The organism is Streptomyces sp. M-16 (assembly GCF_052114405.1).
GTDB lineage: Bacteria > Actinomycetota > Actinomycetes > Streptomycetales > Streptomycetaceae > Streptomyces.
The window spans coordinates 1-52,973 of the sequence record NZ_JBFRER010000045.1 but is presented as its reverse complement, the minus strand read 5'-3'; the positions used below and the strand labels follow the sequence as shown (position 1 = coordinate 52,973).

Below are 52,973 nucleotides of genomic sequence, written 5' to 3'. Positions count from 1 at the left end.
CCACCACCGAAGCCGAAGCCGACCCCGCCACCGCCCGCGCCACCCCGGCCGGCCCCCGCACCCGTTCCCGCACCGCCCCCACCGCCGCCCCAGGTGTACCGGGCCCCCGCACCGCCCCCGCCGGCCCCCCGGCCGACGCCCACCCCCACCGCGACGCCGTCGCCCGCGCCGAAGAAGCACGTGGCCCGCCCCGCGTACCAGTCCACCGTCCGCAAGCCGGCCGAGCACCACATCTCGCCGGTGACCTTCACCCTCATGACCGCGGCCCCCGCCGTGCTCGCGATCGTCGCGCTGCGCCCGCGCTAGGCCGTCCTCCTCCGGACCGCGCACGAAACCGACCGCACAGCGCGATCCGCCGATTCACCGAACGGGAGTCATCTTGTCGGAATGGCTCGTCCTGTCCCTCGCGATGGCAGCGGCCTGCGCCGTGGTCCTGGCCATCGTCTTCTTCCAGCACCGCAGGATCGGCGAGGACGACGATCCCAACGAGACCCCGGACGTCATCGAGTACATGACGATGATGATCGGGGTGATCTACGCGATCGTGCTGGGCCTGGCGATCGCGGGCGTCTGGGAGGGCCGCGGGGCCGCCCAGGAGTACGTGCGCCAGGAGGCCCAGGCCCTGCACGAGATCAGCGTCCGCGCCCAGGTCTACCCCGAACCCGTGCGCAAGAAGATCCGCGCCGACGTCGACGCGTACGTGACGTACGTGGTCGACACCGAATGGCAGCGGATGGCCGACGACGGCACCCTCACCGACCGGAGCGGCGAACTGCTCGAACGCGTGCGCCGGGACGTGACGGACTACGAACCGCAGACCGACCACGAGGGACAGGCGTACCAGCCCCTGGTGGACCAGGTGGGAGCGGTCGACGACGCCCGCAACGCACGCGGCCAGAGTGCCGGGGCCACCATGCCGGGGGTGGTCTGGTTCGGACTGATCGCCGGGGCCCTGGTGACGGTCGGACTGATCTTCACCCTCCAGATCCGCCGTTCCTTCAGGGAGTTGCTGCTGGCGGGCCTGTTCAGCGCGCTGATCGCCTTCCTGCTCTTCCTGATCTGGGACTTCGACGCCCCCTTCGGCCGGGGGATCGCCGCCACCGCCGAACCCTTCTTCGCACAGTTCCCGCACCTGGGGCTGAAGGACTAGGCGCGCCCACCGGGCCGGCCTGGCGCGGGCCCACCGCGGCCACCCGCCGGGCCGAACCGGGGACGGGGCTCCCGTCCCCGGTTCGGCCTACGGCCGTGCCCCATTCGCCCGCTCCTGATCGCGGGTCACCCGGCCCGCACCTAGCGTGGCGGACATCGAGGTGCACGACTCCCCACGTGCGGAAACGCTGCGCGACTGCTCCTCGGGGAACCGGAGGACCGCCATGGGCGCGATACGCAGCTCCGCCATCGCCCTGCTGAGCGCCGGCGCCACAGGGGCCGCACTCGCGCTCTGCGCGTCCGGCGCGCCCGCCGCCCTCGCGGCCGAGGCGGCGCCCGTCACCTCCTTCGGCTTCGCCATCACCCCGTCGACGGTCGCACCCGGCGGGCAGGCGGTGCTCTCCGTCAGCGGCTGCGGTGCCGCGTACGCCACCGCCTCCTCCGGGGTTTTCGACACCGTGAGCATCGCGCGGGGGCAGACCGCCCGGATCACGGTGGACCGTGACGCCAGGCGCGGAGCCCTGTACTCCGTCTCCTTCACCTGCAACGGGGAGACCGGCTCCGCGGACCTCGTCATCGCCGGGGGCACGTCGAAGCCCACCACCAGCTCCACCAGCGGCCCGCGGCCCAGCCCGAGTACGGGCACCACCACCGCCCCGGCGCCCACGCCCTCGCGCCCCGCGGCCGCCGTCGCCCCGCGCGTCACCGCCGTTCCCCCGGCCCCTCGCACCACGAAGGCCACCRCCCCGCGCGGTGCCACCACCGCCGCCGCCTCGCTCGGAGTGCGCGGCGGGCTCGGCGGGAGCGTGGCCGGGAAGGATCCCCTGGAACTCGGCGCGGGAGCCGTGCTGTTCCTCGCCGCCGCGGGCGGGGTGGCGTACGCCCTGCGCCGACGCGGCACCGCGCGCCACCACTGACCCTTCCGAAGAGCCCGGCGGGCCCGGCGACCGCCGGTCGCCTCGGGCCCTGAGCGGGACCCGGGGCGACCGGCGGCCGACCGGCCAGGCGGACGTACCGGTCCGGCGCACGCACCGGTCCGGCGCACGCACCGGTCCGGCGGACGTCAGGCCCGCGAGCCGGCCGGGCGGCGGCGCCGGATCACGTGCACGCCCGCGCCGAGCGCCGCGACCCCGACGAGGCCCGCGCCGATGGCCGTCTCGGCGGTGGACGGGCCGAAGGAGCCGCCGATGCCGCCCTGGGCTCCGTTGCCCTCCAGGATCGTGAAGCGGTGCGTGGCGACCAGGCTGTTGTCGTTGCACTTGACCGAGAGGGTGTGGTGTCCGGGCGAGGCGTGGTTGAAGATCCGGACGGTGGCGAAGCCGATGGAGCCGGCCGACAGGTTGGTCTGCGGAAAGTTGCCGTGCGACCAGACCGTACCGCCGTGGCCACAGCCGGCCGCGCTGACCTGCATCGAGGCGCCCTGGTGTACGGAGTACGGGTTGACCGTCACGTTGCTGGGCCCGTTCCCGCTACCCTGCGGGGGGTTCGCGGCGGCGAACGTGGCACTGAGCCCGATCGCGGCACAGGCGGCCGCGGTCACGGTGAGAGCGCGGAAAGCACGCATGGTGGAACCTCCAACGGGAAGCGCCCCGGGAGCGGTGGCCCGGGCAGATCGACGAGAACGCCTCCCATCACGAACCCTCGGGGCGGCACGCAACCAGCGCATTTCCGTCTTTGGGCCGCCCGGTTGAGCGACACGCCGAAGCGCGGTCCGATCATCTGACGGATCCGCAGGTCACGAGCCGTCAGGCATTTATGTGACGATTACCTGGATGGGCGCACCCCTTACGGCCGCACCACCCGTTCGCCCCTCCCCGATCGCCGTCTCGCCGACCTGGCCTTAGCGTGCGGGAAGAAGGGCGTACCGGGGAGGGACTGGAACGCGGGTCGGGACCCCCGCGTCGGGAAGGGAGAGCCATGTCCGAGGACGAGAGCGAGCAGAGACCGAGAAGGCGCTCCCCCTGGGGCGTACTCGCGCTGGTCATGCTCAGCGGCCTCGCCATGATGCGGAACGGCGCGAACGTCGGGGACGGACCGCCGCAGCCGACGGCGGCGGCGGCCGTCGCCGTGCACGCCGACCAGCTGCCGGCGCGTCCGCCGGCGCCGCCGTCGGACATGGAGGTGCTGGAGCACTCGTCGGTGCAGCGCATCCGGATTCCGACGATCAACGTGGACGCGCCGGTGATGACGGTCGGCCTGGACGCGCAGGGCTGGATCGACGCGCCGCCGCCGCAGGACCGCAACCTGGCGGGCTGGTACCTCAACGGCATCTCGCCGGGCCAGCAGGGCTCCGCCGTGATCGTGGGCCACGTGGACAACGCGCAGGGCCCGGCGGTCTTCTACGGCCTGGGCTCGCTCAAGCCGGGCCACCGCATCGAGGTGGAGCGCTACGACGGCCGCACGGCCGTGTTCGAGGTGTACGGGGTCGAGGTGTTCGCCAAGGACGCCTTCCCCGGAGCCCGCGTGTACGGGGACACCGGGCACCCGGAGCTCCGGGTGATCACCTGTGGTGGCGGCTACTCGAAGGCCAAGGGCTACGACGGCAACGTGGTCGTCTTCGCCCGCATGGTCGAGGCCCGCTGACGAATCGTTCCTCCGCCCCCTCCCCCGGTCCGCCGCCCGGTCCGCCGCCCAGTTGACCGGGGCGGTTGACCGGGGCGGTTGACCGGGGCGGCGGGGGGACGTGGCGCCGGCGTGGCCGTTCAGCGGGGCGGCAACGTCGGCAGCGTCATGCGGTAACCCCGGGCGAGGAGTTGGGGCAGGTACGTCGCGAGGGCCTGGACGCTCTGCGAGCGGTTGCCGCCGGCGTCGTGGTTGAGCACGATCGCCCCGGGCGCGGCTCCGTCCAGCGCGCGGGAGACGATGGCACCGGTACCGGGTTCCTTCCAGTCGAGGGTGTCCACGGTCCAGGCCATGGGCTCCATCCCCAGGTCGGCGCCGATCTCGAAGGCGGCCCGGTTCCAGGCCCCGTACGGCGCCCGGAACCACACCGGAGCCTCCCCCAAGCAGCTCTGGACCACCTCGCTCGTGCGCCCGATCTCCGACTCCAGGGCGCCGCGGCCCAGCGAGGGGATCAGCGGGTGCGTCCAGGTGTGGTTGCCGATGACGTGCCCCTCGGAGGCCATCCGGCGCAGCAGGTCGCGGTTGTCGGTGGCCATCTCCCCGCACACGAAGAACATCGCGCGGACCCCGTGGTGGGAGAGGGTGTCGAGGATGGCCGGGGTGTAGCGGGGGTCCGGGCCGTCGTYGAAGGTGAGGACCATCGCCCTGCCGGCCCGCTCCTCCACGGGCAGTTCCAGGATGGGCCGGGTCCGGACGGCCGGCTTCGCCGCCGGCGGCCGGACGGGGGATTCGGCGGTCATCGGCCGCAGGCGGTAGGACTTCTCGGGGAGGCCCGCGCCCAGTCCGCGCGGGCCGGCCGCGCCCGCCGCGCCCGGTCCGGCGGCCGGGGCGGGACCGGCGGGTGACCGCGGCACCGGGGTGTCGGTCTCGCCGCCCGTGAGCATCGCCGAGGCGGCGGCGACTCCGAGGAAGACGGCGGTGCGCAGGAGCATGCGTCGCCCTACTGTCGGCTCGTCATTTTTCATTATTACTACGTATCAACGACATCGCCGAAGAAGTCGAGGGGCGCGGACGCGCCCCGCCCCCCTCACCCGCTCGGACCAGCCACCCCGCCGGTCAGCTCCGGCGCACCAGGGGGAACGGCAGCGTCTCGCGGATCGTCAGACCCGTGAGGAACATGACCAGCCGGTCGACCCCGATGCCCAGGCCGCCGGTGGGCGGCATCGCGTACTCCAGTGCGTCGAGGAAGTCGTTGTCGAGCTCCATCGCCTCCGGGTCGCCGCCCGCCGCGAGCAGGGACTGGGCGGTCAGGCGGCGGCGCTGCTCGACGGGGTCGGTCAGTTCCGAGTAGGCGGTGCCCAGTTCGGTGCCGAAGGCCACCAGGTCCCAGCGTTCCGCCAGCCGCGGGTCCTTGCGGTGCTGGCGGGTGAGGGGGGAGACCTCGGTCGGGAAGTCCTTGTAGAACGTGGGGAGTTTCGTGCGCTCCTCCACGAGCCGCTCGTACATCTCCAGGACCACGTCGCCCCGGGTGTCCTCCGGTCCGTGCGGCACGCCGGCGCGGTCGCACAGCCTGCGCAGGACCGGCTCCCCGGTGTCGGCGTCGACCTCATCGCCGAGGGCTTCGCTGATCGCCCCGTACATCGTCTTGACCGGCCAGGTGCCGGAGATGTCGTGGACGACGAGCTTGCCGTCCGCGTCGGCCTTGTGGGCGATGGGCGAGCCGAAGGCGGCGGTGGCGGCGCCCTGGATGAGCTCGCGGGTGAGGTCGAGCATCACGTCGTAGTCGGCGAAGGCCTGGTAGGCCTCCAGCATCGTGAACTCGGGGTTGTGCTTGTAGGAGACCCCTTCGTTGCGGAAGGTGCGGCCCATCTCGAAGACCTTCTCCATGCCGCCGACGCACAGCCGCTTGAGGTACAGCTCGGGCGCGATGCGCAGGTACAGGTCCAGGTCGTAGGCGTTGATGTGGGTGCGGAAGGGCCGGGCGTTGGCCCCGCCGTGGATCTGCTGGAGCATCGGGGTCTCGACCTCCAGGTAGCCCCGGTCCAGCAGCCCCTGGCGCAGGGCCTGTACGGCGCTTGAGCGGGCGCGCACCACGTCCCGCGCGCCGGGGCTGGCGACCAGGTCGAGGTAGCGCCGCCGGACCCGGGCCTCCGGGTCCGCCAGGCCCTTGCGCTTGTCGGGGAGCGGGCGCAGGCACTTGCCGGTGAGCTGCCAGGAGCCGACCACCACGGACAGTTCGCCGCCGCGGCTGGAGCCGACCTCACCGCTGGCGACCACGTGGTCGCCGAAGTCGGCCTGGGAGGTGAAGGACTCCAGGGCGTCGGGCCCGCTCTCGTCCCGGGTGAACATCAGCTGGGTGTCGCCGGTCCAGTCGCGCAGTACGGCGAAGACCACCCCGCCGAGGTCGCGCACCACCATCACCCGTCCGGCGAGGGTCACCTGTTCGCCGGTGCGGCTGCCGGGCGGGTAGCCGGGGTGGGCGGCCTTCAGGGCGGCGACGGTGTGCGTCCGCTGCCGGATGCCGACCGGGTACGGGTCGGTGCCCGCGGCCCGGATCCGTTCGAGCTTGGCGTGCCGGACGCGCACCTGGTCGGGCAGCCGGTCCTCGCGCGCCCCTTCCCCCTCCTGCCCTACGAGGTCCAGGCCCAGGGAGTCGATGGAGGGCAGCCCGGAGGTGTTGGCCGGAGCGGTGAGGCCCCTCGTGGGGTGGCCGTTGCCCCACAGGGTGCGCAGGCGCGGTACGGAGACGAAGCCTTCGGCGATGCCGGAGGCGAGGCTGACCCGGGCGAGCGAGCCGGCGTCCTGGTAGCAGAGGAACCGGGGGAACCACTCGGGCCCGTACTTCACGTTGGAGCGGTACAGGGCCTCCAGCTGCCACCAGCGGGAGAAGAAGAGCAGCAGCTTGCGCCACATCTTCAGGACGGGGCCGGCGCCGATCCGGCCGCCCTCCTCGAAGGCGGAGCGGAAGACGGCGAAGTTGAGCGAGATCCGGCGCACGCCCAGGCCCGGGGCGGCGGCGCACAGCTCGGCGACCATGAACTCCATGACCCCGTTGGGGGCGGCGCGGTCGCGGCGCATCAGGTCGAGGGAGATGCCGTCCTTGCCCCAGGGGACGAAGGACAGCAGGGCGATCAGCTCCCCCTCGGAGCCGAAGGCCTCCACGAGCAGGCAGTCGCCGTCGGCCGGGTCGCCGAGCCGGTCCAGGGCCATGGAGAAGCCGCGTTCGGTCTCGGTGTCGCGCCAGGTGTCGGCCCGGTCGACGATGATCTGCATCTCGTCCTCGGAGAGGGCCGAGTGGCGGCGGATGAGGGTGGTGGCGCCGGTGCGCCGGACCCGGTTGACGGCCTGCCGGGTGACCCGCATCTCCCGGCCGTCGAGGTCGAAGTGGGCGACGTGCAGGATCGCCTCGTCACCGAGCTGGAGGGCGCTGAGCCCGGAGCGGGCGTACGCGGTCGCGCCGTCCTCGGAGGCGCCCATGACGGCGGGCTGCCAGCCGTAGCGGCGGGCCACGGCCAGCCAGGCGTCGATGGCGGGGGTCCAGGCGGCGGGATCGCCGACCGGGTCACCGCTGGCGAGGCAGACACCGGCCTCGACGCGGTAGGTGACGGCGGCCTTCCCGTTCGGGGCGAAGACGACGGCCTTGTCGCGCCGGGTGGCGAAGTAGCCGAGGGAGTCGGCCCGCCCGTACGCGCCGAGCAGGGCGCGGATGCGCGGCTCCTCGTCCCCGTGCAGGGCCGCCGTCAGCCGCTGGGAGCGGAAGAGGGTGGCGGCGGCGTTCAGCAGGGCGAGGGCGCCGAAGAGGCCGAGCAGGAAGTACAGCGGGCGGGGCGGATGCCCGTCGAACTGCCGGGCGGAGAAGAGGCCGCCGAAGACCTGCTTGGCGGCCCAGTCCAGCCACTGCCCCTTGGGCAGGGTGCCGGGGAAGAGGGCGACCAGGCCCCAGCCGAGGAGGACGGCGGCGAGCATCCCGAGGCCCAGCACCAGCATGGCCCGCCAGACGGCGCCGGGGCGGGAGGCGGCGTAGAACTCCTTGCGGGAGGCGATCAAAATCACGAAGGCCGCGACGGCGAGGGCCATCGAGGGGCCGCCGACCCACAGTTCCCCGTCCGCGATGATCAGTACGTCGACGAGGACCAGCAGGGCCAGATAGGTGACGACGATCCACCAGGCGATCTTCTTGCGCATGCCGAGGGCGGCGGCCAGGAGGAAGAGGAAGACGGCGTACGCGAGGTTCGCGCTGACCGGCACCACGAAGTCGTCGAGGAAGTCGACCACGGCCCGCAGCAGCTTGCGCAGCGTCGGGGAGAGCGCCAGCAGCGCGCAGAGCAGCCCGAGCGTTCCGAAGAACGCCCCGAAGGCGTCCGGGACCCGGTTCAGGAAGCGGTTTCGGGTCCCCCGCGTCTCCTCCAACGTGGCACTCATGCTTGGCACTGTAGGGAGGGGAGCGCCGGTCCGCTCGCCGAACCCCATAGTCTCGGGAGGGTGACGGAGCATGTGAACACGGGTTTCGAGCGCGGTACGGACGGTCCGAAGGTGATCCTCGCCGGGATCGACGGATCGGAGTCCTCGCTCCGGGCCGCGGCCTACGCGGCGGGGCTGGCCCGGCGGCAGAACGCGCTGCTGGCGCTGGTCTACGTCCAGCCGGTGATGGCCGCCGGCGCCTCAGTCGGGGCGCCGGTGGGAGAGGCGACCGGGGAGATCGCGGAGGGCATCATCGCCGAGGTCCGCGCCTCCGCGGAGCGCCTCAAGGGGATCTTCGAGGTCCGCTGGCAGTTCCACACCTTCCGCGGCGACCCGTACCAGGGGCTCGTGGGCGCCGCCGAGGAACTGGAGGCGGACGCGGTGGTGGTCGGCGCGTCGGAACGGGCCGGCCACCGCATCGTCGGCTCGGTGGCGGTGCGGCTGGTCAAGGCGGGACGGTGGCCGGTGACGGTGGTGCCGTAAGGCGTCGGCTCGCCGGTGGTGCGAGGGGCGCGGGCGGTACGTCCAGTGCGGGCGGTGCCGGCGGGGCGGGCGGTACGTCCGGCGCGGACGGCCGCCGCGGGCCGGCGCGTCAGCGGGCGCGCGTGAGGCCGTCCTTGGCCGCGCCCCGGCTCAGGACGGCCTCGGTGACGGCCTCCTGCGCGGTCTCGTACTCGCTCTGTCCGGGTTCCTCGGCGAGGGCGGCCGGGAGGTTGACGATCCGCCCGCTGGAGAGGTCCATCATCTGGGGGATGAACTCGGCCTTGGTGACCTGCCAGCGCCCGCCGGGCGCGGTGGGCGGAGCGAAGGTGAAACGGCCGATGGAGCCGTAGTTGCCGCGCATGTCACGCGCGCCGGAGTAGTTGAACATCTCCCCGGCGACCTGGTCGCCCATCCCGTAGACGATCCAGGTGCCGCCGACCTTCTCGTAGGCCTGCGGGATGTGGGCGTGCGTGCCCAGGATCATGTCCACGTCGGGGCGGCCGCCGGTCTGCGAGGCGGTCAGGGTCTTGCCGAGCGAGAGCTGCGTCCCGTCCGGTTCGGTCTGCCATTCCGTGCCCCAGTGCAGGCTGACCAGCACCACGTCCGCGCCCGCCTTCCGGGCGAGCCGGGCGTCGGCGATGATCTTGTCGGGCTCCATCAGGTTGACCGCCCACGGCTGCCCGTCGGGCATCGGGTAGCCGTTGGTGTCGTAGGTGTACGCGAGGTGCGCGACCTTGGCCGAGCCCGCGGTGTAGAAGGTGGTCCGGGCCGCCTCCGCCGCCGTGCGCGCGGAGCCCGCGTGGCCGAGGCCGACCTTGTCGAAGCGGTCCAGGGTGCGCTTCAGCCCGTCGGCGCCGTCGTCGAGGGTGTGGTTCGAGGCGGTGGAGCAGCCGTCGTAGCCCGCGTCCTTGAGTGCGTCGGCCACCGCGGGCGGGGAGACGAAGGCGGGGTAGCCGCTGAAGGGTCCGCCGTCCTCGCCGTAGATGGTCTCCATGTGGCACAGGGCCAGGTCGGCCGCCGAGACCACCGGTTTGACGCCGGAGAACATGGGCCGGAAGTCGTACCCGTCGCCGCCCGCGTCGGCCGCCGCACGGTGGATGATCGAGGTGTGCGGCAGCACGTCGCCGCTCGCGACCAGGGTGAAGCCCTTGGCTCCGCCGGGCGCGGTGGGCCCGGTGCTGCCCTTCAGGGCTCCGGCGGGCCGGGAGCCGAGGCGCGCGGGGGCGGGTTCCTTGCCGGTGGAGCAGCCGGCCGCAGCAGCGGAGAGGAGGAGGGCCGACAGCAGGGCCGCGGCCTGCCGGGTGCATTTGGTCATCTATCCCAGCCTTCATTCATAGGACTGTCGGATAATCCGAAATCCATAAGAGAAGGCTGCTCAAGTCAAGGACCGGCACCGTCCGGCGACGCTTTCCCACCCCTACGGCCCAGGGCCGTTCGCCGTGCCGTTCGACCGTTCGTCGCCCGCCACGGCCGCCCACCGGACGACCCGGGTGCTTGGGCGCAACGGCGTCACCGGACGGTTCCCGGTGGGCTCCGCGCAGGTCAGGGTGAGGACAACCCAGCGGACCGGAAGGAGCCACTCGTGCCGCCCACCCCCACTCTCCACCGCACGGAACCCGAGGCGCTCGCCGAACTCCAGCGCGAACACGGGCGGGCCCTGTTCGGTTTCCTGCTCGGCCTGACGGCAGGAGACGCTCAGCGCGCCGAGGACCTCGTCCAGGAGACCCTCGTACGGGTCTGGCAGCACCCGGAAGTGCTCCACACCGGGCACGAGTCCATGCGGCCCTGGCTGTTCACCGTCGCGCGCCGGCTGGCGATCGACGCGCGCCGGGCCCGGCTGTCCCGGCCGCAGGAGGTGGACCCCGACGGGCTGGAGCAGGCGCCCGCGCCCGAGGACGCGGTGTCGGGCTCGGTCACCGCGATCGATGTCCGGCGGGCGGTCGGCAGCCTGGGGCAGGAGCACCGGGACGTGCTGCTGCAGGTCTACTTCCGGGACCGCTCCGTGGCGGAGGCGGCTGCGGAGCTCGGCATTCCGGCCGGAACGGTCAAATCCCGTACGCACTACGCCCTGCGCGCCCTGCGCAAGGGGCTCCAGGGGTACGGACTGGGCGCCTGAGCCGGGGGCTCGGGACACCGGAACGCTCGGGGGCCGCTGGAGAAACACTCAGGGAACGCCCTCCAGGCACACGAACCGGACACGGACCGCATCGATATCGGCACCAGTCCGTTCAAGTTGAGTAAACATCCCCCGCTCCGCGAGTCCGCCGGTGAAGGCTCGGGGTGACGACGGGACGCTCAACGCGCGGGAGAAGGTGGAACGGTGCAGCCCGAGGGTTTGAACGGCACCAGTGACGGCGGACTGGCAGTGCCCATGGCGTGGCTCTACGCGGAGTACATCGCCGACGAGCTGCTGCGCACGGGACGCCTGATCCCGGTGAGCACACTGGAGTTCCGTGCCGGACGGGACACGCTCGCGCTGACGATCTACCTCTCGGACGCGGCCGGTGAGCTCTCCGGGATCCGGGTGGTCTCGCAGCTGGAGGAGTGGCTCTCGCTGACGGCGTACGGGCACCCGTGGCGCGACTGGGTCCACACCAGGTTCCTCGCGCTGGGCGAGGAGGCCCGGGAGCGCGGCCGCGGCGACGACCCCGACCTGGAACTGGCGCGGGCGGCGTGGCGCTGGCTGGACCGCACCGAGCTGTTCGCCACGAACCTCGACCCGGGCCGCCTCGGACACCCCGACACCTCGGCGGGCCTGGACGAGAACGCCCGCGTCTGGACCCCGGCCTGGCAGCTGGGCCTGCCCCTGGGCCACCTCGCGATGCACCTGTTCTGAGCCCGCTCCCGAGGCCCCGGGGCCGGCCCGCGTCGGCGGACACCGGCACCGCCGGTGGCGGCGGCGGGTGGAACGAGTGGAACCGCTCAGTGCGCGGTCCGCCGGCCGGCCGTGGGCGGGGGTTCCGCCGGGTCGGTGACCAGGCCGGTGAAGGCGGCCTCGTTGCGCTCCGCCCGGGCCACGTACCAGCGGGCGATCAGCCACATCACCGGGTAGGCCACCAGGCCGAGCGCGACCCAGACCACCGGGCCCGCGACCGTCCGGGGCAGCAGGAAGCCGAGCGGCAGCAGGCCGAGGAGCAGGGCCAGCAGGGTCAGGGCCACCAGCCCGGCGCGGAGCTGGCTGCGCATCAGGGCCCGCACGTAGGTGGCGCCCAGGGTGGTCTGCTCGGAGATCTCCGAGCGCGCCGGGGTGTGCGCGGGAGGCCTGCGGCGCGTGCCCCGGGGAACCCCCGTGACGATTTCGCGCCGGGGCTGCGGCCGCTGCTGGTCCTGAGCCATGGTGCCGGAGTCTACGCAGCGGGCGGGCTATTTGAGGAGACGCGAGAGCCTGCGGTCGGCGAGCGGCTTGCCTCCGGTCTGGCAGGTGGGGCAGTACTGGAGCGAGGAGTCGGCGAAGGACACCGAGCGGATGGTGTCCCCGCACACCGGGCACGGTTCCCCCGCCCGGCCGTGGACCCGCAGACCGCTCTTCTTCTCGGCCTTGAGCTGCCCGGCGGCCACGCCGTGCGCCCGCTCGACGGCCGCGCGGAGCGTGTCCCCGACCGCCCCGTAGAGGTGGGTGACCTGGTCCTCGTCGAAGGAGGAGGCCAGTTTGAAGGGGGAGACGCGGGCCGCGTGCAGGATCTCGTCGCTGTAGGCGTTGCCGATGCCCGCGATGACGCCCTGGTCACGCAGCACGCCCTTGATCTGCCGGCGCTCCCCCGCCAGGAGCGCGGCGAAGGAGTCCCGGTCGAAGCCCTCGGCGAGCGGGTCGGGGCCGAGCCGGGCGATGCCCGGGACCTCGCGGGGGTCGCGCACGACGTACGCGGCGAGGCGCTTTTGGGTGCCCGCCTCGGTGAGGTCGAAGCCACCGCCGTCCTCCAGTTCGACGCGGAGCGCGAGCGGCCCCTTGCCGGGACCGGGCGGCCGGGCCGGCAGGGTGTCGTGCCAGCGCAGCCAGCCGGCCCTGGCCAGGTGGGTGACCAGGTGGAGGTCGCCGATACCGAGGGCGAGGAACTTGCCGTACCGGGCGACGGGTCCGGCCCGCCGGCCTTCGAGGGCGCTGAGCGGGGGATCGTAGGTCTTGAGCACGCTGACGGCGAGCGGGAGGACGCGTCGCACCACCCGCCCGGCGAGGCGTTCGTCGAGGAAGCCCCGCAGGGCCTCGACCTCCGGAAGCTCGGGCATCCTCCCAGCCTGCCTCCGCCCGCGGCGGAGCGCGAACCGATGGGCCGGGCCGGGCCGGCCCGGGTCAGTCCACCACGAACTCGCACCAGACGCACTTGCCGCTGCCGCGCGGCTCCACTCCCCAGACGTCCGCCAGCCGGTCGATCAGCATCAGGCCCCGCCCCGAGACTCCCGAGTCCCCGGCCTCGCGGCGGCGCGGGAGGGCGCTGGAGCGGTCCTCCACCTCCACCCGCAGCCGCCGCTGGGTGCCGGCCAGGACGCGCAGGGTCACGATCGCGGGGCCGTCCGTGTGCATCAGGGCGTTCACGATCAGTTCGTCGGCGACCAGTTCGATCTCGTCGGCCCGGCCCCGCGCGCCCCACGCCCGCACGGCCGCGCCGATCATGTGCCGGGCGGCGACGAGCGCCTCGGGGTCCCCGGGGGCCACGTGCTGCTGGAGCCGGCCGCCGCCCTGCGGGACGTCCTCGCCCCGGCGTCGGAGCAGGATCAGGGCCATGTCGTCGTCGCCCCGGTCGTCGACGACCTCGCACAGCCTGTCGGCGAGCAGCTGGAGGTCGCCCGGCCCGCCGCGCACCAGGTCGGTGAGGAAGCGGATGCCGTCGTCCAGGTCTGCGCCGGGCTGCTCCACCAGTCCGTCGGTGCACATCAGGAGCGTCTCTCCCGGATCCAGTTCCACCGTGGTGACCGGGTACTCCAGGCGGCCGAACTCGACGGACAGCCCGAGCGGCAGCCCGCCCTCCACCGGCAGCCGGCGGCAGTCGCCGTCCCGGGTGCGCAGCAGCGGGTCGATGTGGCCGGCGCGCACGATCTGCAGGACCCCGGTGGTCAGGTCGGCCTCGGCGTAGGTGCAGGTGGCGAAGCGGTCGGTGTCGAGTTCGTGCAGGAAGACCGAGGCGCGGGCCATCACGGTGGCCGGGGAGTGCCCTTCGGCGGCGTAGGCGCGCAGCACGATGCGCAGTTGTCCCATCACGGCCGCCGCGTGGGTGTCGTGTCCCTGGACGTCGCCGATGACGGCGCCGACGCGGCCTCCCGGCAGCGGGATGACGTCGTACCAGTCCCCGCCGATGTCCTGGCCCATCCGGGCGGACCGGTAGCGGACGGCGATCTGCGCTCCGGGGACGGAGGGGATCCGGCGGGGCAGCATCGCCTGCTGGAGGCCTTCGGCGAGGTCGTGCTCCTGTTCGAGCAGCATCGCGCGCTGGAGGCTCTGGGCGATGCTGCTGCCGAGTGCGACCAGCAGGTTGCGTTCGTCCTGGGTGAAGCCGTCCTTGTCCTGGTAGAGGAGGCCGATCGCGCCGATGGGCCGGGCCTGGGCGATGAGCGGCAGGTAGGCGGCGGCCGAGATGTCCATCGAGGAGATCCGCGACCAGAGGCCGGGGTAGCCCTCGGCGAACTCGTCCGCCGAGTCGAGGAAGCGCGGCTGGAGCGAGCGCACGACCTCGCTCATCGGGTACTGCTCGTCGATGCGCGTGTAGCGGGTGCCGGGGACGAAGCTCCCGGGCGGGCCTTCCGCCACCAGGTGGATCCGGCCCGCCTCGACGAGCCCCATGACCATGCCCATCGAGCCGAGCCGTTCCAGACCGTGGGCGTCGCCGAGGGCGTCGATGACGTCCTTGACGGTGCGGGCGTGGGCGAGGGCGGCGGTGGTGCTCTCGACCACGGAGGTCTGGCGGCGGCGTTCGTCGTCGAGGCCGAGGCGCTCGGCCGAGTGGCTGAGCTCCTCGGTCGCGTCGCGGACGATGCCGATGATCCGGTACGGGCGGCCGTCGTCGTCGCGCATGACGCGCCCCTGGGTGTGGGTCCAGCGGAGCCGGCCGTCGTGGCAGCGGATGCGGAAGTAGGCGCCGTAGCTGTCGAGCCCGCTCTTGAGGGCACTGGAGACGAGGGCGTCCAGCCGGGCGCCCTCGGCGGGCGGGAGGCGGTGGCCCAGTGACTCGGGCCGCCCGTCGTACGCGTCGGAGGTCGTGTCGAAGACGTCGAGGGCGGCCGCGTCCAGGTGCATGAGCCCGGTGACCAGGTCCCAGTCGAAACTGCCCATCCGGTTCAGTGAGAGCGACCGGTCCGGCTGTGCGGGCCAGTCCTCCGGTGGAGATGCGGTGCTCGACACCGGTCCACCATGACACAGGGGTCGGTCAGGCGCTCTCCAGATTGAGGGCGGAGTCGGTGGGCGTCCGCTGCTGGTCCGGGAATCCGAAGGGGTCGGCCGGATCGGTGGGCACGGCCGGGTCGTGCGTCTGCACGTCGTCCGGGGGGAGGGGCACCCCGGGGTCGGCGGGGGGCCGGACGGGCTGGGCGGGCAGGTCCTGGAACGGGTCCGGCGGGAGGGCGCCTTCGCCGGGCCGGTCGGCGGGTACGTCGGCGGGGGGCTTCTGCGGGGTGGCGGGCGCGTCCGGGGCGCTGTCGGCGGCCCGGCCGGGGGCGCACGGGGTCGCGGAGGGGGCGGCGGGGTCCGCCGGGTCCCCGGGGGCGGCGGGCATTCCCGGGGGCCCGGCGGGCGAGCCGAGGGGCGGGGCCGTCTCGTCGAGGGGGCCGGCGGGCAGGTCCAGGGGCGGCGCCATCTCGTTCAGCGGCGGCGCCGTCTCGTTCAAGGGAGGCGCTGTTTCGTTCAGGGGCGGTGCTGTTTCGTTCAAGGGAGGCGCCGTCTCGTTCAAGGGGGGTGCCGTCTCGTTCAGCGGCGGCGTCGTCTCGTTCAGGGGCCCGGCCGACGGGCCGAGGAGGGGCGCCGGGGCGTTCACGGGTCCGGCGGGCAGGTCCAGCGGGGGCGCCGTCTCGTCCAGCGGGGGCGCCTGCTCGTCCAGGGGCCCGGCGAGCGGGCCGGTGGGGGCGGCCGGCTCACCGGGAGGGCCGGCGGGCGGACCGCCCTGGAGGTCGGAGGTCCCGGAGGGCGGCGGCCCGGAAGGGGTGCCGGGCGGGGGCGCGGACGGAGGGGCGGGCGGGGTCTTCGGGGGGGTGGTCCGGGCGAGGCTGTTCGGGTCCGGGCCGGCGCAGGGGTCGGAGGGATCGGGCGGGGTCGCGGGTCCGTTCGGGATGCCCTCGGCCGGATCGTAGGGGGGCAGCACCCGGGGGACCTTGTCCTGGGCGCCGTCGTCGCCCGTCTTGCGTTCGATCCAGGTGTTGTCGGCGATGTTCACGATCACCAGGCTCTTGATCGCCTGGGCCGTCGGCTCGATGACGATGACCTGGTTGGGCTGGTAGCCGTTCCACTGGTCGCCCTTGAGCACCGGACTCCCCTTCGCCCCGAGCGGCGCGGCCAGCGGGTTCCCGCAGGCGCAGCGGACGCGGGGCATGCCGTGGGCGTCGACGAGGACGGCCGTGCCGGCCTGGAGGACGGCCTGGTAGCCGTCGGCCCGGCCGTCGCGGAAGGCGTGGTTGGTGATCCGGGTGTCCGCGCGCAGGACCACCGGGGTGAGTCCGCGCAGGAATTCGGGGATCTTCTCCCGTTCGACGCCGGCGACCTCGGCGAAGGCGCGGGACTTGGCGTCGTCCGCGGTCAGGAGGGTGACCTGGCGTTCGACGTCGCAGCTGCCGAGCCGGTTCGTCCCGCCGTACAGGCCGGGGGTGGCGGCGCCGACCGTACGGATGCCACGGCCGCTCGCGTTGGGCAGCGGCGGCTGGACGGGCGCCGACTCGGCGGTGGCCGACGAAGGGGTGAAGGGGTCGGGGCCGGGGGCGCCGACGGGCTGGAGGGCGAGCTCCATCCGGTCGGCGGCGGCGCCCTTGGTCTGTTCGGGGCCCGAACCCGAGCAGCCGGCGGCGAGGAGGCCGACGACCGCCAAGAGGGCCGCGCAGGCCGGTACGTGACGGCGCGGCGCCTGACGGTGTGTCGGTGCGGGCACGTCGTTCGCGTCGTTCACGCTGCTCTCCCTTTTCGCCCCGGTTGCTCCTCTCTTGTCTGCCGCATCTCTCCCGACACCGCAACCGGAGCGCCCGTCAGATCGTATTGAACATGTTCAATGAAAAGCGTAGGGTCACGACCGTGAGTTGAACGCGTTCAAAGGAGGGGGCCTTGACCGTCCTCGTGAACCTGATCGTCGCCCTGGGGATGGGCTGCGCCGTCCCCCTGGGCCTGCGCCTGATCGACCCGGTCGGGCTGCGCCGCGCGGCCCGGCTGTGGCCCCTCGCGGCCGTGCCGGGGGCGCTGTGCCCGTGGCTCCCGCGCGGCCCGGCGGCCACGGCCCTCGCCGCGCTCTACGCGGCGGCCGCCCTGGCCCTCGCCCGCACGGCCGGGGCCCGGCTGTGGCAGGTGCTCGCCCGGACCCCGCCCGGGGGCGGGCGGCTGCCGGACCCGGCCGAGGCGGCCGTGCTCACCGCCCTGGTCTCGCCCTCGGTCGCCGCGACCGCCCTGGTCGCCGAGCGGGCCGGGTACCGGCTCTTCGGCTTCGACCTGGACGTCCTGGCGCTGACCGTCCCGCACTTCCACTTCGCCGGGTTCACCGCCGCCCTGGTCGCCGGCCTGGTGTGCCGCTCCTCGGGGGCGCGGCGCGGGGCGCGCTGGGCCGCGTACAGCGTCCCGGCGGGGACCCTGCTGGTCCTGCTCGGCTACTTCGTCGACGACTGGGCCGAACTGCTGGGCGCGGTGGTGCTGACCACGGGGATGTGGGCGGTGGCCCTGGTGACCTGGCGGGACCTGCGGCCCGCCGCGCGGGAGCGGACCACCGCGACGCTGCTGGCCGTGTCGGCGGCGGTCCTCGTGGTCACGATGCTGCTCGCCCTGTGGTGGGCGGCGGGCGAGGCCACCGGGATCGTGCACCCCACCCTGACCTGGATGGCCGCCACGCACGGGCTGGGCAACGCGCTCGGTTTCGCCCTGTGCTCCCTGCTGGCGTGGCGCCGGCTGACCGCCACGCCCCCCGCGCCCGCCGCCCCACCCGTCGCCCTCGCGGCGGCGCCCGCACCCCGCCCCTGATGTCCGATCGAACGGAGAACACGCCATGACCCGCCTCATCAGCGCCGGCCGGGACACCGTCAACTACCCCGACCGGGGCGCGACGGCCCGCCGGCCCCTGCCCGCCGGATACCACCACCTGCACCACCGCACCCGGATCGGTCAGGGCCGGACCGTCTTCGAAGCCGCCGGGACCGCGGTCACGACCTTCCGCGCCCACCGGGCCTCGGGCGTTCGCGTCCGTACGCCCGGCGGCGGCGCCGTCCGGCCCGGTCTGCGCGCGGAGGTGGGGATCGGCCTGGGACCCCTGCGGATCACCGCCCCCTGCCAGGTGATCTGGACCGCGTACGAGCCCACCCGCACCGGCTTCGCGTACGGCACCCTGCCCGGGCACCCCGAATGCGGGGAGGAGTCCTTCCTCGTGGAGATCGACGCCGACGGCGCGGTGTGGTTCACGGTCACCGCCTTCAGCCGCCCGGACCGCTGGTACACCCGGCTCGCGGGTCCCGTGGTCCCCCTCCTCCAGCACGGCTACGCGCGGTGGCTGGGCCGCCACCTGCGCGCCCTGGCCTCCGGCGCCTGATACTGGAGGGGATGGACTGGTTCACGGCGCCCGGATACTGGCTGGGCCGGCTGGTCTTCCAGCGGGCCCTGGCGGGCGTCTACGTCTTCGCGTTCGTCGGGGCCGCCCTGCAGTTCCGGGCCCTGATCGGGGCGCGCGGCATGCTGCCCGTCCCGGACTACCTGCGCTACGTGCCCTTCCGCCACGCCCCGAGCCTGTTCCAACTGCGCTACTCCGACGGACTCTTCGCCGGCTGCGCCTGGGCCGGGGCGGCCCTCGCGGCGGCGCTGGCCGCGGGCGCGGGCGACCTCGTGCCGCTGGGCGCGGCCATGGGGATGTGGACGGTGCTGTGGCTGCTCTACCTGTCGATCGTCAACGTGGGGCAGACCTGGTACTCCTTCGGCTGGGAGTCCCTGCTGCTGGAGGTCGGGTTCCTGGCCGTCTTCCTCGGCAACGCCCGGACCGGGCCGCCCGTGCTGGTGCTGTGGCTGCTGCGGTGGGTGCTGTTCCGGGTGGAATTCGGCGCCGGGCTGATCAAGATGCGCGGCGACGCCTGCTGGCGCAAGCTCACCTGCCTCTACCACCATCACGAGACGCAGCCGATGCCCGGGCCGCTCAGCTGGTTCTTCCACCGCCTGCCGCGCCCCGTCCACCGGGTGGAGTGCGCGGCGAACCACGTGACCCAACTGGTCTTCCCGGTGCTGCTGTTCACGCCGCAGCCGGTGGCCTCGTACGCGGCGTGCGTCATGGTGGCCACCCAGCTGTGGCTGGTGCTGTCGGGCAACTTCGCCTGGCTGAACTGGCTGACGATCACGCTCGCGCTGCCGGCCGTCGACTTCACCGCGCTCGCCGGTCCCCCGCCCGCCGCCGCGTCGGGCGGGGCCCCGGTCTGGTACGTCGTCCTCGTCTGCGCGGTGACGGCGCTGGTCCTGGCGCTCAGCCGGCATCCGGTGGCCAACATGATCTCGCCGCGCCAGGTGATGAACCGGTCCTTCGACCCGCTCCACCTGGTCAACACCTACGGGGCGTTCGGCACGGTCGGGCGGATCCGCGACGAGGTCGTGGTCGAGGGGACCGCCGACGCGGTGCCCCGCGAGGACGGCGCCTGGCGGGAGTACGGCTTCAAGGGCAAGCCGGGCGATCCGCTGCGGATACCGCGCCAGTTCGCGCCGTACCACCTGCGGCTGGACTGGCTGATGTGGTTCGCGGCCCTGTCCCCCGGCTACGCCCGGGACTGGTTCGGGCCGTTCGTCGAGCGGCTGCTGGCGGGCGACCGGGACACGCTGCGGCTGATCCGCCACAACCCCTTCCCGGACGCCCCGCCGCGGTTCGTGCGGGCCCGGCTCTACCGGTACCGGTTCACCACCTGGCGGGAGCTCCGCGAGACCGGCGCCTGGTGGCGCCGCACGCCGGTGCGCGAGTACCTGCCGCCGACCCGGCTCGCCGGAGCCCGCGCCTCAGAGCCCGAGTAGGTCCGCCTCCCGCTCCGCGGAGATGCCCGGCGCGGGCCGGTCGGAACGCTGGGGGGCGACACCGCCGAGGGAGCGGAGCCAGGCCCAGGTGTCGGCGGCCGTCTCCTCGACGGGGCGGCACTCCAGGCCCGTTTCCAGGGCCCGGGTGGCGTCGCCGCCGAACATGTGGGCGTGGGCTTCGCCCTCCGGGAGCCAGACGGGCAGTTCGGTCCACGGCTGGATCCCGGCCGCCTCGATCACGGCCTCGTCGGTCCAGTGCGGCTCCAGGGGTACGCCGGTGGCGGCGGCGCAGGCCTCCAGGAGGCTGCCCATGGTGGCGTGGCCGAGCGGGGAGATCAGGTCGTAGGCGCCGCCGTGGCCGGCTTCCGCCGCGTCCAGGGTCCAGCGCGCGAGGTCGCGCACGTCGATGTACTGGAGCGGGAGTCCGGGGCGTCCGGGGGCGAGGAGGGGGCCGCCGCGCGCGACCCGGTTCAGCCACCAGGGCAGCCGGCCGACGTTCTCGTACGGACCGAGGATCAGCCCGGCGCGCACGAGCAGCGCGCGCTCCCCGAAGGCGTCCACGGCCGCGATCTCGGCGCCCCTCTTGTCCTCGGCGTAGGCGACGGAGTCCGCGTCGGGCGATCCCTCGACCAGCGGGCCGTCCTGGCCGGGACCCGCGGTCGCGGGGTAGGCGTAGACCGAACGGGTGGAGACGTACACGTACCGGCCGACCCGGCCGGCCAGCAGGCGGGCGCTGTCGCGGACCGCGGTGGGGGCACCGCCCCAGGTGTCGACGACCAGGTCCCACTCCCCCTCGGCGAGGGAGTCCAGGCCGCCGGGGAGCGTACGGTCCCCGTGGAGGGCGGAGGTTCCCGGCGGGGGCGCGTGGTGCCCCCGGTGGAAGACGGTCACCTCCCAGCCGCGCTCCAGGGCGTCTTCGGTGATCGCGCGCCCGACGAATTCGGTCCCGCCCAGCATCAGTAGCTTCATGGGTGCGACCTTGCCGGGGCGGACCCGCCGGGGGAAGGGATGATCGCCCGCAGCGATGACGCTCACGGCGTAGGCCGGACGGGAACCCCGCACGGACGGCGGAAACGCGGAGCCGCCCCGCGACGTGGCGCGCCCCCGTCACCCTCGGGTGCGGGGGCGCGTCGGGCTCCGGCCCTAGTCGATGCCGGGCAGGATGTGCGGTTCCGCCAGGTCGTCCTCGTAGCCGGCCAGCCGGATGGGTGCGGAGCGGGCCCAGACTTCAAGGCTGCCGAGTTCGTCGGACCGCGCGCTCGCCCTCCATCCCGTGCGCTCCATGGTCGGGTCGGTCTTGGTCATCTCAGTCACCGCGCACTCCCTTGTGTCGCGTAACCCGGCGGGCTCGTCGCGCGCCGGAATAGGGATATAGAAGGTCTTCCGGACGCGGTGGCGCCATGGTGGAGCGGGGCCCGGGTGAGGCTCCTTGCGCTTCAGGGTACACATATGAGCGGGGGCCCGCTCGATGGAACGGTAAAATCCGCGCTGGACCGCTTGTTTTCTCCCCGAGTTCAGGAAGTCGCCCACCGGCGTGTCCGCCGGGACTGATCTGCTCGGGTGCGGAGGCACGCGAGCGGCGACGACAGAGGGAGTCACGGTGGCGAGGTCAGGAGTACCCGCGTTCGGCAGTGTCGACGAGCTGATGGACCTTCTGCACGCCCATCACGAGGCCCCGGACGCTTCCGACCGCGACCTCGGACTACAGACTGCGGCGCTCCTGCGCCGCTCGCATCCGTTCGACAAGGAACTCCAAGTGGCCGGACTGCTCCACGGCCTGGGGCGGCTGCTGCCCCGGGAGGGCGGCTCGGGGGCGCCCGCGGACCCGGACGGGCGCACTGCGGAGGCGGTCCGTCCGCTGCTGGGCGACCGCGTGGCCCGGCTCCTGCGCCCGCCCGCCCCGGGCGCCGAGCCGGAGGCGGAGACACTGCGCCAGGCGGCCCGTGCGGGCCGGGCGGCGGGGCTGGACGCCGGGGTGATGGAGGACTGGCGCCCGGTGCTCGAACTCGTCGCGGCCGGGGCCTACCAACTCTGAGGCGCGATGCGCCCGAACGGGTGAGGAGGGGGTCGACGGCCCGTGCCGTCCACCCCCTCCTCACCCCGTACCGCCGCGAACGCGGCGGCGGTCCTACCAATTGGCGGGCGCGTAGTCCTTCAGGAAGACTCCGAAGAGGTCCTCGCCGGCCTCGCCCCGGACGACCGGGTCGTAGACGCGGGCCGCGCCGTCCACCAGGTCGAGGGGCGCGTGGAAGCCCTCCTCGGCCAGGCGCAGCTTGTCGAAGTGCGGGCGCTCGTCGGTGATCCAGCCGGTGTCGACCGAGGTCATGAGGATGCGGTCGGTCTGGAACATCTCCTGGCCGCTGGTCCGCGTCACCATGTTCATCGCCGCCTTGGCGGCGTTGGTGTTCGGGTGCCCCGCGCCCTTGTAGCCGCGGCTGAAGACGCCTTCCATCGCGGAGACGTTGACCACGTACGCACGCCCGCTGGACGCCTTCCGGGCAGCCTCGGCCATCGCCGGCCGCAGCGCGCTGATCAGGATGAACGGCGAGGTGTAGTTGCACAGCTGGGTTTCCAGCAGCTCCACCGGGGAGATCTGGTCGATGGTCTGCACCCAGGTGTTGGAATCGACGACGTCGGGCAGCAGGCCGCCCGCGTCGATGGCCGTGCCGGCGAGGTGCCGCTCCAGGCTGGCGTTGCCCGCGACCAGGGCCAGGTCGGCGACTTTCTGCGCCTCCAGTCCGCTCACGCCGACGGGCAGCGCCGCCAGGCCGTCGACCGCGCCGGAGTTGAAGGCGCCGATGACGTGGTGGGCGGGGAGCTCGCCGGCCGGCAGCGGGGCGCTCTCGCCCTCGACCAGCGCGGCGTACGCGGTGGGCAGGCGGCGCACGGTCTGCGTCGCGTTGTTGATCAGGATGTCCAGTGGACCGGCAGCGGCCACCTGCTCGGCGAGCGCGACGGACTGGGCCGGGTCGCGCAGGTCGATGCCGACGACCTCCAGGCGGTGCATCCAGTCCGCGGAGTCCTCCATCGCCTTGAAGCGGCGGATGGCGTCCTTGGGGAAACGGGTGGTGATCGTGGTGTGGGCGCCGTCGCGCAGCAGCCGCAGGGCGATGTACATGCCGATCTTGGCCCGGCCGCCGGTGAGCAGCGCGCGCTTGCCGGTCAGATCGGCGCGGGCCTCCCGCCTGGTCCGGTTCTCGACGGCGCACTCCGGGCAGAGCTGGTGGTAGAAGTAGTCGACCTCGACGTACCGCGTCTTGCAGACGTAGCAGGAGCGCGGGCGCTGGAGTATTCCGGCGATCCGGCCGGCTTCGGTGACCGAGGAGGGCAGGATGCCCTCGGTCTCGTCGTCGATGCGCTCGGCGGAGCCGGTCGCGGTCGCCTCGGTGACGGCCCTGTCGTTGGCGGTCTTGGCGGCGCGGCGCTCCTGGCGGCGGCGCTGCTTGACCGTGCGGTAGAGGCCGGCGGTGGCGCGGCGTACGGTGATGGCGTCGGGGTGGTCGACGTCGATCTTGTCGAGTTCGTCGAGCACGCTGAGGCAGAGGGCCAGCCGCTCGGGGTCGATGCCCGGCCCGTATGCGTGGTTGTCTTCGGTCACCGTCATGGCCGCTGCCGTTCCCTGTTCGCTCGTCCGCGTCCGCCTGCTGCGGAGGTCCCAAAACCGCCACTGTACGGAGCCGACACGCCCGGGACCAAACCCGTATCCGTGCGCCTCACCGACCGCGAGCCCCCTGTCACGGTATGGATGGGTTCGTGACGCTCCGTACGCTCCACGACACGGCCGCCGCCGGGGGGCACGGAGGGGCGCCCGTTCGCGACGGACCCCCGCCGGAAACCGGTAGGTACTCCTTCCGGTGTATGCCAGGAGGATGACTCGCTCGCCGATCAAGGAGCCCGTGGGCGGATGAAGAGCAGCCCCGGGTGGGGCATCGTGGAATGCATGAGCGCCCTGGCCCTGTCGGTCCTCCTCTGCCTGGTCTCCGCCGTTGCGTACGCGAGCGGTGCGATCGTCCAGGAGCACGTCGCGGCGAGCTCGCCGGACGGCTCCTACGCACCGCTGCGCCGGGCCGGCTGGTGGGCGGCGGTCGCCCTGAACGGGCTCGGCGCCCTGCTGCACGTACTGGCGCTCGCGTACGGGCCGCTGAGCCTGGTCCAGCCGCTGGGTGCGCTGACCATCGTCTTCGCCCTCCCGATGGCGGCCGTCTTCGTGGGACGCCGGGCGGGCGCGGCGGCCTGGCGCGGGGCCGTCCTGGCCACCGTCGGCCTGGCCGGGCTCCTCGCCCTGACCGGCGGGGACGCCGCGGGCCGGGAGGCCCTGGCCGGCACGGAACGGACCCTGCTGCTGTCGGTGACGGCGGGCGGCGCGGCGGTGCTGATCATGGCGGCCCGGCGGGCGCACCGGGCGGTGCTGCGCAGCGTGCTGCTGGCGGCGGCCGCGGGTACGGCCTTCGGGATGGCCTCCGTGTTCACGAAGTCGGTCGCGGAGGGCTTCGAGGCGGGCGCGTCGGCCGGGCTGTGGCCGGACCTGGCGGCGATCGCCGTACTGGCGGCCGGCGGCCTGCTGCTCTCGCAGGCCGCCTACCGGGGTGCCGGGCTGACCGCGCCGCTGGCCACGGTGACCGTCGTCAATCCGGCGGTGGCCGCGGCGGTGGGCATCTCCTTGTTCGACGAGGGCTTCCGCTACGGCACCGCGGGCGCCGTGGCCGCGCTGGCGAGCGCCGTGGTGGCGGCGGCGGGCCTGGTGCTGCTCACGGCCGTGCCGCCGCACGTGCGGGGGTCAGATGCCGACGCCCTTGCCACGGAGGTACTTGAGCGGGTCGATGTCGGAGCCGTAGCCGGGGGCGGTGCGCATCTCGAAGTGCAGGTGGGGCCCGCTGGTGTTGCCGGTCGAGCCGGAGCGGCCGATCCGCTGGCCGCCGGAGACCTGCTGCCCGGCCTTGACGCCGAGCGCGGAGAGGTGGGCGTACTGGGAGTACCGGCCGTCGGCGTGCTTGATGACGACCTGGTACCCGTAGGCTCCCGCCCAGCCCGCCGACTCCACCGTGCCCGCTCCCACGGCCTTGATGCTGGTGCCGGTCGGCACCGGGAAGTCGACGCCCGTGTGGTAGCCGCTGGACCAGGAGGACCCCGCGACGTGGTAAGCCGTTCCGAGGGCGGCGTCGACAGGGGCGGTGAAGCCGCCCGAGGCGGGCTTCTGCTCCGCTGAGGGCTTGGCGGCCGGCTTCTCGGCAGGTTTCTCCGCCGGCTTCTCGGCGGGCTTCTCGGCAGGTTTCTCCGCCGGCTTCTCGGTGGGCTTGGCGGCGGGCTTCTCCGTCGGCTTCTCCACCGGTTTGGCCTGGCCGGCGGGCTCCACGGGTTTGACCGGCTCGGCGGTGCGCGGCGGCTTCTCCGGGTTCTGCGGGGGCGGCGCCACGGGAGCGGTGGTCACCCGGAGCGTGAGCCGCTGCCCCGGGAAGATCATGTCGGGGTTGCCGCCGACGGTGCTCCGGTTGGTCTCGTAGAGGGCCTGCCAGCCGCCCTCGACGTGCTGCTGGACGGCGATCGTGGAGAGCGAGTCCCCGGGCGCGACGACGTACGGGTTCGGCAGGACGGAGGTCCCGGTCGGGCGGGGCATGACGACGGGCGTCCCGGTGGTGGCCTTGGTCGCCTGGAGCCGGTCCATCGGCGCCTGCGTCCGCGCGGGCTCGGGCCGGGCCGGCTCGGGCTGTGCGGACCCGGCCTGGGCCGTCTTGGCCTGGTCCGTCTTGGCCTGGGACTGCGCCGGCTTGGGCGACGCCGGCCCCGCGGTGGCGGGCGCCGGACCGCTGCGGCTGAGTCCGGACTGCGGGCCGCAGACGGGCCAGGCCTGCGGGCCCTGCCCCCTGAGCACCTTCTCCGCGACCGCGATCTGCTGGTCCTTGGTCGCCAGGTCGGCGCGTGCGGCGAAGGCGGTGCCGCCGAATTCCCGCCAAGTGCTCTGGCTGAACTGGAGGCCGCCGAAGTAGCCGTTGCCGGTGTCGATCTTCCAGTCGCCGGTCGCCTCGCACTCGGCGACCTTGTTCCAGGTGTCCACGGAGGCGGCGTGCGCGGCCCCCGCCCCGATGAGCGGGAGCGCGATGCCCGCGCCACCCGCGGTGACGGCGAGCGAGGCCCGGTTGATGCTGCTCGGCTGGTACCGGCGATGCCGGCCCCGTACACCCATGGGAGCCCCCTTGAAGACATCAGGAACCGCACAACCTAACGCCGCCCCACATCGCTGACAAGGGCCACAACCGGCCGCCGTGCGGCTGGAGTTGGGCGCATGTCGAACAGTGGGACGGCGTTCGCGCGGACTGACGTACGGGTTCACCCGCCCGAGGGGGCGCGGCCCGCCGGGTCCCTCAGCCGAGCGGGCCCGGCTGGGGGACCGGAGCGGGTCCGGGTGGCGCGGGCACCGGATCGGGCTCGGGGAACGGCGCCGGAACCGGCGGCACCGGCCGCGGCACGGGCTCGGGCTCCGGGAGCGGCGGGAAGGGCGCCGGAACCGGGTCGGGCTCGGGCGGCGGGGGCTGCGTCTGCTCTGCTTTTCGCTCCATGAGTCCCACTTTCCCCCGATCCCTTCCGTCATGCCCCCGGACACGGCGGTGCCCCCGGCGGCCGTCTCCGCCGGGGGCACCGCCCAGCGCGGGTGCCGGTCAGGCCGGGGCTGCGGGGGCGGTGTCCGCTCCGGGCAGCCGCAGGGCCGCGGCCAGGCCGGGTCCGGGGCTGGAGAGGACGGGTACGCGGGTACGGGCCGACCGGGCGGCGTCGGCCATGGAGGCCTGGGCCAGGACGATGACGTCGGCGTCCGTGACGGCGTCCACCGCCTCGGCCACCGCCGCGAGGTGCCCGGAGGTGTCCCCGGCCGCGAAGAGCTCCCAGGCCCCCTCGACGAACCGCGTACGGACCGACACCGGTCGACCGGCGGCCTCCTCGGCCAGTAGGTCCGCGGTCGGCGCGAAGGTCGACTCGACGGTGGCCAGTACGGCGATCCGCGGGCCCCTACGGACGGCCTCGGCCGCCATGGGCCGGTCCACCCTGAGCACCGGGACGCCGAGGGAGGGCCCCAGGGCCTCCGCGACGGCCCCGAGGGTCGAGCAGGTGACCAGCACCGGCCCGTCCGCGTCCCCGAGCAGCCCGCGCAGGTCCTCGGCCACCGACTCCGGGCCGTCGGCGCGGGCCCGCTCCAGCAGCTCCGGGTGCACCAGGTGCCGCAGTGCGGCTCCCGGGTGGTCCCGGTCGCGCAGCGCGTCGAAGACCGGGACGTGCGCCGCGGAGGTGTGGAGCAGCGTCAGCCCCGTCACCACTGGTCGGAGTCGGCGTCCAGCTGCGCCTTCGCGGCCTCCACGAGACCGGCCGGGGCCACGGGCGCCCGGTCGGGGTGCTTGGCGGCCCAGCTCGCCGCGTAGGGGCAGAGCGGGACGACCGGCACGCCCTCGGCGGCGGCGATCCCGTAGAAGGTCCGCACCAGCTCCCCGGCGATCCCGCGGCCCTCGTGGCCCGGCTCGACCACCGTGTGGACCGCGACCAGCGCGTGCGGCTCGGCGCCGAGGACGAAGTAGGCGATGAACCCGACCACCGCCCCGTCCTCGACGGCCAGCAGCCGCCCGGCCTTCCGCTCGTCCAGCAGTTCGATCGCCATGTACCCGACTCCCCTCAGACAGCAACCGCGTGGGGGCTGCGCTCCTGGTCCGTGCCCGGCACCGGGGCGGACGGGTCCGACCCCAGCTCGATGATCCTGTTGTCCGCGTCCACGTGGACGACGCGGGGAGAGAACGCCCGCGCCTGCGCGTCCTCGATCTGCGCGTAGCTGATCAGGATGACCAGGTCCCCGGGGTGCACCAGGTGCGCGGCGGCCCCGTTGATCCCGATGACACCCGAACCGCGCTCGCCCTCGATGACGTACGTCTCCAGCCGCGCACCGTTCGTGATGTCGACGATGTGCACGAGCTCCCCCGGCAGCAGGTCGGCCGCGTCGAGGAGATCGGCGTCGATCGTCACGGAACCGACGTAGTGCAGGTCGGCCTGGGTGACGGTGGCCCGATGGATCTTGGACTTGAACATGGTGCGCAGCATTTTGAACTCCTAGAAGACGGCTCCCTGCCAGCTTTCTGCAGGTCAAGGGCGCTATGCACTCTACACGGACGCTCGCCGAGACGAAGGTAGAAAGGAACATCGACCCCCTCTGCCGAGAAGGCTCGCAGCCYGCGCTTCTGCGCCAACCAGGCTGTTGTGACACCGCCGACCAGGCGTCACATCGGACAGCCCCTCTGAACGCTCAGGGACTGATGCTGATCGGATGCTGACTTACCTGACAATGCATCAGGCCACGAGGGCGCGCTGTTCGCCGCGATCATCTACGTGCTGGTCAGCGGGTGCGCCTGGCGGGCCCTGCCACCCTGCTTCGGGATATCGAAGTCGACGGCCCACCGCCGCTTCCTGATCTGGTCGAGGGCCGGGTTGTGGGGCCGGCTGCACGAGGAGATCCTGCACCGCCTCGACGACGCCGGCCTCCTCGACCTCTCCCGCGCCGTCCTCGACTCCGCCCATGTCCGCGCTTAAAAGGGGTGAACTCACAGTTCCGAGCCCCGTGGACCGGGGCAAGCCGGGTTCCAAGATGCACGTCCCGTCGGACGCGAACGGACTGCCCCTCCTCGTCGGTCTCTCGGCCGCCAACACCCACGACAGCCTTGCGCTGAAGCCCATGATCTTGGGTCACCAAACGAGACACACGACCCCCACTGCGGCCGCCACTTCAAACCGCAGCGTCTGCATGCCGACAAGGCCTACGACATTCCTCACCTGCGCAAATGGCTACACGGGAAGCGGATCGGCGTCCGTATCGCCCGCAAAGGCATCGACTCCTCCGAGCGGCTGGGTCGGCGCCGTTGGGTGATCGAACGGACCATGTCCTGGCTGACCGGATACCGCCGACTCAACCACCGCTGCGAACGCCACCCCCGCAACCACCTGGCCTCGGCCTCGCCGCAGCCCTCAGCTGCTACGAACGCCTCCTCCGCCTCACCACATAGGACACGCTCTTACGAGGGTGTCGTGGTCGGTCTCCTCCGCAGTGAGGTGCGCGGCCGCCGCCAGGGTGCACACCACGCACATCTGAGAAACCGCAGGCCAAAGGCTCTTTGCGGGCAGGCTCATGGATCGCGCGCCCTCGACCTGATAGGTCCCAGGAAACAGGTTTATCCAAAATAGGTAGAAGGAAACCGCAGGTCAGAGCCTCGTGAGCCTGACTCCGTCAGGCGAATGGTGCGCGTTATGAGCACTATGTACGGAATCGTGACGCTGGTTTTCTGCTCGGGACCGGGTGCTTCCACCGCAACGCCGACTGTGAGGCCGGGGGTGACCGACCCGATGCGGGATCATCAGGTGAGGACGAAGGCCTCTTCGCCGCAAACCGTCCTCACCCGGATCCCCGCGATGGCGCTAAGCCAGCATTTGCAACCGACCCTCTGGGACGCGCTGCACACCGTGGGGCCGGGTCCCGTCCCTCACTCCCCGTCCCGACCGAAAGGGCGGACGGCCACCGTGCTCTGTGGCCGCTGCACGTGATGACGTGTGTTGGCGACAGCCGCTTATCGCGGGGCGGGTGCCTCACCGGAGAAGGTGACGCCTGCCTGGCGAAAGTCGTCCAGGGTCGACGCTGTGGTGTCAGGGGCGACGCCTACCGAGTAGTCCAGGAGTACGCGGGCGCGGAACCCGGCCTTGACGGCGTCCAGCGCGGTCGCGCGCACGCAGTGGTCCGTGGCGATGCCCACCACGTCGACGTCTTCCACACCGCGGGCGCGCAACCAGTCCGCCAGGGATGTGCCGTGTTCGTCGGCGCCTTCGAAGCCGCTCTTGGAGGCACTGTGGGCGCCCTTGAAGAAGACGGCATCCACCTTGCCGCCGGTGACGGTCGGGGCGAAGTGGGGGTGGAACTCACCGCCCTCGCCTCCCGCCACACAGTGCACGGGAAAGCTGTCCTTGTAGTCGGGTGTGTCGGAGAAGTGGCTTCCCGGATCGATGTGGTGGTCCCGGGTCGCGACGACGTACTGGTATTCGTCACCCGCGCTCCGCTCGACGAGGTCGGCGACCGCCGTCGCGATCCGCGCGCCGCCCGCGACGGGCACACTGCCCCCTTCACAGAAGTCCTTCTGCACATCCACCACGATCAGGCCTCGGCTCATCACATACATCCTTCGGCACGACAACACGGCCCTCGCGTTTTACGGTGTTTCTCCCGGCCACCGGAAGCCCCAGCGGACTGTGCTCACCCGCATGGCGCAAGGGCATCACCGCAGGAACGATTCGCACGCCCGATGCCGGTCGAGCTCACCGCGCGGGCCGGGCGCACGGAATGCCTGTTGAGCCCCCGTGGTCCGATCCTCCGGGCGCCGGATGCCGATTTCTGCATCCGGAGGCGGAGCTGGTCGGCCCAGTTGCCGCGGGGAGGGGTTCCTATCATTCCCGGCACCGTTTTTTGGGCGCTCTGTTCCGGCGACCACTCATTTGAGTACCGTGCGGCCAGTACGTCGCTTTGGTCCCATCGGCGTGATCACGATGGTTTCACGTTGAGTTGGGGCTGGATGGCCACGGAGCTGTGCCAATAGCGCCGGAAACAATGCCGTAGAGGGCAGGTCCGGACTGTGGGTGCGCGTGGCCGCGTCCTCGGCTCATGGCCCAGAGCAGGAGCCCTGGGCGGGAGCGACTGCAGGGAAGTGACTGTGCACCTGACCCCCCACGAACAAGAACGTCTGATGATGCACGTGGCGGCCGATGTCGCGGAGAAGCGGCGGGCACGCGGCGTGCGGCTGAATTATCCCGAGACGATGGCGCTGTTGATCGTGCATGTCCTTGAGGGGGCCAGAGACGGTAGGACCGTCGCCGAGCTGATGTCCTCCGGACGGAAGGTGCTGTCCCGGGAGGAGGTCATGGAGGGCGTCCCGGAGATGATCGAGAACGTCCAGGTGGAGGCGACGTTCCCCGACGGCACGAAGCTGGTCACGATTCACGGCCCCTTCCCCGATGCAGCCGGGGACGAAGAACCGGTCGTCTCTCCAGGGAAGGTGGACTTCTCCCCGCGGAAGGGTGACGAGGTGGTGATCTTCAACGAACGCCATCGGCAGCTGAACCACGTAACGAAGATGACCGTCATGAACCCGACCGACCGCCCCATCCAGGTCGGCTCCCACTACCACTTCGCCGAAGCCAACGACGGCCTCAGGTTCCCCCGTAAACAAGCGTGGGGCCTGCGTCTGAACGTGCCCGCCGGCAGCTCCGTACGTTTCGAACCCGGCATCACCGAAGAGGTCGAGCTCGTGCCCATCGAGGGCGCCCGCGTCGTTCACGGTCTGCGCGACAAGGTCAAGGGCCTGCCGCAGAAGGTCAAGGGCTCGCTCGACAACGTCAAGGGATCGTTCGACAGGGAGCAGGTGTGAATTCCATGGCTCAGTGCCCCGACTGTTCCTGCTGCCACGACGAACCCAAGCCGTCCGACCCGTTGACCCGCGCCGCCTACGCGGACCGGTACGGCCCGACGACCCGCGACTGTATTCGCCTCGCCGACACCGCATTGCGAATCAAGATCGAGGACGACTGGTCCGGAGGCCCCGGGCGCAGCGGCAACGAGATGGTCTTCGGCGGCGGCAAGGTGATCCGTGAGTCGATGGGCCAGTCCATCGTGCCGCGTGATCCGGGCAAGGCCAGGCCCGGCAAGCCTGCCGGCGACACCGTCGCGGTACCTCCGGACACGGTCATCACCGGCGCGGTCGTCCTGGACCACTGGGGCGTCGTAAAAGCGGACGTCGCCATCCGGGGCGGGAACATCGTCGCGCTGGGCAAGGCGTACAACCCCGAGACGATGGACCCTCTGCACGAGGAGGGGGCCAGTCACAACGGTATCGGCCCGAGGCCCACCGACTTCGTCATCGGTCCGGACACCGAAGTCATCGCGGGCAAGGGGAGGATCCTCACCGCCGGCGGCATTGACACACATGTCCACTTCATCTGCCCCGACCAGGTACATGAGGCGCTGGCCGCGGGGGTCACCACGCTCATCGGCGGCGGTACGGGGCCGGCGGAGGGCAGCACGGCCACCACCGTCACACCGGGCTCGTGGCACATCGACCGGATGTTTGAGGCGCTGGACGGCTTCCCGGTGAACATCGGACTCCTCGGCAAGGGCGCCACCATGTCGAAGGAGTCCATGCTCGACCAGGTGGACGCCGGCGTCATCGGACTCAAGATCCATGAGGACTGGGGCGCGACCCCGGCCGTCATCAAGAAGTGCCTGGAGGTCTGCAAGGAGACCGGGGTTCAGCTCGCGCTCCACGCCGACTCGTTGAACGAGGCCGGCTTCGTCCAGGACACCATCGACGCCATCGACGGCCGCTCCATCCACATCTTCCATGTCGAAGGTGCCGGCGGTGGCCACGCCCCGGACATGATCAAGATGGTGAGCGAGCCGAACGTGCTGCCCGCCTCCACCAACCCCACCCGGCCACTGACCGTCAACACGGTCAAGGAGCACTTCGACATGGTGATGGTCTGCCATCACCTCAACCCGAAGGTCGAGGAGGATCTGGCCTTCGCGGACTCCCGGATCAGGCCCTCCACGATGGCCGCCGAGGACATCCTCCATGATCTCGGAGCCATCTCGATCATGTCCTCGGACGCCCAGGCCATGGGCCGCATCGGCGAGATGATCATGCGTACCTGGCAGACCGCGCACGTCATGAAGGTCCGCCGCGGCTTCCTGGAAGAAGACCAGCCTCTGGACGAGCCGGAGGCCGAGCCGAAGAGCAAGAAGGCCAAGGACAAGACGCCGGCGCTTACGACTCCGCCGGCCGAACCGCCGGTGGCTGACAATCGGCGCGCCCGCCGGTACGTCGCGAAGTACACCATCAACCCGGCCCTCGCGCAGGGCATCGACGCTGTCGTCGGGTCGGTGGAGACCGGCAAGCTGGCCGACTTGGTGCTGTGGGAGCCGAAGTTCTTCGGGGTGAAGCCGCACGTGGTCATCAAGGGCGGGCAGATCGCCTACGCGCAGGTGGGCGACGCCAACGCGTCCATCCCCACCCCCCAGCCGGTGCTGCCTCGCCCGATGTGGGGTGCTACCGGTCTGGCCCCCGGTTCTCTCTCCTACAACTTCGTCACCGAGCGGGCCATCAAGAACGGTGTCGCCAAGGGCCGCAAGCTGACCAAACAGTTCAAGGCCATCACGGACACACGTCCCGTCAAGAAGGCCGACATGAAGGAGAACGGTGCCACCCCCCACGTCCGGATCGACCCCGACACCTACGAGGTCATCGTCGGCGGAGCGAAGGTGACGGACGTGACGACCTTCGTCGACGGCCAGATCGTCGACCGCGCCTACGTCTCCGAGCTTCCCATGGCACAGCGCTACTTCCTCTTCTGACCGACGACCCCGGCCCCCGCAGGACCTGAGCTGTGAAGAGGAACGAACAATGAACTGTGCCGCGCTGCTCATTCTGGCCGACGGCCGCTTCCCCGCCGGAGGCCACGCACACTCCGGCGGCGCCGAAGCGGCCGTGGCGGCGGGCCGGATCAAGGATGCCGGCTCGCTGGAGAATTTCTGCCGGGGCCGGTTGCACACTGCGGGCCTGGTCGCGGCGGCGCTGGCCGCCGCGACCGCCGCAGGGCATGATCCACTGGCCCTGGACGGGGCCGCTGACGCCCGCACCCCGGTGGCAGCGCTGCGGACCACAGCCCGCAAGCTGGGCCGGCAGATGATGCGGGCGGCCCGCGCCACCTGGCCGTCGCCCGAACTCGACGCCCTGGCCGCAGCCCGGCCCCGGGGCGCCCACCAGCCAGTGGTGCTGGGCCTGGCCGCCCGGTCGGCCGGCCTCACCCCCCTGGACGCCGCGTATGCAGCCGCATACGAAACCGTCAGCGGGCCGGCCACGGCGACAGTCCGGCTGCTGAGCTTGGATCCGTTCGACGCCACCGCGGTGCTGGCCCGCCTGGTCCCGGACATCGACCGTGTCGCGGCCGCCGCCGCAACGGCGGCCCAGCGCATCCCCGAAGAGGGCATCGACGCACTGCCCGCTGCCTCCGCGCCGCTGCTCGACATCACCGCACAGCAGCACGCCGCCTGGCCGGTACGCCTCTTCGCCTCCTGACCACCCGCCACGAAACACGACGCAAGGAGCCTGTATGCACCTCGGCCACGAACTCGACGAAGAGTTCCCCCGCCGGCACACCTACCGCGCCGCCGACCCTGCGCGCCCCGACGGAAGCCGACGCGCCCTGCGCATCGGACTGGGCGGACCGGTCGGCTCGGGCAAGACCGTCACCGTCGCCGCCCTGTGCCGGGCACTGCGCACCGAAGTGTCCATCGCCGTCGTCACCAACGACATCTATACCCGCGAGGACGCCGATTTCCTGCTCCGGGAGGCGGTCCTGCCACCCGAGCGGATCAAGGCCGTCGAAACCGGTGCCTGCCCGCACACCGCCATCCGCGACGACATCTCCGCAAACCTCGAAGCAGTCGAGGACCTGGAAGAGGAGGTCGGCTCCCTCGACCTGGTCCTGGTGGAATCCGGTGGCGACAACCTCACCGCCACCTTCTCCAAAGGACTGGTGGACAGCCAGATCTTCGTCATCGACGTGGCCGGCGGCGACGACATCCCCCGCAAGGGGGGACCCGGCGTCACCACCGCAGACCTCCTCGTCATCAACAAGACCGACCTCGCCCCCTACGTCGGCTCCGACCTTGGTGCCATGGCCCACGACGCGAAGGCCCAGCGCGGTGACCTCCCCGTCGCCTTCACCTGCCTCAAGGAGGAAGGCGGCGTCAAACCGGTCACCGACTGGATCCGCGAACGCCTCACCGACTGGACCGCGGGCCCCGCATGACCCTCACCACCGAGCACGCCCAGCCGACCGACCGCCACACACCTGTCACAGGCGTACGGGCCACGGCCCGCATCACGGCAGCAGCCAGGGGCGGCACCACCACCCTGCCCGTCCTCGACGGCGATGGCCCCTTCGAACTCCGGCGCCTTCGTTCCCGCGGCACCGAGGCCCGCGTATGCATCGTCGGCGCGATGAGCGCCCCCCTCGGCGGCGACCGGCTCCGCATCGAAGCCATCGCCCAGCAGCACTCGCAGCTCCACATCACCTCGACCGCCGCAACCCTCGCCCTCAAAGGGCCCACCACGGCACACGCCACCTACGACGTGCACCTGACCGTGGAAGAGCACGCGGAGCTCCACTGGCTGCCCAAGCCGCTGATCTGCGCGGCCGGCAGCAACCTTCGCCAGACGTGGACGATCGATCTCGCTCCCACCGCACGGCTCCTCCTGCGCGAAGAGCAGGTACTCGGACGCACCGGTGAACTTCCGGGCCACGTGGTTACCCGGCTCACCGTCCGACACGGAGAACACGTACTCCTTGACCAGGAAGCCGAATACGGCCCAGGCGCACCAGGCTGGGACGGGCCTGCCGTCCTGGGCCACCACCGAGCGACCGGACAAATCCTCAGCGTCGATCCCGCCTTCGAGAACAAGCCACCCAAGATCCAGGTGCTCAGGGACGCGCCGGAAGACGGCCAAGCCATCCTCACCCCACTGGCAGGGCCTGCCGCACTCGTCACCGCCGTCGCCCCAGACGGCCTCCGCCTGCGCCACCTCATGAACACGGTCCATAGCACCCATCGACGCCCTGCCACGGCGGACCACACCCTCGCAGAAGGCCCTCCCCCAGAGGCACCTCCCGGCATACCGGCGAACCTATAGACCGGTCAGACGAACGAGGCACCGGGACTGCTCGTTCACGCCGCCTCTCGTCCTTCCCACGTGTCGCTGCGGGCGGCCCGGCCCCGAGCAGGTCGCGGAAGTCAGCGCTGACACCGGCATCGACCGCGGGGCGTGGCGGCGCCCGCTCCACTTCGTGTGGTTGCGTCTGGACGTGTCCGGGGCGTGCCGACGTGCCGAAGTTCGGGGAAGGCGTACAGCCCTCAAGCGGCTGACCTGCCACAGCCCGTCGTGGGCGCCCTGGAGAGTCTCGCGTTTCAGGGATGCGTGGAAGCTTTCGCAGGCGGCATTGTCGGCGCTGGTGCCGACCGCGCCCATCGGCCGGGTGACCCAGAGTTGGTCGCAGAGGCCGGCGAAGGCCCGGGAACGTATTGCGCCCCGTGGACGGAGTGGAATACGGCGCCGTCCAGGCCGCCGCGGGAGTTCAGGAACGACGCTGTCGCGCTCTACCGCGCCGCGGCCGGGAAGCGGACGTACGCGGCGGTGGCCGCGGATCTCGGCATCACCGCGGAGTCGCTCCGGACGTGGGTCCGCAAGGACGAGGCCCAGGCCGTGCCTACGGGCCGCGACGGCAGCGTGAGTGCGGCGCAGGAGCTTGCCCGGCTGCGGGCTGAGAACGCCAGGCCGCTCAAAGCCGAGCAGGAGTGGCGGCTGGAACGCGAGATCCTGCGCCGGGCAGCCGCCTATTTCGCCCGGGAGATGAAGTGAGCAACCGCCGCTGGGCCTTCATCTCCGACCACCGCGCCGACTTCGGCGTCAAGCGGATCTGCCGGATGCTCGGAGCGTCCCGCGCCGGCTACTGCCGGCATCTGGCCACCGGGCAGGCCCGCGCCGGGCGCCAGGCCGAGGAGAAGCGGACCGTGAGCGAGATCCGCGCCGACCACACCGAGCACCATGGCGCCTGCGGCGCCCCGCGCGTCCATGCCGAGCTGCGTGCGAGAGGACGCAGGATCAACCGCAAGCGCGTGACCCGGCTGATGYGGATCAACCACATCGCCGGCCGGCACCTGCGGAAGAAGAAACGGACGACGATCGCGGACAGGACCGCGCCGCCCGCGCCGGACCTGGTGATGCGCGACTTCACTGCGGACGCCCTGAACACCAGGTGGTGCGGCGACATCACCTACATAGCCGTCGGCCGGGTCCACGGCGCGGTCTTCCATACCGACAGGGGCGCCCAGTACAGCGCGGCCGCTTTCCTTGAAGGTCTGCCGCCTGCATGTGCCCGGTGTGTGCCGATCACTCCTGCAGGGGGCGTGAGTTCGACGGGATACGAGACGAAGGTTCGGGCCTAGAAGGTCAGTTCGGGCCCAGGCTGCACAACCCGTGGGCAACTGGCCCGGTCACGCATCAAGGCCTCCGCATCGCCGAGTCGTCATCCGCAGGCAGAGCGGAGGGATTCCTCACTGCTCGTAACAGGAGGAATTCGGCCGGTAGTAAATAGGTGAATCACCGACTGAATTACCGTCAACAGGCCTCATCAATTATCTCGATCCCATAACGACGCCATTGAAAAAGCCTGGACCTTTCCTGGTCTACACGCATAACTAGCTTACTGTTAAATAGAGTTGACGGATCATCAAATTTGACCGCCAAGGTAACGGTCAGATACCTCAAAGCCCATTCCTGTTTGTCCGAATTCTCCACCTCGCTCGTCTGGCAGGGTTTCGTGCACCCACTCCTCCGACCAAGGATTTGAGGTGCGCATGACGGGTAGCCGTCGAAAGAAACGTGAACACCGGCGCAAACCCCGCCGGTTGATAGTCCTCACCGCCGCCATGGCGTCGGCGGCAGTGATAGCGGGGGGCATCGCCTACTCCGGACTGGGCGACAACGCCCAGGCGGGGAGCACCACTCAGGCCGACGCAGCCGCGGACACCCTCGTACCGGCCGCCGCACCAGTCCGCGATGCGGAGCCCGCGGCCATCGCGGACGCGCCCGCCAACGACACCGCGCGCGGCATGGTCTTCGACGGCCTCAAGGCCGCGCCGAAGGGCGACAAGTGCGTCGGCGTCTACCGCACGGAAGCCGGGCTCTGCAGCCACGGCCCCGACGCCCCGCCGAAGGACGTCGACATCAAGGCCGACGTCGCCCCTGCGGTCAAGACGAAGGCCGTGGCGGCCGATCCGACCCGCCCGGAGTCCGGCGAAGCAGCTGCCGCCGGAGGCGGCGGGCGTCCTCAGGACGCGCCCGCCGCCGACGCGGCCACCGCCAAGGCCCCGGCGTCGAAGGCCCCGGCACCCGCTGGCGGCAGCGGCCAGACCGTGGCCGCCGGGCCCTCGGGGCAGACCGTCCAGTGCGACGGCGACGGCAGCAGCGGCAACCGCGTCCAGGTCGTGTACGTCCACGGCCCCGACCGCGACCGGTACTCCGAATACGTCGCTTCGTTCCGCAAGTGGGCCGCCGACGCCGACCTCATCTACTCCACGAGCGCCCAGGAGACCGGCGGCGTCCGGCACATCCGCTACGTGACAGCCGCCGACTGCACGCCGACCGTGCTCAACATGGAGCTCCCCGCCTCGGCGCTCGCTGAGTTCAGCGCCACCAACAACGCGCTGGCCGCCAAGGGCCTCGACCGCCGCGACCGCAAGTACATGATCTTCTCGGACACTCAGGTCTACTGCGGCATCGGCACCTTCGCCGGCGACGAGCGGCCCGGTCAGAACAACCAGAGCAACTTCGGCCCCTCGTACGGCCGTACGGACTCCGGCTGCTGGGGCGGCCACACCGCGGCGCACGAACTCGGCCACAACCTCGGCGCGGTGAACAACAGCGCCCCCAACACCAGCCGCGGCGCCCACTGCACGGACGAGTACGACGTCATGTGCTACTCGGACACCCCGTACTACCCGCAGATGCGCAACGTGTGCACCAACCAGGCCGCCGAGAACATCCTGGACTGCAACCACGACGACTACTTCCACACCAACCCCAAGGCCGGAAGCTACCTCGCCACTCACTGGAACATCGCCGACAACCAGTTCCTGATGAAGGGCAAGGGCGGCAACCCGAACCCCGACCCCAACCCGCAGCCCACCACGAAGCCCACCCCCACCCCGACCAAGAAGCCCGGTGGCGGGCCGGCCGTGACCGTCGGCCAGGTCCGGTCCAACTCCGCGGTGGCAAGCTGGCCCAAGGTCGACGGCGCCGCCTGGTACCAGGTGCTCCTCAACGGCAAGCACCTCACCTGGGTCCAGTCCCAGACGCTGAACATCTACAACCTCCAGTCCGGAACGGAGTACAAAGTCGCTGTCTCGGTGCGCGACGCAGCCGGCCGTGACAGCGGCCCCGGCAGCGTCACCACCTTCCGCACCACCAGCGCCGGCGGCGGCACCACGACCCCCGGCACCCGCTACACCTTCGGCAACGGCAGTACCGGCATGGCCGCCGAGCTGTGGGGCGGCCGCGCCGCCGACGGCACCCTCCTCGTGGGCGCGCGGGCCGACGGCTACGCGCAGCAGCAGTGGCTGTTCGAGGACGCGGGCGGCGGCCTGGTCCGTATCAAGTCCGCGGTCTCGGGCAAGTGCCTGCAGGCGGGCGGCGCCCCCGCCGCTGGCATGTGGATCGCCCAGCAGGCGTGCGGCAACGCCCCCACCCAGCAGTGGAAGCTGAACTCACGCTCCGGCACCACCCCCATTACCGACGCGAGCGGCGGCTACGCCCTCACCGTGAGCAACCGGCCGTACTACGGGGACTGGCTGCTCGACCTCCAGCGTGCCGACGGGCGCGCGTCCCAGGTCTGGACGGTCCAGAAGGTCGGCTGACCTTCGACCGTCTGATCAACCGTCGGCGGACGGCTGTATTCCCCATGCGGCCGTCCGCCGGCTCCCTCACGGCACCGCACCTCCACCGCACCGCAGCGGTGGCGGCCACTCGCATCCCACCGCACCAGGGAGCACCACAACCGATGCGTACACGCCACAGCCTCCCCGGCCGTACCGGACTCGGGGTCCTGTTCCTCCTCCTCGCCCAGGCCGTGGCCCTGGCGACCCCGGCCCAGGCCCACGGCGACACCGTCAAGGTCGTGATCAACGGGCAGCGGGAGGGTCACCTCACCACCGACATCACCTGGGAGAACGACGAGGACGCCATCGAGGAGGCGGTCGCCGCCACGGTGAACGCGACCAGCGCGGACGGCAGCCGCGCGATGGGCCCCTGGAAGCTGGTCCGGGACGCGGGCACGCGCACCGGCTGGAGCACGGCCGAGGTCCTGCCGGCCGGTACCTGGAAGGTGCACGTCCACGTCGGGTTCCCCTCACTGGGACACGCCGAACGCGAGGTCTCCGTACCGGTCGTCGACCCGGCGCCACCCAGCACTTCCGCCGCGCCCACCGCTCCCGCTCCTGCGAGCCCCTCGGCCGCCGCATCCGCTTCGCCCGCCCTGGCCGGCGGCGGCAGCACCTTCTCGTGGACCACGGCGGGCGTGGCCGTGGCCGCCCTCGCGGGGGCCGCTGGCGGGATGCTGCTGGTCCGCCGGGCCCGAGCCCGCAGGCAGGCGCGGGGCGACGGGTGAAGCGGTCGGTAACCAGGCCGTCGTATGAGCCCAGGCCTGCGTTCCACCAGCCCGTACGTGGCCGACTCCTCCGTCAGCGGCAACACCAGCGGCATCCAGCCGTACGCGGGCTACTGGCATATCGGGGGCGACGAGCTGGCACGGCCGACACCGTCTCACCGGCACCTGGAGCAGCGCGGGCACGACATTCACCACCAAGCCCACCCTAGGCACCACGCCGCTCGGCACGTTCGCAACCATCCCCGACGGCTCAGCCGTCCACAGCGCCCAGCTGGCCACCGCCACACTCTCCGCGTCGCTGGGCACCAGCTACAGCATGGCCCTGACCAGCACGGGCACCGACCCGCTGTGGATCCGGTCCAAGGAATCAACGGCTACGGACGCCACGCCGCAGCTACTCCTCACCTTCGGCCCGAAGTAGCCACCCCACGGAGTGCGGGGCCGCCGAGCCAGGGGGCCGCAGCCGCGCCCCCCCGGTATGTGTCCCGCACACCGGACGACCAGGTTGCCGGTCAAGCAAGTTCCCGCATTTCTCAGACCAAGGAGCATGATGCACAAACGTCGCGCGTCCCGCCGCAAGAAAGCTCTGATTGCCGCGAGCACCGCCTCACTCGCCGGCGGTCTGCTGTTCGGTTTCAATGCCCTCGCCCAGGCCGATGTGGTCAGCGGCACGGTCATCGGCGGGCAGGGCAACTACAAGACCGTCAACCACCGGGCCAAGCCGTCCCTCTCGGCCCAGGTGAACGGCTCCTCGAAGGTGGGCGACAAGATCCAGATGTCCTGCCGGACCACCGGCGACACCGTGGAGAACAACCCGCGGTGGATCTTCACCGGCTCGTACTACATCGCCGACACCTTCATCAACGAGAACACCACCGCCCTGCCGGTCTGCGGTTCGAGCCCGAACCCGAAACCCACCCCCACCCCTCCCCCCACGACCGCGAAGACGCTCAACATCGACATGCAGAAGCAGGTCAGGACCCAGTGGTGCTGGGACGCCTCCGGCGTGACCATCGCCAAGCACTGGGGCCGCTCCGTCAGCCAGGAGCAGTTCTGCCAACTCGCCGCCCAGGGCTCCTGGGTGGACTGCAACAACCAGCCCGCGACGCTGGAAGACATGGCCAACGGCCTGGCCAGGCTGGGGCTGAGCAACAGCGGCCGCAGCCTGTATCGCAACGCCTCGTTCAGCGAGTCGGTCGCCGAGATAGCCRCAGGCCGGCCGTTCGCCGTCCGGATCGGCTGGCGCACCGGCGGTGGTCACATGAACGTCATCTACGGCTACGACAGCGCCACCAACATGGTCGCGGTCGGGGACCCGTGGCAGACCACCCAGACCTACACCTGGTGGAACCACGCCACTTACGTGAACAACAACTCGTTCCAGTGGACCCACTCCCGCATCGGGATCCAGGGCTGAGGAGAAGACCGACCATGCAGACCACCCGACACACCAAGCACACGGCAGTCCGGGCCGCCGTCCTCGCCACGGCCGCGCTCGCCGCGGCCCTGAGCGGAATCGTTCCCGCACAGGCCGCGGAGGGCGACGGCATCGCGGGCTACCCGTCCGCCCAGCAGGCCGTCCGCAGCGACCAACTCCGCGACACGGTCTCCCGCTTCCTGGTCTCGGCCCGGCAGCACGGCACGGGCACCGGCGCGGACGGCGGCACCGTCGGCACCCCCGGCAACGCACCCGCCGCGGTCGCCGCGCCGCCCGGGTTCGCTCTCAAGGACCCGGTGCCGATGTTCGAGATCAGCCCCGAGTTCGTGACCGGCAAGACCCAGGCGACCCCGCAGACCGCGATCCGGCTCTCCTACCTGGCCTCCCGCGTGACCGCCTCCGACGGCAAGAACGCCGCCGTACTGCTCGCACCCAAGGGGAACACCCCTAACACCGGAAGCAGCCCGCAGAACGTCGGCGCCGAGGGCTGGCAGCTGGCCGGCATCCGGGACGGGGACGCCGAGGTCGGCTTCGCCGAGCGCGGCACTCCACAGGCCCGTACCTTCACGGAGCCACAGATCCACGCCTGGTACCGGCTCACCGCCGAAGGCATGGTCGAGCCGCTCAACGAGGAGGCGAACAGCGGCCTCGGCGGAAAGCGCGGCATCACCCTCGCCGCCTACCAGAAGCTGGTCACCGCCCGCTACGGCGACAAGATGCCCGGCTCGGAGTACGACCGCAAGGGCCTGGCCGGCGGGTACCGCGGCCTCGTGGAGGACCAGCCGGAGCAGGTCGCCGCCGCATCCGGGAAACCGGCGACGGAGGCGTCCTGGCAGCCGATCTCCGCCACCGGGGCCGCAGCCCTGGCGGCAATCGCCGGTGCGGTGGTGTACGCGCGCCGCCGACGGCCGGCCGCCGCCGTGCGCTAACCGCACGGATCCACCCGGCGTCGGTCCACAGGGATACGTGGGCCGGCGCCGGTGCAACTTCCGGGGCCGCGGCGCGCTGCCGAGGGCCTGTTCCGCCGAGGAGATCGTGCGCCACGTAAGCGGTGGCGCCGTGTCTCTGGTGGTGAGGGGCGGAGCGAGTGCCGCGGCGCAGGGGGAGGCGCATCCTACGTCGCTCTCGGGTACGCGGAGATGTGATCACAAGCGGGGCAACGTTTCGCTTCGCATACCCCACCGGAGATGTGGTCGTTCCTGACCTCAAGGTCTCGAACCGCCGTGCCGGGCCGGGATGCTCCAGTCTCGGTGGTAGCGGCAACCTTCGACCGCGCAATCCCGGACCGTACGAATCCGGCGTCCAGGCTCTGCAGTTCGCGGACGATCCGGTAGGAGCTCAGGCCGACACCGTTTCTTTGGGGGCTGGACAGGTTCGCCCTGGTCGGCGGGCTACTCGGCCGGGAGCCAGCACTCGGGCAGCTCCGGGCAGTCAACGGCTTGGCGGACCTCGTCGGCGGGCCGGATCCGCAAGGCCACGAACCGCGCGTACATCCACTTCAGACCGCTCTTGCCGGTGCCGGGCCGGGAGCCCTCACGCCATTGCACCGGCTTCGCCGCGTTCCTGCCTGCCTCGATGACCAGCTGTTTCACCGACCGCGGCTTGTCCGGGCACTTCGCCACGGGTGGCCGTCCGCTCTCGGAGTAGGGCTCGGCCACCGGCACTGCCTCGCCGGACCGAGCCGAGAGGGTGGTGGAGATCCCCACCACGTAGTCCACCGAGGCGTCCCGGACCGCATCGCGCGCACGCGAACGGGGACGAGGACGGGGACGGGGACGGGGACGGAGACGGAGACGGAGACGGAGGAGCTTGGCGCAGTCCCAGTGCTCGCGGAACCCACCCACACCACGGGCGAGCGGTCAGCGCACGTGAGGGAGCCTTCCGATACGGGCCGAGAGGCCATCGGACCAGCCCCCGCCGTCAGGCCCGTGACTCCCTGCCGCGCCGACGACCAGTCGAGACATGCCTGGGGCGGCAGACAACCGAACAAGACCCTTTGCGGCAGGCTCAAGGTTCGCGGCACACTCGACGTGTGGGTCCCGGGGAATCAAGGTGGACGCGGCCGGCCCGGACCGGAGTCACTCCATACTCAGCCGCACCGTGTCTCCCCTCCGTCCGCCCGCGAGGACGTCGATGCGCACGCCGGTCGCGGGGTCGGTGAAGCTCTGTCCGGGTGCGTACGCGGCCAGGTCCAGCGGGGTGCAGCCGCTGGGCGGGATCGTGGTCGGGTTCGCGTTCATGATCCGCACCGGGCCCTCGCCGGTCCGGGCGGCGGAGTCGACCTTGTAGACGAGAACGCCGGTGGAGCAGGCGGCCGCGTCGTTGCCCTGGGCGCGACGGGATTCCGCCACATATGCCGTCGTCTCACCGGTCCGCAGCACGGCGATCTTGGTTCCGCCGGGTCGTTCCACCGGGGACAGCCGCACCGTTCGGCGACCGGACGCGGGCAGGCAGGCGACCTCGTCGTCGCGGGTCCACCCGAGCTTCCAAGAGTGCCAGCCGAGGTACTGCGGGGCGTGGCCGGCGATGTTACCCATGACGTCCCAGCCGCCCACGTACTGGTGGGTGGCGCCGGCGAACGAGTACAGGTCGGGCAGCCCGAAGGTATGGGCGGTCTCGTGGGCCGCGACCTTGTGACCCCAGCGCCACATGTCCTGTCCGAAGGTGATGGCCCATTTGATGCGGGTGCCGTCGGCGGTGATGCCGGGTGTCGCCGGGTCGTACAGGTAGGTCGGTGAGAAGGGGATCGCGGTCGCCGTCCTTGTGGGGACGACGTAGACCATGTCGTAGCGGGAGAAGTCCGCGTAAGGGTCGGCGGCCGTGATCGCGTCGCGAAGGTACTTCTCGTGGGCCTCGAAGGTGAGGCCACGCGCGAAGCCGTAGGAGGTGGACTCGGCGGGCATCCGGATCCAGCGGTGGAGTGGGGTGTTGTCCAGCCGCAGACGACCGTAGCTCGCGCGGCCCATCCAGTCGGGGGCCGGGGCGAGCTGAGCGGCGTACGGCTCGGTGGAGTCGGTAGCCGGGGCGTCGGGGAAGTCCACGTACAGCGTCAGGACGCGGCGTGTTCCGGTGGCGGGCTGGAACCGGGTCCGGTCGGTGTCGTGTCCCTCGTCCGTCCAGCCGGTCCCGCCGGGGAGGGCGCAGCCGGCGGCTGGAGGCGGCGAACCGGGGGCAGCGGCCGCGGTGGGGGCGGACAGGCAGGAGATGGGGGCGACGACCGCGACGACTGCGGCGAGCGGCAGCAGGCGGTGGAGCGGGTTGGTCATGTCTCTCCCGTCGGAGGCAGATTGAGGGGGTGCGGGGGGCGGGTGTGAGGGAGCTGCGCGCGTCCTACGCGCGATCCGCGGCCAGATCCATCAGGCGGGACAGAACGCGGCCGCCGGAGGCGGTGACGCCGTCGTGCTCCCATTCGTTGGTGACCCATACCCGGGTGGCGCCGACCTCGCGCGCGGTGCGCAGGGAGAGCCCGGCGTCCACGTACATGTCGTCGTGGTAGACGAGTGCGGCGAGCGGGACCCGGTTGGCGGCGAGGCGGTGGGGGTCGTACAGCGGTGGCCAGTCGGGGCGTTCGGCGAGCAGATCGGCGGCGTCGGCGAAGGGACGCAGGCCCTTGATCTCGCGGAACATCCAGGGGTAGATCATTTCTCCGGTGAGCAGGAGGGGGTCGGCGTCCTCGGCGAACTCGGGGAAGGCCGCCAAGGCCCTGGACGCCGCCCAGCCCGTCGACCCCGTGCCCTGGCCGTACAGGGTCTCCTGCATGACGGCGAAGAGCGGGTTGTCGGTGAAGCCGGTCAGTGTCATCACCTGGTGCATGAAGGTGTTGGTCAGCTTCCCTTCCTCGTCGAGGGATTCGTCGAGAAGCCAGTGGATCCGCTCGAAGCCGTCACCCATGCCGAGGGCGAGGCCGAGCGTGCGCAGGCGGTGGGGGGTGAGCCGGTCTCCGTCGGGCAGGCGCACATCGGTGGCAGCCAGGAGGCGGGCGATGTCGCGCAGCCGGGCGGCGTCGCCGGGGTAGCGGGCGTAGAAGTCGAGGACGCGGTCCCGCACCCGGGGGTAGGTGCGGGCGTAGACGTCGTCGGCGGTGGCCGAGAGGCCAGGCAGGCCGCCGGTCACGCAGCAGGCCCGCAGACCTTCGGGGGCCTGGGAGAGATAGGTGAGGGTGATGAAGCCGCCGTAGCTCTGACCGAGGGTCTCCCAGGGCTGGTCGCCGCACAGCTGCCGGCGGATCAGTTCGGCGTCCGCGACGATCGAGTCGGCGCGGAAGTGGCCGAGATGGTCGGCCAGCCGGGCCGGTGAGGTGAAGCGGGAGGCCGCCCGGGCGGTGACGGGGGTGGAACGGCCCGTGCCGCGCTGATCCAGGAGGAGGACCCGGTGGGTCTTGAGGGCCTGGGGCAACCAGCCGGGTGAACCGGCGGACGGCCTGGGCGACTTGCCACCGGGTCCGCCCTGCAGATAGAGCAGCCAGGGGAGTTGCCGACCTGCTCGGAGCGCATCGGTGACCTCCCGGGCGAAGATCTGGATGGTCGGACCGTGCGGGGCCGCGTGGTCCAGGGGGACGGTGAAGACGTGGTCGACGGTCGCGTACGCAGGGTTCATGGGTCCCTTTCGCGGCCGCATGGCCGCCAGTGACGTATGACATTGCGCAACAGCATGGCGCGGCCAACGGCGGCCGCGGAGCCCCCACTTACCCATAACTCCGCGCTATGGAGGCGCGACAATTGTGAGTGCCATTTCACATAACTATGTTATCGGTCACATTCCAGCCTCCTCAGGCTGCCCGACTGTTCATGGAGTGACCACTGATGAACAAGCGCACTCTCCACGCCGTCGCCACCGCCCTGGCGGCGACCATCACACTCGGCATGGCCGGCTGCTCCAACGGCAGTCACTCCGGTGGCAGTCGGCAGGACAAGGACGCGAAGAACCCCGCACTCGCCAACGCGGGGACCACAGTCGGCGGCACTCCGCAGAAGGGCGGCACGCTGACCGTCTTGTCCAACCAGGACTTCACCCACCTCGACCCAGCCCGCAACTGGGTGATCGGCGACATGGACTTCGGCACCCGGCTGCTCTACCGCACTCTGGTGACGTACAAGGCGGAACCGGGCGCGAAGGGCGGAGAGCTGGTCCCCGACCTCGCCGAGGACCTCGGTGTCTCCTCCAACGGCGCCAAGACCTGGACCTTCACGCTCAAGAGGGGCCTCACATACGAGGACGGCACTCCGATCACCGCCCAGGACGTCAAGTACAACGTGGAGCGGTCCTTCTCCCCCGACCTGCCCGGTGGCCCGGACTACGCCGCCCGCTACCTGGCCGGCGCCGAGGGCTACCGGGGCCCGGCCCAGGGGCAGCACCTCGACTCCGTCAAGACCCCCGACGACCACACGATCGTCTTCGAACTCCGCAAGCCCTTCGCGGAATTCCCCAACGCCACCGTCCTGCCCACCTTCGCCCCAGTGCCCAGGGCCCAGGACAAGGGCCCCCAATACGACAGCCGCCCGTTCTCCTCGGGGCCCTACAAGATCGAGTCGTACGACCGGGACAAGCGGCTGGTGCTGGTCCGCAACCCCCACTGGGACCCGGCGACGGACACCGTACGCAAGGCGTACCCGGACAGGCTGGTCGTGGTGATGGGGCTGAGGGCCAACCAGATCGACGACCGGCTCATCGCATCGGAGGGCGTGGACGCCTCTGCCGTCTCCTGGGGGAAGCTGCGCCCCGAGAGCACCCCCAAGGTACTCACCAAGGCCGACGTCAGGGCACGGCTGCTGGCCGAGTCCACCAACTGCACCGAGATGGTGCAGATGCACACCGGCCGCGCCCCCTTCGACGACATCAAGGTCCGGCAGGCCGTGCAGTACGCCCTGGACCGCGAGGCAGTGCTGACCGCCTCGGGCGGCCCGGCCCTCAACGACCCGGCCACCGCACTCATGCCGGGCTCGCTCTTCGGCGGCAAGCAACCCGACACGCTGGGAATCCCGGCAACGGGTGACGTGGAGAAGGCGAAACAGCTCCTGAAGGAGGCGGGCAAGCCGGACGGGTTCACGACCACCATCACCGTCTCCAACGGGGACAAGGGGGTTGCCGAGGCGGTCCAGCAGTCCCTGGGCCGGGCGGGGATCAAGGTCACGATCGACACCGTCGATCCGTCGGCCTTCTACGACACCATCGGTGACACCAAGAACCGCACCGCCCTCGTCTACACCGGCTGGTGCCCCGACTACCCCTCCGGCTCCACCTTTCTGCCCTTCCTCTTCGACGGCCGCTACATCAAGGAGAAGGGGAACACCGGAAACCACTCGCTCTTCCGCGACGAGGCGACGATGAAGCGGATGGACGAGATCGCCGGCATGACCGACGCCGCGCAGGCCAACACGGCGTGGCGGCAGCTGGACGGGGAGATCCTCGCCAAGGCCCCGACGGCACCCGCCGTCATCGAGCGCATGCCGCTGCTGCTCGGCACCAACATCGCCGGCGCCTTCGGCCACACGTCCTTCGGCGGCCAGCTCGACTACGCCACGATCGGGCTCAAGGACCCGGCGAAGAGCGGCACCTGAACCCACCCCGCGCAGTGCCCCCGGCTCCTTGGCGTGGACCCGGGGGCACTGTCGCGTCCTGCCCCATCTACGACTTCGTGATGCGTACGGTCTCGCCGTAGCCGTCAGCGGCGAGCACGTCGATCCGTACCCCGGCCGCCCCATCGGTGAACGACTCGCCCGCCCAGAACGGGGCGTCGTCCAACGGGCGGCAGCCGCTGGCGGGCGCGGCGGCCGGCTTGGCATCCATCACCCTGACCGGCCCCTGGCCGCTCCGCACGGAGGCATCGACCTGGTAGATCAGGGCGCCAGTCGAGCAGGAGTCCTCGTCCGCCTGGATCCCGCGCCTGGACTCGACGACGTACGCGGTCGTGGGGCCGGTGCGGATCACCGCCATCTTGGTGCCGCTGCCGTACTCGACCGCCGTGAGGTACACGGTGTCGCTGCCCTTCACGGCCCGGCACACGACCTGGCCGTCCCCGGTCCAGCCGAGCTTCCAAGAGTGCCAGGCGAAGAACTGCGACCCCCGGCCGCCGATCAGGCCCATCACGTCCCAGCCACCGACGAACCGGTGGGCGTCGCCGCCCGCCTCGAAGGCGTACAGGTCGGGCAGCCCGAAGGTGTGCGCGGTCTCGTGGGCGACCAGCTTGGCACCCCAGTGCCACATGTCCTGGCCGAAGGTCACCGCCCACTTGACCCGGCGGCCGTCGGCCACCACACCCGCCGTGCCCGGCTCGTACACGTACGTGGGTGTGAAGGAGATCGCCGCCGCGTTGCGCGTCGGCACGACGTACACCATGTCGTAGCCGGAGAAGTCCACGTACGGATCGGCGGCCGCCACCGCGTCCTTGACGTACGCCTCGTGCGTCTCGTGGGTCAGGCCGCGCGCGAAGCCGTAGTCGGTGGAGGCGCGAGGCATGCGAAACCACCGCTGGTGCTGGTCGATCGCGAGCCACGTCTTGCCGTACGAGGCGTACCAGAGCCAGTCCGCCCCGGGCGTGATCTGCGCGGAGTCCTCACTCGGGGCCTCGGTGGCCGGTGCGTCCGGGAAGTCCACGAAGACCATGGCGACCTTGTCCGTGCCGGCGGGACGCCGGAACACCGAGTAGTCCGTATCGTGCCCCTCGTCCGTCCAGCCGGTGGTACCGCGCAGGGCGCAGGCCGACGGGCTGTCAGCGGCGCCGGCGGGCGGCGCCAGCAGCAGGAGGAGCAGCAGTGCGGCGGCCAGGGCAGCCGGCAGCCCGCGCGTGGCCGTCAGGCGGCGGATGGGCCTGGATCTGAGTCTCATGGACGCACAACCTCCCGTAAATCACGTGTGACATTTCACATAAGATTGACGGGATCCGGCTCCTGTCCGAAAGCTGTCGTCGCTCCATAACATGCGCGGCATGGAACTGGAGGTACGGCACCTGCGGGTGGTGTGCGCGATCGCCGACGCCGGCAGCCTCACGCGGGCCGCCGCCGCGCTGTCCATGACCCAGCCTGGCCTCAGCACGCAATTGCGCCGCATCGAGTCGATGCTCGGCGGTGCCCTCTTCGACCGGCGGCGGGCGGGAGCCACACCCACGGCCTTCGGTGAGCTGGTGCTGGCCCGGGCCCACGCCGTCCTGCCAGGCATCGACGCGCTTCTCGCCGATACCGCCCGCGCGGCCCGCCACCTGGCATCCCCGGACCGGGTCCGCGTCGGATCGGTCGGCGCTCCCCTCATCGGCCACCTCATCCTGGCCATAGGGAGGTTGCTGCCCGAGGCCGAGGTGACGTCCCGGTGCCACTACTCCCCCGTCACCCTGCTGGACGACCTCGCCGCCGGCCGCCTGGAGGCGGCGGTCCTCGGCGACCACCCGGAGCAGGTCCTGCCGCCGCGCGACGGGGTGGTCCTCACCCCCCTGGTCACCGAACCCGTCTTCGCCCTGCTGCCCACGGCCCACCCGCTGGCCCGCCAGGAAGCCGTAGCCCTGACCGAACTCGCCGATCACGACTGGGCGATGCCCCGGCCCGACGGCGACCGCACCCGCGAGTACTGGTCCTCCGTGTGCGCACTGACCGGCCGCCGCCCATCCGCCCCGCACGAGGCCGAGGGGCGCCAGCTGGTCGAACTGGTCCGCGCGGGCCTGGCCGTCAGCCTCTGCCAGGCCACCTTCTCGGAAACCCCCGGCGTCGCCGTCCGCCCCCTCGCGGGAAACCCGCTCTGGTACCGCCACGTCCTGGCCTGGCACCGCGACGGCCCACTGACCCCCCACGGCGACACCATCCTCCGCACGGCGGCGGCCGGCTACCTGGACACCTGCACCGCCAGCCCGGTCTACGCGAACTGGCGCCGCCGCCACCCGACCCTGGCCCAGCCGTCCACATAGACCACAGGTCAGGCACCCTTCTGCCACCGGATCCAGGATCGCCAGGCCGACCGATAACACTGAGTCGCGGAACGGCGCTGTGTGGCCCAGGATGCGGCCCGCTGTCGGCGGGCCGGGATCACCGGGAGGTCGGCTTCGCCGCTCAGTCCGCGGACGCGCACGGTCGACACGCACCACGGGCGCGCACTGCCGTTTCCGACTCGCCCGGCGGACTTCGCCTGAGGTACCGGAGCCGCTGGTCGCACAGCTGCGGACCGGTGGCCGGCTCGTCCCGCCCATCGGCCCCGGCGGTCATGAACGCGTCGAGCTGTACGAGCGGCTCGGACAGGGCGTACAGGCGGAAGAAGTAGTGGTGCGGCCCGTGCCCCGGCGGAGGCATCGGCCCACCCCAGCCCACGCGCCCAAAGTCATTGGGCCACGGCAGCCCGCCCCGGGGTTTCTGCCCCTCCGCGGTCCCCTCGGGCGCCGCCGACCAGGCCGGGGGCGGCGAGACGTTCTCCCCCTCCCCGCTGAACCGACGGGGGATCGCGGTGTGGTCGTCGAACGCGGCGCTGCTGAGTTTCATTCCGGTCATGCGCGGCGCACTGCCCGCGGGCAGTGGCGCGGACACCGGCCCGCCGGGCAAAGCACCCGATCAGCGGCGTCCGCCCGCCGAACGCGCGCCGCCAACGGGCGGTCCTCGCCCACACCGTGGCGGGATCGGTCGCGCCCGACATCGTACTGTTCCGTATCCGACCGCGTCAGTGTCATCATCAAAGGTGGAGTGGTGGTGATGCGGCTGTCGTTCCTGGAGCCCCTGTACGCCGAGCCCGGCCCGTTCGCCTCTGTTTACCTCGACACATCCCGTGACGTCGAGCATCCGGAGCGTGCGATCGACCTGCGCTGGCGACGGCTGCGCGACGCCCTGGCTCGCCAGGGTGCGGACCCGCCGACGCTCACCGCCATCGGACAGGTGGTCGGCGAGGATGCGGATGTGCCCGGGCCGCACGGGCAGGCCATCTTCACCGCCCACGGGGCTCTGGTGCTGGACGGAGAGCTGCCGCAACCGCCCGCCCACGACTCCGCGCGCTACAGCACGCTGCCCGACGCGATGCCGCTGGTGACCCAACACCTGCCGGACATCCCCTATCTGGCTGTGCTCGTGCACTACCGCGGACTGCCCACGGCCGAGACCCACGGCACCGTGACGGTCCAGGCCGAGGCGGGGGTCTGGCCGGCATCCACCGTCGCCCCGGGAGAGCGGCTGCACTTGCAGGTCCCGGTGGCGGAGTGGCACGACGCCGCCGTCCGGCTCGGCCACCGGCTGGACGAGTGGGCACGACACCAGGGCTCGGACGCCGTCATCGTGGGCGGGAACGACTGGGCGGGCAACGTCCTGGTCCGCCGCCTCCCAGGTGGGCTGCGGCGCCGGACCGTACGCGTCGCGGGGCCGGCGCCGACGGACACCGGGCGCGCCCTGCTGGAGCCGCAGCTGATCAGCGTCTTCCACGGCCGCCCGGCCGCGCACGACTTGGAGCTCGCGAACATGTACATCGGCCGGCGGGCACTGCACGGAGCCGCGTCCGAGGGCCTGGCCGCCACCGTCGCCGCACTGCAGCGCGGACAGGTCTCGGCGCTGCTGCTCAACCACCCTCCGTTGTCCTCGCTACGGCTGTGGACCGGCCCGCAGCCCTCCCAGATCGCCCTGGCCGAGGACGAGCTGAGGTCCTTCGGGGTACGGGCACCCCACGAGGACCATGCCGACGAGGCTCTGGTGCGGGCCCTGGTCGGCACCGGGGCCGAACTGGTCGTCGTACCCCAGGACGAGCTGCCGCTGCGGGACGGCGTCGGCGCCCTGCTCCGCTACACGGACGCGGGGACGCCGTGACGGTCTTCGAGGAGTACCACCACGCTGGAGCGCCGGCCGAGATCCCAGTGGCCGGGTCCTGGCCTGGACGGACGCAGGGTGATCTGATCACGCTGTGCCTCGCCGGCGACGTGATGCTCGGCCGGGGCGTCGACCAGATACTGCCGCACCCGGGTGATCCGGCGCTGGCGGAGTCGTACGTCCGGGACGCCCGCCGCTACGTCGAGCTGGCGGAGGCGGCGAACGGCCCGATCCCCCGCCCGGTCGACTTCTCCTGGCCCTGGGGCGACACGCTGCGGATCCTCGACCGGGCCGCGCCCGACGCCGTGGTGCTCAATCTGGAGGTCAGCGTCACGCGGAGCGACGACTTCGCCCCCGGCAAAGCGGTCCACTACCGCATGCATCCCGCCAACCTGCCGTGCCTGGCCGCCGCCCGGCCCGACGTCTGCGTCCTCGCGAACAACCACGTCCTCGACTTCGGCCGCCGCGGGCTCGCGGAGACCCTCGACGCGCTGGCGGACGCCGGGTTCGCCGTGGCGGGGGCGGGACACGAAGCGGACGAGGCCCGCCGGCCGGCGATCGTCCCCGCCGGGGCCGGCCGGCGGATCCTGGTCCACTCCTTCGGCATGCCGTCCAGCGGAATCCCGCCCAGCTGGGCCGCCGCCGCGGACCGGAGCGGGGTCGACTACGTGGCCGAGGCCTCGGAGAGCGCGGCGGC

42 protein-coding genes and 7 pseudogenes are annotated in these 52,973 nt (G+C 71.9%); 28 read left to right on the top strand and 21 right to left on the bottom strand.

Annotated features, from left to right (window positions below; genetic code table 11):
• The 3 genes and pseudogenes from AB4039_RS21225 to AB4039_RS21215 form a co-directional block, all read left to right on the top strand.
• Nucleotides 1-306, top strand: a pseudogene (locus AB4039_RS21225) (hypothetical protein); the annotation flags it as partial.
• A gap of 73 nt (nt 307-379) precedes the next feature.
• A complete protein-coding gene (locus AB4039_RS21220) occupies nt 380-1,150 on the top strand; it encodes a bestrophin-like domain (protein WP_442271486.1) in 771 nt (256 codons plus the stop codon).
• Nucleotides 1,151-1,373: 223 nt separating this feature from the next.
• A complete protein-coding gene (locus tag AB4039_RS21215) occupies nt 1,374-2,066 on the top strand; it encodes a hypothetical protein (protein ID WP_442271485.1) in 693 nt (230 codons plus the stop codon).
• A 146-nt stretch (nt 2,067-2,212) separates the two neighbouring features.
• On the opposite strand, the gene AB4039_RS21210 is transcribed toward AB4039_RS21215, so the two are convergent.
• Entirely contained in the window at nt 2,213-2,713 is a 501-nt protein-coding gene (locus tag AB4039_RS21210) for a hypothetical protein (protein ID WP_266845709.1), read from the bottom strand.
• Nucleotides 2,714-3,066: 353 nt separating this feature from the next.
• On the opposite strand from AB4039_RS21210, the gene AB4039_RS21205 reads away from it, so the two are divergent.
• Nucleotides 3,067-3,732 (top strand): class F sortase, encoded by a 666-nt coding sequence (locus AB4039_RS21205; protein ID WP_266845711.1) that lies wholly within the window; start codon nt 3,067-3,069, stop codon nt 3,730-3,732.
• Nucleotides 3,733-3,851: 119 nt separating this feature from the next.
• On the opposite strand, the gene AB4039_RS21200 is transcribed toward AB4039_RS21205, so the two are convergent.
• Both AB4039_RS21200 and lysX read right to left on the bottom strand, forming a co-directional pair.
• Complete coding sequence (locus tag AB4039_RS21200) at nt 3,852-4,736, bottom strand: polysaccharide deacetylase family protein (RefSeq protein ID WP_442271484.1); 885 nt, start codon at nt 4,734-4,736, stop codon at nt 3,852-3,854.
• Between the two features lie 91 nt (nt 4,737-4,827).
• Nucleotides 4,828-8,133: a bifunctional lysylphosphatidylglycerol synthetase/lysine--tRNA ligase LysX gene (lysX, locus tag AB4039_RS21195; RefSeq protein ID WP_442271483.1), complete on the bottom strand. Its 3,306-nt coding sequence runs from the start codon at nt 8,131-8,133 to the stop codon at nt 4,828-4,830.
• A 60-nt stretch (nt 8,134-8,193) separates the two neighbouring features.
• Here lysX and AB4039_RS21190 point away from each other — a divergent pair, with 60 nt between their 5' ends.
• Nucleotides 8,194-8,655 (top strand): universal stress protein, encoded by a 462-nt coding sequence (locus AB4039_RS21190; protein ID WP_442271482.1) that lies wholly within the window; start codon nt 8,194-8,196, stop codon nt 8,653-8,655.
• A 109-nt stretch (nt 8,656-8,764) separates the two neighbouring features.
• Here the strand turns inward: AB4039_RS21190 and AB4039_RS21185 are convergent, their stop codons facing one another.
• Nucleotides 8,765-9,970, bottom strand: a complete 1,206-nt coding sequence (locus AB4039_RS21185) for a CapA family protein (protein ID WP_266845718.1) — start codon at nt 9,968-9,970, stop codon at nt 8,765-8,767.
• A gap of 267 nt (nt 9,971-10,237) precedes the next feature.
• On the opposite strand from AB4039_RS21185, the gene AB4039_RS21180 reads away from it, so the two are divergent.
• Both AB4039_RS21180 and AB4039_RS21175 read left to right on the top strand, forming a co-directional pair.
• Entirely contained in the window at nt 10,238-10,771 is a 534-nt protein-coding gene (locus tag AB4039_RS21180) for a sigma-70 family RNA polymerase sigma factor (protein WP_266845720.1), read from the top strand.
• Nucleotides 10,772-11,026: 255 nt separating this feature from the next.
• Complete coding sequence (locus tag AB4039_RS21175; RefSeq protein WP_266845878.1) at nt 11,027-11,491, top strand: hypothetical protein; 465 nt, start codon at nt 11,027-11,029, stop codon at nt 11,489-11,491.
• 86 nt (nt 11,492-11,577) lie between these two features.
• On the opposite strand, the gene AB4039_RS21170 is transcribed toward AB4039_RS21175, so the two are convergent.
• The 4 genes from AB4039_RS21170 to AB4039_RS21155 form a co-directional block, all read right to left on the bottom strand.
• Nucleotides 11,578-11,991 carry a hypothetical protein gene (locus AB4039_RS21170; protein ID WP_266845721.1) on the bottom strand — a complete coding sequence of 138 codons (414 nt, stop codon included), beginning with the start codon at nt 11,989-11,991 and terminating at the stop codon, nt 11,578-11,580.
• A 27-nt stretch (nt 11,992-12,018) separates the two neighbouring features.
• Nucleotides 12,019-12,879, bottom strand: a complete 861-nt coding sequence (locus AB4039_RS21165; protein WP_442271481.1) for an Fpg/Nei family DNA glycosylase — start codon at nt 12,877-12,879, stop codon at nt 12,019-12,021.
• Nucleotides 12,880-12,943: 64 nt separating this feature from the next.
• Nucleotides 12,944-15,004 (bottom strand): SpoIIE family protein phosphatase, encoded by a 2,061-nt coding sequence (locus AB4039_RS21160; protein ID WP_442271489.1) that lies wholly within the window; start codon nt 15,002-15,004, stop codon nt 12,944-12,946.
• 7 nt (nt 15,005-15,011) lie between these two features.
• Complete coding sequence (locus tag AB4039_RS21155) at nt 15,012-16,733, bottom strand: DUF6777 domain-containing protein (protein WP_442271480.1); 1,722 nt, start codon at nt 16,731-16,733, stop codon at nt 15,012-15,014.
• Nucleotides 16,734-16,885: 152 nt separating this feature from the next.
• Between AB4039_RS21155 and AB4039_RS21150 the strand changes: the two genes are divergently transcribed.
• Genes AB4039_RS21150 through AB4039_RS21140 form a run of 3 tightly spaced genes read left to right on the top strand, consistent with a single transcriptional unit; the run spans nt 16,886 to nt 19,798 of the window.
• Nucleotides 16,886-17,785 carry a YndJ family protein gene (locus AB4039_RS21150; protein WP_442271479.1) on the top strand — a complete coding sequence of 300 codons (900 nt, stop codon included), beginning with the start codon at nt 16,886-16,888 and terminating at the stop codon, nt 17,783-17,785.
• 25 nt (nt 17,786-17,810) lie between these two features.
• A complete protein-coding gene (locus AB4039_RS21145; protein ID WP_266845726.1) occupies nt 17,811-18,347 on the top strand; it encodes a DUF1990 domain-containing protein in 537 nt (178 codons plus the stop codon).
• A gap of 11 nt (nt 18,348-18,358) precedes the next feature.
• Entirely contained in the window at nt 18,359-19,798 is a 1,440-nt protein-coding gene (locus tag AB4039_RS21140; RefSeq protein WP_442271478.1) for a lipase maturation factor family protein, read from the top strand.
• Here AB4039_RS21140 and AB4039_RS21135 read toward each other — a convergent pair.
• Together AB4039_RS21135 and AB4039_RS21130 are read right to left on the bottom strand one after the other, a co-directional pair.
• A complete protein-coding gene (locus tag AB4039_RS21135) occupies nt 19,784-20,767 on the bottom strand; it encodes an NAD-dependent epimerase/dehydratase family protein (protein WP_266845728.1) in 984 nt (327 codons plus the stop codon). The genes AB4039_RS21140 and AB4039_RS21135 overlap by 15 nt on opposite strands.
• A gap of 174 nt (nt 20,768-20,941) precedes the next feature.
• Entirely contained in the window at nt 20,942-21,112 is a 171-nt protein-coding gene (locus tag AB4039_RS21130; RefSeq protein WP_266845892.1) for a hypothetical protein, read from the bottom strand.
• Nucleotides 21,113-21,443: 331 nt separating this feature from the next.
• Between AB4039_RS21130 and AB4039_RS21125 the strand changes: the two genes are divergently transcribed.
• Nucleotides 21,444-21,833 carry a hypothetical protein gene (locus tag AB4039_RS21125; RefSeq protein WP_442271488.1) on the top strand — a complete coding sequence of 130 codons (390 nt, stop codon included), beginning with the start codon at nt 21,444-21,446 and terminating at the stop codon, nt 21,831-21,833.
• A 93-nt stretch (nt 21,834-21,926) separates the two neighbouring features.
• On the opposite strand, the gene AB4039_RS21120 is transcribed toward AB4039_RS21125, so the two are convergent.
• Complete coding sequence (locus AB4039_RS21120) at nt 21,927-23,402, bottom strand: SDR family NAD(P)-dependent oxidoreductase (protein WP_442271477.1); 1,476 nt, start codon at nt 23,400-23,402, stop codon at nt 21,927-21,929.
• 300 nt (nt 23,403-23,702) lie between these two features.
• Between AB4039_RS21120 and AB4039_RS21115 the strand changes: the two are divergent.
• Nucleotides 23,703-24,476 (top strand): annotated as a pseudogene (locus tag AB4039_RS21115) (DMT family transporter); the annotation flags it as partial.
• 99 nt (nt 24,477-24,575) lie between these two features.
• Here the strand turns inward: AB4039_RS21115 and AB4039_RS21110 are convergent.
• The 4 genes from AB4039_RS21110 to panD form a co-directional block, all read right to left on the bottom strand.
• Entirely contained in the window at nt 24,576-25,979 is a 1,404-nt protein-coding gene (locus AB4039_RS21110) for a peptidoglycan DD-metalloendopeptidase family protein (RefSeq protein WP_442271476.1), read from the bottom strand.
• 472 nt (nt 25,980-26,451) lie between these two features.
• A complete protein-coding gene (locus tag AB4039_RS21105) occupies nt 26,452-27,102 on the bottom strand; it encodes an aspartate/glutamate racemase family protein (RefSeq protein ID WP_442271475.1) in 651 nt (216 codons plus the stop codon).
• Entirely contained in the window at nt 27,096-27,437 is a 342-nt protein-coding gene (locus tag AB4039_RS21100) for a GNAT family N-acetyltransferase (protein ID WP_266845733.1), read from the bottom strand. The genes AB4039_RS21105 and AB4039_RS21100 overlap by 7 nt, the downstream gene beginning before the upstream one ends.
• A 14-nt stretch (nt 27,438-27,451) precedes the next feature.
• Nucleotides 27,452-27,871 carry an aspartate 1-decarboxylase gene (gene panD, locus AB4039_RS21095; RefSeq protein ID WP_266845734.1) on the bottom strand — a complete coding sequence of 140 codons (420 nt, stop codon included), beginning with the start codon at nt 27,869-27,871 and terminating at the stop codon, nt 27,452-27,454.
• Nucleotides 27,872-28,132: 261 nt separating this feature from the next.
• Here panD and AB4039_RS21090 point away from each other — a divergent pair.
• Nucleotides 28,133-28,827: pseudogene (locus AB4039_RS21090) on the top strand (IS5 family transposase); the annotation flags it as partial.
• Between the two features lie 558 nt (nt 28,828-29,385).
• Here AB4039_RS21090 and AB4039_RS21085 read toward each other — a convergent pair.
• Nucleotides 29,386-29,979, bottom strand: a complete 594-nt coding sequence (locus tag AB4039_RS21085; protein WP_266845735.1) for an isochorismatase family protein — start codon at nt 29,977-29,979, stop codon at nt 29,386-29,388.
• A 537-nt stretch (nt 29,980-30,516) separates the two neighbouring features.
• Between AB4039_RS21085 and AB4039_RS21080 the strand changes: the two genes are divergently transcribed.
• Genes AB4039_RS21080 through AB4039_RS21060 form a run of 5 tightly spaced genes read left to right on the top strand, consistent with a single transcriptional unit; the run spans nt 30,517 to nt 35,550 of the window.
• Complete coding sequence (locus tag AB4039_RS21080) at nt 30,517-31,230, top strand: urease subunit gamma (protein ID WP_266845736.1); 714 nt, start codon at nt 30,517-30,519, stop codon at nt 31,228-31,230.
• A 5-nt stretch (nt 31,231-31,235) separates the two neighbouring features.
• Nucleotides 31,236-33,209 (top strand): urease subunit alpha, encoded by a 1,974-nt coding sequence (locus AB4039_RS21075; RefSeq protein ID WP_266845879.1) that lies wholly within the window; start codon nt 31,236-31,238, stop codon nt 33,207-33,209.
• A 49-nt stretch (nt 33,210-33,258) separates the two neighbouring features.
• Nucleotides 33,259-33,933 carry an urease accessory protein UreF gene (locus tag AB4039_RS21070; RefSeq protein WP_266845737.1) on the top strand — a complete coding sequence of 225 codons (675 nt, stop codon included), beginning with the start codon at nt 33,259-33,261 and terminating at the stop codon, nt 33,931-33,933.
• Nucleotides 33,934-33,967: 34 nt separating this feature from the next.
• Complete coding sequence (gene ureG, locus AB4039_RS21065; protein ID WP_442271474.1) at nt 33,968-34,669, top strand: urease accessory protein UreG; 702 nt, start codon at nt 33,968-33,970, stop codon at nt 34,667-34,669.
• Complete coding sequence (locus tag AB4039_RS21060; RefSeq protein ID WP_266845739.1) at nt 34,666-35,550, top strand: urease accessory protein UreD; 885 nt, start codon at nt 34,666-34,668, stop codon at nt 35,548-35,550. The genes ureG and AB4039_RS21060 overlap by 4 nt, the downstream gene beginning before the upstream one ends.
• A gap of 255 nt (nt 35,551-35,805) precedes the next feature.
• Here AB4039_RS21060 and AB4039_RS21055 read toward each other — a convergent pair.
• A pseudogene (locus AB4039_RS21055) lies at nt 35,806-35,981 on the bottom strand (IS3-like element ISRhosp5 family transposase); the annotation flags it as partial.
• 7 nt (nt 35,982-35,988) lie between these two features.
• Here AB4039_RS21055 and AB4039_RS21050 point away from each other — a divergent pair.
• The 5 genes and pseudogenes from AB4039_RS21050 to AB4039_RS21030 form a co-directional block, all read left to right on the top strand.
• Nucleotides 35,989-36,789 (top strand): annotated as a pseudogene (locus AB4039_RS21050) (IS3 family transposase); the annotation flags it as partial.
• Between the two features lie 557 nt (nt 36,790-37,346).
• Nucleotides 37,347-39,332, top strand: coding sequence for an RICIN domain-containing protein (locus tag AB4039_RS21045; RefSeq protein WP_266845740.1), 1,986 nt, complete (start codon nt 37,347-37,349; stop codon nt 39,330-39,332).
• 143 nt (nt 39,333-39,475) lie between these two features.
• Complete coding sequence (locus AB4039_RS21040; protein ID WP_442271473.1) at nt 39,476-40,081, top strand: hypothetical protein; 606 nt, start codon at nt 39,476-39,478, stop codon at nt 40,079-40,081.
• Between the two features lie 547 nt (nt 40,082-40,628).
• Nucleotides 40,629-41,498, top strand: a complete 870-nt coding sequence (locus tag AB4039_RS21035) for a papain-like cysteine protease family protein (protein WP_442271472.1) — start codon at nt 40,629-40,631, stop codon at nt 41,496-41,498.
• Between the two features lie 14 nt (nt 41,499-41,512).
• Nucleotides 41,513-42,448, top strand: coding sequence for a hypothetical protein (locus AB4039_RS21030; protein WP_266845743.1), 936 nt, complete (start codon nt 41,513-41,515; stop codon nt 42,446-42,448).
• Nucleotides 42,449-42,913: 465 nt separating this feature from the next.
• Here AB4039_RS21030 and AB4039_RS21025 read toward each other — a convergent pair.
• From AB4039_RS21025 to AB4039_RS21015, 3 genes and pseudogenes are all read right to left on the bottom strand, one after another.
• Nucleotides 42,914-43,261, bottom strand: a pseudogene (locus AB4039_RS21025) (transposase); the annotation flags it as partial.
• A gap of 336 nt (nt 43,262-43,597) precedes the next feature.
• Nucleotides 43,598-44,785: a M6 family metalloprotease domain-containing protein gene (locus tag AB4039_RS21020; protein WP_442271471.1), complete on the bottom strand. Its 1,188-nt coding sequence runs from the start codon at nt 44,783-44,785 to the stop codon at nt 43,598-43,600.
• 64 nt (nt 44,786-44,849) lie between these two features.
• The gene (locus tag AB4039_RS21015; protein WP_442271470.1) at nt 44,850-46,115 is read right to left on the bottom strand and encodes an alpha/beta fold hydrolase; all 1,266 of its coding nucleotides are present in this window, start codon (nt 46,113-46,115) and stop codon (nt 44,850-44,852) included.
• A gap of 206 nt (nt 46,116-46,321) precedes the next feature.
• Here AB4039_RS21015 and AB4039_RS21010 point away from each other — a divergent pair, with 206 nt between their 5' ends.
• On the top strand, nt 46,322-48,076 hold the full coding sequence (locus AB4039_RS21010; protein ID WP_442271469.1) for an ABC transporter substrate-binding protein: 1,755 nt from the start codon (nt 46,322-46,324) through the stop codon (nt 48,074-48,076).
• Nucleotides 48,077-48,143: 67 nt separating this feature from the next.
• Here AB4039_RS21010 and AB4039_RS21005 read toward each other — a convergent pair whose 3' ends face one another.
• On the bottom strand, nt 48,144-49,343 hold the full coding sequence (locus tag AB4039_RS21005) for a M6 family metalloprotease domain-containing protein (RefSeq protein WP_442271468.1): 1,200 nt from the start codon (nt 49,341-49,343) through the stop codon (nt 48,144-48,146).
• Nucleotides 49,344-49,443: 100 nt separating this feature from the next.
• Between AB4039_RS21005 and AB4039_RS21000 the strand changes: the two genes are divergently transcribed.
• The 4 genes and pseudogenes from AB4039_RS21000 to AB4039_RS20985 form a co-directional block, all read left to right on the top strand.
• Nucleotides 49,444-50,409, top strand: coding sequence for a LysR family transcriptional regulator (locus AB4039_RS21000; protein ID WP_442271467.1), 966 nt, complete (start codon nt 49,444-49,446; stop codon nt 50,407-50,409).
• Between the two features lie 91 nt (nt 50,410-50,500).
• Nucleotides 50,501-50,686: pseudogene (locus AB4039_RS20995) on the top strand (hypothetical protein); the annotation flags it as partial.
• A 495-nt stretch (nt 50,687-51,181) separates the two neighbouring features.
• On the top strand, nt 51,182-52,276 hold the full coding sequence (locus AB4039_RS20990; protein ID WP_266845880.1) for a baeRF2 domain-containing protein: 1,095 nt from the start codon (nt 51,182-51,184) through the stop codon (nt 52,274-52,276).
• Nucleotides 52,277-52,389: 113 nt separating this feature from the next.
• A partial coding sequence (locus AB4039_RS20985) for a CapA family protein (protein ID WP_442271487.1) occupies nt 52,390-52,973 on the top strand: 584 nt, incomplete at its 3' end.

Bases quoted from the DNA above. Each gene is read 5' to 3' on its own strand.
- AB4039_RS21210 (WP_266845709.1), bottom strand. From the start codon at position 2,713: ATGCGTGCTTTCCGCGCTCTCACCGTGACCGCGGCCGCCTGTGCCGCG.
- AB4039_RS21205 (WP_266845711.1), top strand. From the start codon at position 3,067: ATGTCCGAGGACGAGAGCGAGCAGAGACCGAGAAGGCGCTCCCCCTGG.
- lysX (WP_442271483.1), bottom strand. From the start codon at position 8,133: ATGAGTGCCACGTTGGAGGAGACGCGGGGGACCCGAAACCGCTTCCTG.
- AB4039_RS21185 (WP_266845718.1), bottom strand. From the start codon at position 9,970: ATGACCAAATGCACCCGGCAGGCCGCGGCCCTGCTGTCGGCCCTCCTC.
- AB4039_RS21175 (WP_266845878.1), top strand. From the start codon at position 11,027: ATGGCGTGGCTCTACGCGGAGTACATCGCCGACGAGCTGCTGCGCACG.
- AB4039_RS21170 (WP_266845721.1), bottom strand. From the start codon at position 11,991: ATGGCTCAGGACCAGCAGCGGCCGCAGCCCCGGCGCGAAATCGTCACG.
- AB4039_RS21165 (WP_442271481.1), bottom strand. From the start codon at position 12,879: ATGCCCGAGCTTCCGGAGGTCGAGGCCCTGCGGGGCTTCCTCGACGAA.
- AB4039_RS21145 (WP_266845726.1), top strand. From the start codon at position 17,811: ATGACCCGCCTCATCAGCGCCGGCCGGGACACCGTCAACTACCCCGAC.
- AB4039_RS21140 (WP_442271478.1), top strand. From the start codon at position 18,359: ATGGACTGGTTCACGGCGCCCGGATACTGGCTGGGCCGGCTGGTCTTC.
- AB4039_RS21135 (WP_266845728.1), bottom strand. From the start codon at position 20,767: ATGAAGCTACTGATGCTGGGCGGGACCGAATTCGTCGGGCGCGCGATC.
- AB4039_RS21125 (WP_442271488.1), top strand. From the start codon at position 21,444: ATGGACCTTCTGCACGCCCATCACGAGGCCCCGGACGCTTCCGACCGC.
- AB4039_RS21120 (WP_442271477.1), bottom strand. From the start codon at position 23,402: ATGACGGTGACCGAAGACAACCACGCATACGGGCCGGGCATCGACCCC.
- AB4039_RS21110 (WP_442271476.1), bottom strand. From the start codon at position 25,979: ATGGGTGTACGGGGCCGGCATCGCCGGTACCAGCCGAGCAGCATCAAC.
- AB4039_RS21100 (WP_266845733.1), bottom strand. From the start codon at position 27,437: ATGGCGATCGAACTGCTGGACGAGCGGAAGGCCGGGCGGCTGCTGGCC.
- panD (WP_266845734.1), bottom strand. From the start codon at position 27,871: ATGCTGCGCACCATGTTCAAGTCCAAGATCCATCGGGCCACCGTCACC.
- AB4039_RS21085 (WP_266845735.1), bottom strand. From the start codon at position 29,979: ATGAGCCGAGGCCTGATCGTGGTGGATGTGCAGAAGGACTTCTGTGAA.
- AB4039_RS21075 (WP_266845879.1), top strand. From the start codon at position 31,236: ATGGCTCAGTGCCCCGACTGTTCCTGCTGCCACGACGAACCCAAGCCG.
- AB4039_RS21070 (WP_266845737.1), top strand. From the start codon at position 33,259: ATGAACTGTGCCGCGCTGCTCATTCTGGCCGACGGCCGCTTCCCCGCC.
- ureG (WP_442271474.1), top strand. From the start codon at position 33,968: ATGCACCTCGGCCACGAACTCGACGAAGAGTTCCCCCGCCGGCACACC.
- AB4039_RS21060 (WP_266845739.1), top strand. From the start codon at position 34,666: ATGACCCTCACCACCGAGCACGCCCAGCCGACCGACCGCCACACACCT.
- AB4039_RS21045 (WP_266845740.1), top strand. From the start codon at position 37,347: ATGGCGTCGGCGGCAGTGATAGCGGGGGGCATCGCCTACTCCGGACTG.
- AB4039_RS21040 (WP_442271473.1), top strand. From the start codon at position 39,476: ATGCGTACACGCCACAGCCTCCCCGGCCGTACCGGACTCGGGGTCCTG.
- AB4039_RS21030 (WP_266845743.1), top strand. From the start codon at position 41,513: ATGCAGACCACCCGACACACCAAGCACACGGCAGTCCGGGCCGCCGTC.
- AB4039_RS21020 (WP_442271471.1), bottom strand. From the start codon at position 44,785: ATGACCAACCCGCTCCACCGCCTGCTGCCGCTCGCCGCAGTCGTCGCG.
- AB4039_RS21015 (WP_442271470.1), bottom strand. From the start codon at position 46,115: ATGAACCCTGCGTACGCGACCGTCGACCACGTCTTCACCGTCCCCCTG.
- AB4039_RS21010 (WP_442271469.1), top strand. From the start codon at position 46,322: ATGAACAAGCGCACTCTCCACGCCGTCGCCACCGCCCTGGCGGCGACC.
- AB4039_RS21005 (WP_442271468.1), bottom strand. From the start codon at position 49,343: ATGAGACTCAGATCCAGGCCCATCCGCCGCCTGACGGCCACGCGCGGG.
- AB4039_RS21000 (WP_442271467.1), top strand. From the start codon at position 49,444: ATGGAACTGGAGGTACGGCACCTGCGGGTGGTGTGCGCGATCGCCGAC.
- AB4039_RS20990 (WP_266845880.1), top strand. From the start codon at position 51,182: ATGCGGCTGTCGTTCCTGGAGCCCCTGTACGCCGAGCCCGGCCCGTTC.